Source organism: Bacillus sp. TL12 (assembly GCF_022625245.1).
Classification (GTDB): Bacteria; Bacillota; Bacilli; order Bacillales; family Bacillaceae_G; genus Bacillus_A.
Window position 1 is genome coordinate 1 of sequence record NZ_JAJJBY010000008.1, and the last position, 57,671, is coordinate 57,671.

Annotated in this window: 57 protein-coding genes and 3 pseudogenes (1 of these 60 running past the window's edge); 42 read left to right on the forward strand and 18 right to left on the reverse strand. The window is 35.3% G+C overall.

Features of this window, described 5'->3' with window-relative positions; genetic code table 11:
* Positions 1 to 295: 295 nt before the first annotated feature.
* On the reverse strand, positions 296 to 475 hold the full coding sequence (locus LOK41_RS09640; protein ID WP_174102648.1) for a small acid-soluble spore protein H: 180 nt from the start codon (positions 473 to 475) through the stop codon (positions 296 to 298).
* A 153-nt stretch (positions 476 to 628) separates the two neighbouring features.
* Between LOK41_RS09640 and LOK41_RS09645 the strand changes: the two genes are divergently transcribed.
* The 6 genes from LOK41_RS09645 to LOK41_RS09670 all read left to right on the forward strand — a co-directional run bounded on the left by LOK41_RS09645 (position 629) and on the right by LOK41_RS09670 (position 4,456).
* A complete protein-coding gene (locus LOK41_RS09645) occupies positions 629 to 964 on the forward strand; it encodes a YmaF family protein (protein WP_241816275.1) in 336 nt (111 codons plus the stop codon).
* Between the two features lie 169 nt (positions 965 to 1,133).
* Complete coding sequence (locus tag LOK41_RS09650) at positions 1,134 to 2,045, forward strand: DUF2935 domain-containing protein (RefSeq protein ID WP_241816276.1); 912 nt, start codon at positions 1,134 to 1,136, stop codon at positions 2,043 to 2,045.
* Positions 2,046 to 2,390: 345 nt separating this feature from the next.
* Positions 2,391 to 2,588, forward strand: coding sequence for a hypothetical protein (locus LOK41_RS09655; RefSeq protein ID WP_241816277.1), 198 nt, complete (start codon positions 2,391 to 2,393; stop codon positions 2,586 to 2,588).
* 203 nt (positions 2,589 to 2,791) lie between these two features.
* Entirely contained in the window at positions 2,792 to 3,103 is a 312-nt protein-coding gene (locus LOK41_RS09660; protein ID WP_017151382.1) for a PadR family transcriptional regulator, read from the forward strand.
* A gap of 4 nt (positions 3,104 to 3,107) precedes the next feature.
* The gene (locus LOK41_RS09665) at positions 3,108 to 3,650 is read left to right on the forward strand and encodes a DUF1700 domain-containing protein (RefSeq protein ID WP_241816278.1); all 543 of its coding nucleotides are present in this window, start codon (positions 3,108 to 3,110) and stop codon (positions 3,648 to 3,650) included.
* 5 nt (positions 3,651 to 3,655) lie between these two features.
* Positions 3,656 to 4,456 carry a DUF4097 family beta strand repeat-containing protein gene (locus LOK41_RS09670; protein WP_241816279.1) on the forward strand — a complete coding sequence of 267 codons (801 nt, stop codon included), beginning with the start codon at positions 3,656 to 3,658 and terminating at the stop codon, positions 4,454 to 4,456.
* 29 nt (positions 4,457 to 4,485) lie between these two features.
* Here the strand turns inward: LOK41_RS09670 and lexA are convergent, their stop codons facing one another.
* Complete coding sequence (gene lexA, locus LOK41_RS09675) at positions 4,486 to 5,106, reverse strand: transcriptional repressor LexA (protein ID WP_174102654.1); 621 nt, start codon at positions 5,104 to 5,106, stop codon at positions 4,486 to 4,488.
* Positions 5,107 to 5,248: 142 nt separating this feature from the next.
* On the opposite strand from lexA, the gene LOK41_RS09680 reads away from it, so the two are divergent.
* Positions 5,249 to 5,905 (forward strand): YneB family resolvase-like protein, encoded by a 657-nt coding sequence (locus LOK41_RS09680; RefSeq protein WP_241816280.1) that lies wholly within the window; start codon positions 5,249 to 5,251, stop codon positions 5,903 to 5,905.
* Between the two features lie 45 nt (positions 5,906 to 5,950).
* The gene (locus LOK41_RS09685) at positions 5,951 to 6,190 is read left to right on the forward strand and encodes a DUF896 domain-containing protein (RefSeq protein WP_241816281.1); all 240 of its coding nucleotides are present in this window, start codon (positions 5,951 to 5,953) and stop codon (positions 6,188 to 6,190) included.
* A 42-nt stretch (positions 6,191 to 6,232) separates the two neighbouring features.
* On the opposite strand, the gene LOK41_RS09690 is transcribed toward LOK41_RS09685, so the two are convergent.
* A complete protein-coding gene (locus LOK41_RS09690) occupies positions 6,233 to 7,816 on the reverse strand; it encodes a bifunctional metallophosphatase/5'-nucleotidase (protein ID WP_241816282.1) in 1,584 nt (527 codons plus the stop codon).
* 176 nt (positions 7,817 to 7,992) lie between these two features.
* On the opposite strand from LOK41_RS09690, the gene LOK41_RS09695 reads away from it, so the two are divergent.
* Positions 7,993 to 8,334: a hypothetical protein gene (locus LOK41_RS09695; protein WP_241816283.1), complete on the forward strand. Its 342-nt coding sequence runs from the start codon at positions 7,993 to 7,995 to the stop codon at positions 8,332 to 8,334.
* A 48-nt stretch (positions 8,335 to 8,382) separates the two neighbouring features.
* Here the strand turns inward: LOK41_RS09695 and LOK41_RS09700 are convergent, their stop codons facing one another.
* A complete protein-coding gene (locus LOK41_RS09700) occupies positions 8,383 to 8,697 on the reverse strand; it encodes a hypothetical protein (RefSeq protein WP_241816284.1) in 315 nt (104 codons plus the stop codon).
* 359 nt (positions 8,698 to 9,056) lie between these two features.
* Here LOK41_RS09700 and tkt point away from each other — a divergent pair, with 359 nt between their 5' ends.
* The 5 genes from tkt (at position 9,057) to LOK41_RS09725 (ending at position 15,594) form a co-directional block, all read left to right on the forward strand.
* Positions 9,057 to 11,057 carry a transketolase gene (tkt, locus tag LOK41_RS09705; protein ID WP_241816285.1) on the forward strand — a complete coding sequence of 667 codons (2,001 nt, stop codon included), beginning with the start codon at positions 9,057 to 9,059 and terminating at the stop codon, positions 11,055 to 11,057.
* 157 nt (positions 11,058 to 11,214) lie between these two features.
* Complete coding sequence (gene sirA, locus LOK41_RS09710) at positions 11,215 to 11,655, forward strand: sporulation inhibitor of replication protein SirA (protein WP_241816286.1); 441 nt, start codon at positions 11,215 to 11,217, stop codon at positions 11,653 to 11,655.
* Positions 11,656 to 11,733: 78 nt separating this feature from the next.
* Complete coding sequence (locus LOK41_RS09715) at positions 11,734 to 11,955, forward strand: YneF family protein (RefSeq protein ID WP_003199214.1); 222 nt, start codon at positions 11,734 to 11,736, stop codon at positions 11,953 to 11,955.
* A 124-nt stretch (positions 11,956 to 12,079) separates the two neighbouring features.
* Positions 12,080 to 13,831 carry an ABC transporter transmembrane domain-containing protein gene (locus tag LOK41_RS09720; protein WP_241816287.1) on the forward strand — a complete coding sequence of 584 codons (1,752 nt, stop codon included), beginning with the start codon at positions 12,080 to 12,082 and terminating at the stop codon, positions 13,829 to 13,831.
* Positions 13,831 to 15,594, forward strand: coding sequence for an ABC transporter ATP-binding protein (locus LOK41_RS09725; RefSeq protein WP_241816288.1), 1,764 nt, complete (start codon positions 13,831 to 13,833; stop codon positions 15,592 to 15,594). Before LOK41_RS09720 ends, LOK41_RS09725 begins: the two co-directional genes overlap by 1 nt.
* A gap of 35 nt (positions 15,595 to 15,629) precedes the next feature.
* On the opposite strand, the pseudogene LOK41_RS29275 reads toward LOK41_RS09725, so the two are convergent.
* Positions 15,630 to 15,746: pseudogene (locus tag LOK41_RS29275) on the reverse strand (YxiF family protein); the annotation flags it as partial.
* A 246-nt stretch (positions 15,747 to 15,992) separates the two neighbouring features.
* Here LOK41_RS29275 and LOK41_RS09730 point away from each other — a divergent pair.
* The 7 genes and pseudogenes from LOK41_RS09730 to LOK41_RS09760 all read left to right on the forward strand — a co-directional run bounded on the left by LOK41_RS09730 (position 15,993) and on the right by LOK41_RS09760 (position 23,803).
* The gene (locus LOK41_RS09730; protein WP_241816289.1) at positions 15,993 to 17,600 is read left to right on the forward strand and encodes a lipase family alpha/beta hydrolase; all 1,608 of its coding nucleotides are present in this window, start codon (positions 15,993 to 15,995) and stop codon (positions 17,598 to 17,600) included.
* A 771-nt stretch (positions 17,601 to 18,371) separates the two neighbouring features.
* The gene (locus LOK41_RS09735) at positions 18,372 to 19,415 is read left to right on the forward strand and encodes a nuclease-related domain-containing protein (RefSeq protein ID WP_241816290.1); all 1,044 of its coding nucleotides are present in this window, start codon (positions 18,372 to 18,374) and stop codon (positions 19,413 to 19,415) included.
* Positions 19,416 to 19,438: 23 nt separating this feature from the next.
* Positions 19,439 to 20,002 carry a hypothetical protein gene (locus tag LOK41_RS09740; RefSeq protein ID WP_241816291.1) on the forward strand — a complete coding sequence of 188 codons (564 nt, stop codon included), beginning with the start codon at positions 19,439 to 19,441 and terminating at the stop codon, positions 20,000 to 20,002.
* Positions 20,003 to 20,236: 234 nt separating this feature from the next.
* Positions 20,237 to 21,943: an S-layer homology domain-containing protein gene (locus LOK41_RS09745; protein WP_241816292.1), complete on the forward strand. Its 1,707-nt coding sequence runs from the start codon at positions 20,237 to 20,239 to the stop codon at positions 21,941 to 21,943.
* Between the two features lie 221 nt (positions 21,944 to 22,164).
* Complete coding sequence (locus tag LOK41_RS09750) at positions 22,165 to 22,311, forward strand: BC1881 family protein (protein ID WP_174102668.1); 147 nt, start codon at positions 22,165 to 22,167, stop codon at positions 22,309 to 22,311.
* A gap of 118 nt (positions 22,312 to 22,429) precedes the next feature.
* Positions 22,430 to 23,186: pseudogene (locus LOK41_RS09755) on the forward strand (sulfite exporter TauE/SafE family protein).
* 30 nt (positions 23,187 to 23,216) lie between these two features.
* Positions 23,217 to 23,803: pseudogene (locus LOK41_RS09760) on the forward strand (DUF2238 domain-containing protein).
* Positions 23,804 to 24,111: 308 nt separating this feature from the next.
* Here LOK41_RS09760 and LOK41_RS09765 read toward each other — a convergent pair.
* A complete protein-coding gene (locus LOK41_RS09765; RefSeq protein ID WP_017151403.1) occupies positions 24,112 to 24,312 on the reverse strand; it encodes a DUF3903 domain-containing protein in 201 nt (66 codons plus the stop codon).
* 142 nt (positions 24,313 to 24,454) lie between these two features.
* Between LOK41_RS09765 and LOK41_RS09770 the strand changes: the two genes are divergently transcribed.
* Complete coding sequence (locus LOK41_RS09770; protein WP_241816293.1) at positions 24,455 to 24,913, forward strand: NUDIX hydrolase; 459 nt, start codon at positions 24,455 to 24,457, stop codon at positions 24,911 to 24,913.
* Between the two features lie 85 nt (positions 24,914 to 24,998).
* Here LOK41_RS09770 and LOK41_RS09775 read toward each other — a convergent pair whose 3' ends face one another.
* Positions 24,999 to 26,423: an amino acid permease gene (locus LOK41_RS09775; protein ID WP_241816294.1), complete on the reverse strand. Its 1,425-nt coding sequence runs from the start codon at positions 26,421 to 26,423 to the stop codon at positions 24,999 to 25,001.
* A gap of 255 nt (positions 26,424 to 26,678) precedes the next feature.
* Between LOK41_RS09775 and LOK41_RS09780 the strand changes: the two genes are divergently transcribed.
* Together LOK41_RS09780 and LOK41_RS09785 are read left to right on the forward strand one after the other, a co-directional pair.
* Positions 26,679 to 27,425: an IclR family transcriptional regulator gene (locus LOK41_RS09780; protein ID WP_241816295.1), complete on the forward strand. Its 747-nt coding sequence runs from the start codon at positions 26,679 to 26,681 to the stop codon at positions 27,423 to 27,425.
* Between the two features lie 79 nt (positions 27,426 to 27,504).
* Positions 27,505 to 29,145 (forward strand): M20/M25/M40 family metallo-hydrolase, encoded by a 1,641-nt coding sequence (locus tag LOK41_RS09785; protein ID WP_241816296.1) that lies wholly within the window; start codon positions 27,505 to 27,507, stop codon positions 29,143 to 29,145.
* 305 nt (positions 29,146 to 29,450) lie between these two features.
* On the opposite strand, the gene LOK41_RS09790 is transcribed toward LOK41_RS09785, so the two are convergent.
* Together LOK41_RS09790 and LOK41_RS09795 are read right to left on the reverse strand one after the other, a co-directional pair.
* On the reverse strand, positions 29,451 to 30,128 hold the full coding sequence (locus LOK41_RS09790; RefSeq protein ID WP_241816297.1) for an LrgB family protein: 678 nt from the start codon (positions 30,126 to 30,128) through the stop codon (positions 29,451 to 29,453).
* Positions 30,125 to 30,490: a CidA/LrgA family holin-like protein gene (locus LOK41_RS09795; RefSeq protein WP_241816298.1), complete on the reverse strand. Its 366-nt coding sequence runs from the start codon at positions 30,488 to 30,490 to the stop codon at positions 30,125 to 30,127. Before LOK41_RS09795 ends, LOK41_RS09790 begins: the two co-directional genes overlap by 4 nt.
* 149 nt (positions 30,491 to 30,639) lie before the next feature.
* On the opposite strand from LOK41_RS09795, the gene alsR reads away from it, so the two are divergent.
* A complete protein-coding gene (gene alsR / locus LOK41_RS09800) occupies positions 30,640 to 31,542 on the forward strand; it encodes an acetoin biosynthesis transcriptional regulator AlsR (protein WP_241816299.1) in 903 nt (300 codons plus the stop codon).
* 21 nt (positions 31,543 to 31,563) lie between these two features.
* Here the strand turns inward: alsR and LOK41_RS09805 are convergent, their stop codons facing one another.
* Positions 31,564 to 32,175 (reverse strand): hypothetical protein, encoded by a 612-nt coding sequence (locus LOK41_RS09805; RefSeq protein ID WP_241816300.1) that lies wholly within the window; start codon positions 32,173 to 32,175, stop codon positions 31,564 to 31,566.
* Positions 32,176 to 32,371: 196 nt separating this feature from the next.
* Here LOK41_RS09805 and LOK41_RS09810 point away from each other — a divergent pair, with 196 nt between their 5' ends.
* The 3 genes from LOK41_RS09810 to LOK41_RS09820 all read left to right on the forward strand — a co-directional run bounded on the left by LOK41_RS09810 (position 32,372) and on the right by LOK41_RS09820 (position 34,888).
* Entirely contained in the window at positions 32,372 to 32,947 is a 576-nt protein-coding gene (locus LOK41_RS09810) for an ABC transporter permease (protein WP_241816301.1), read from the forward strand.
* Positions 32,948 to 33,039: 92 nt separating this feature from the next.
* Positions 33,040 to 33,951, forward strand: a complete 912-nt coding sequence (locus LOK41_RS09815; protein ID WP_241816302.1) for an ABC transporter ATP-binding protein — start codon at positions 33,040 to 33,042, stop codon at positions 33,949 to 33,951.
* Entirely contained in the window at positions 33,944 to 34,888 is a 945-nt protein-coding gene (locus tag LOK41_RS09820; protein WP_241816303.1) for an ABC transporter permease, read from the forward strand. The genes LOK41_RS09815 and LOK41_RS09820 overlap by 8 nt, the downstream gene beginning before the upstream one ends.
* A 48-nt stretch (positions 34,889 to 34,936) precedes the next feature.
* Here the strand turns inward: LOK41_RS09820 and LOK41_RS09825 are convergent, their stop codons facing one another.
* Both LOK41_RS09825 and LOK41_RS09830 read right to left on the reverse strand, forming a co-directional pair.
* Entirely contained in the window at positions 34,937 to 36,082 is a 1,146-nt protein-coding gene (locus LOK41_RS09825; RefSeq protein WP_241816304.1) for a M20 peptidase aminoacylase family protein, read from the reverse strand.
* Between the two features lie 144 nt (positions 36,083 to 36,226).
* Positions 36,227 to 37,135 (reverse strand): EamA family transporter, encoded by a 909-nt coding sequence (locus LOK41_RS09830; RefSeq protein WP_241816305.1) that lies wholly within the window; start codon positions 37,133 to 37,135, stop codon positions 36,227 to 36,229.
* A gap of 666 nt (positions 37,136 to 37,801) precedes the next feature.
* Here LOK41_RS09830 and LOK41_RS09835 point away from each other — a divergent pair.
* Together LOK41_RS09835 and LOK41_RS09840 are read left to right on the forward strand one after the other, a co-directional pair.
* Positions 37,802 to 38,509, forward strand: a complete 708-nt coding sequence (locus tag LOK41_RS09835) for a cytochrome c biogenesis CcdA family protein (RefSeq protein ID WP_241816306.1) — start codon at positions 37,802 to 37,804, stop codon at positions 38,507 to 38,509.
* 89 nt (positions 38,510 to 38,598) lie between these two features.
* A complete protein-coding gene (locus LOK41_RS09840) occupies positions 38,599 to 39,105 on the forward strand; it encodes a CcdC family protein (RefSeq protein WP_241816307.1) in 507 nt (168 codons plus the stop codon).
* A 26-nt stretch (positions 39,106 to 39,131) separates the two neighbouring features.
* On the opposite strand, the gene LOK41_RS09845 is transcribed toward LOK41_RS09840, so the two are convergent.
* The gene (locus tag LOK41_RS09845; RefSeq protein WP_241816308.1) at positions 39,132 to 39,563 is read right to left on the reverse strand and encodes a DUF2621 domain-containing protein; all 432 of its coding nucleotides are present in this window, start codon (positions 39,561 to 39,563) and stop codon (positions 39,132 to 39,134) included.
* 104 nt (positions 39,564 to 39,667) lie between these two features.
* On the reverse strand, positions 39,668 to 39,964 hold the full coding sequence (locus tag LOK41_RS09850; RefSeq protein WP_241816309.1) for a hypothetical protein: 297 nt from the start codon (positions 39,962 to 39,964) through the stop codon (positions 39,668 to 39,670).
* Positions 39,965 to 40,215: 251 nt separating this feature from the next.
* Between LOK41_RS09850 and LOK41_RS09855 the strand changes: the two genes are divergently transcribed.
* Complete coding sequence (locus LOK41_RS09855) at positions 40,216 to 40,824, forward strand: AAA family ATPase (protein ID WP_241816310.1); 609 nt, start codon at positions 40,216 to 40,218, stop codon at positions 40,822 to 40,824.
* 84 nt (positions 40,825 to 40,908) lie between these two features.
* Here the strand turns inward: LOK41_RS09855 and LOK41_RS09860 are convergent, their stop codons facing one another.
* Together LOK41_RS09860 and LOK41_RS09865 are read right to left on the reverse strand one after the other, a co-directional pair.
* Positions 40,909 to 41,469 carry a class I SAM-dependent methyltransferase gene (locus LOK41_RS09860; protein WP_241816311.1) on the reverse strand — a complete coding sequence of 187 codons (561 nt, stop codon included), beginning with the start codon at positions 41,467 to 41,469 and terminating at the stop codon, positions 40,909 to 40,911.
* A 119-nt stretch (positions 41,470 to 41,588) separates the two neighbouring features.
* On the reverse strand, positions 41,589 to 42,545 hold the full coding sequence (locus LOK41_RS09865; protein WP_241816312.1) for a class I SAM-dependent methyltransferase: 957 nt from the start codon (positions 42,543 to 42,545) through the stop codon (positions 41,589 to 41,591).
* Between the two features lie 197 nt (positions 42,546 to 42,742).
* On the opposite strand from LOK41_RS09865, the gene hutP reads away from it, so the two are divergent.
* The 8 genes from hutP (at position 42,743) to LOK41_RS09905 (ending at position 53,211) form a co-directional block, all read left to right on the forward strand.
* Positions 42,743 to 43,183 (forward strand): hut operon transcriptional regulator HutP, encoded by a 441-nt coding sequence (gene hutP / locus LOK41_RS09870; RefSeq protein WP_098338372.1) that lies wholly within the window; start codon positions 42,743 to 42,745, stop codon positions 43,181 to 43,183.
* A 103-nt stretch (positions 43,184 to 43,286) separates the two neighbouring features.
* The gene (gene hutH, locus LOK41_RS09875) at positions 43,287 to 44,804 is read left to right on the forward strand and encodes a histidine ammonia-lyase (protein ID WP_241816313.1); all 1,518 of its coding nucleotides are present in this window, start codon (positions 43,287 to 43,289) and stop codon (positions 44,802 to 44,804) included.
* Between the two features lie 23 nt (positions 44,805 to 44,827).
* On the forward strand, positions 44,828 to 46,486 hold the full coding sequence (hutU, locus tag LOK41_RS09880; protein ID WP_241816314.1) for a urocanate hydratase: 1,659 nt from the start codon (positions 44,828 to 44,830) through the stop codon (positions 46,484 to 46,486).
* A gap of 13 nt (positions 46,487 to 46,499) precedes the next feature.
* Positions 46,500 to 47,771 (forward strand): imidazolonepropionase, encoded by a 1,272-nt coding sequence (gene hutI / locus LOK41_RS09885; RefSeq protein ID WP_241816315.1) that lies wholly within the window; start codon positions 46,500 to 46,502, stop codon positions 47,769 to 47,771.
* Complete coding sequence (gene hutG, locus LOK41_RS09890) at positions 47,750 to 48,718, forward strand: formimidoylglutamase (protein WP_241816316.1); 969 nt, start codon at positions 47,750 to 47,752, stop codon at positions 48,716 to 48,718. The genes hutI and hutG overlap by 22 nt, the downstream gene beginning before the upstream one ends.
* A gap of 660 nt (positions 48,719 to 49,378) precedes the next feature.
* Positions 49,379 to 49,840 (forward strand): CarD family transcriptional regulator, encoded by a 462-nt coding sequence (locus LOK41_RS09895; protein WP_170957047.1) that lies wholly within the window; start codon positions 49,379 to 49,381, stop codon positions 49,838 to 49,840.
* Positions 49,841 to 50,520: 680 nt separating this feature from the next.
* On the forward strand, positions 50,521 to 51,549 hold the full coding sequence (locus LOK41_RS09900; protein ID WP_241816317.1) for an oxidoreductase: 1,029 nt from the start codon (positions 50,521 to 50,523) through the stop codon (positions 51,547 to 51,549).
* An 87-nt stretch (positions 51,550 to 51,636) separates the two neighbouring features.
* On the forward strand, positions 51,637 to 53,211 hold the full coding sequence (locus LOK41_RS09905) for a glutamate synthase-related protein (RefSeq protein ID WP_241816318.1): 1,575 nt from the start codon (positions 51,637 to 51,639) through the stop codon (positions 53,209 to 53,211).
* 70 nt (positions 53,212 to 53,281) lie between these two features.
* On the opposite strand, the gene LOK41_RS09910 is transcribed toward LOK41_RS09905, so the two are convergent.
* Positions 53,282 to 54,823: a BA3702 family sensor histidine kinase gene (locus LOK41_RS09910; protein ID WP_241816319.1), complete on the reverse strand. Its 1,542-nt coding sequence runs from the start codon at positions 54,821 to 54,823 to the stop codon at positions 53,282 to 53,284.
* Between the two features lie 276 nt (positions 54,824 to 55,099).
* Here LOK41_RS09910 and LOK41_RS09915 point away from each other — a divergent pair, with 276 nt between their 5' ends.
* Complete coding sequence (locus LOK41_RS09915; RefSeq protein ID WP_241816320.1) at positions 55,100 to 55,498, forward strand: VOC family protein; 399 nt, start codon at positions 55,100 to 55,102, stop codon at positions 55,496 to 55,498.
* Here the strand turns inward: LOK41_RS09915 and LOK41_RS09920 are convergent.
* Positions 55,495 to 56,304: a YitT family protein gene (locus tag LOK41_RS09920; protein WP_241816321.1), complete on the reverse strand. Its 810-nt coding sequence runs from the start codon at positions 56,302 to 56,304 to the stop codon at positions 55,495 to 55,497. The genes LOK41_RS09915 and LOK41_RS09920 overlap by 4 nt on opposite strands.
* 147 nt (positions 56,305 to 56,451) lie before the next feature.
* Between LOK41_RS09920 and LOK41_RS09925 the strand changes: the two genes are divergently transcribed.
* Together LOK41_RS09925 and LOK41_RS09930 are read left to right on the forward strand one after the other, a co-directional pair.
* Positions 56,452 to 57,255, forward strand: a complete 804-nt coding sequence (locus LOK41_RS09925) for a protein phosphatase 2C domain-containing protein (RefSeq protein WP_241816322.1) — start codon at positions 56,452 to 56,454, stop codon at positions 57,253 to 57,255.
* 14 nt (positions 57,256 to 57,269) lie between these two features.
* On the forward strand, positions 57,270 to 57,671 hold the 5' portion of the coding sequence (locus LOK41_RS09930) for a peptidoglycan recognition protein family protein (RefSeq protein ID WP_241816323.1). The gene runs 75 nt beyond the window's last position; only the first 402 of its 477 coding nucleotides appear in the window; it begins with the start codon at positions 57,270 to 57,272; its stop codon lies beyond the right edge, outside the window.

A 57,671-nucleotide genomic window follows, 5' to 3' on the forward strand; every position in this document is an offset into this window, starting at 1 on the left:
GAAATCCTACTCGACGTTTTTTTATATTTTGTTTTGGCTCTAGTCGTATGTGCATGAAATTTGTTTCCAGTGTGCAAATATTTTACTAGAAACATAGATTAATAATATTGTAGTGACTTTGGAATTTAACAACTAATTGATAAGTTTAATAAAATTACACTTATTCCAACGTATTATTCAGAAGTATTTTAGGTTTTGAGGTTGAATGTTTCATTTGTAAAATAGGGACAAGCAATTGTATAAGCTGTCCCTAACAAAAATCGTTGTGAGTAGTGTTTGTATTAGAATGTATTGTTTAATGTTCTATTAAATTGGATAAAGGAATTTCCTGCTCATTTTGCGGCTCGCTAAGGGGATAAATTCTAGCTGTTTCATTATTTTCATCCACATTTTGAATATAAATTGGAACTCCATTATAGGTTACATTAGCCATAATCGGTGAAGCTGCAATCTCTTGTGCCCGTTGTTTGTTCATTACGATGACCTCCTTTTGACTTATAGCAGTAATAATGTTTACTTTAAACTACTTAATTATTCTTAATACTCAATAGTAAGCAAATAGGTATTAATTTTGATTTCAAGCATATAAGTTTATAAATCCTATATTTATGGACAAGGAGTGAGTAGAATGAACAGGGTAGGGAAAGCTGATTTTGTTTCAGGGTTTGTACCTAATCATAATCATGGGTCAGTTGATTATACATCTGTCGATGCGGGCCATGTACATCAATGCTTAGATGTAACCTCTCCACCAATTCAAACGCAGGATGGGCATATACACTATACAGAAGGATATGTAGTATTTGAAGATGGACATACTCATTATTATAAGGCATACTCAGGGCCAGCTATTCCAGTTGGAGATGGAATGCATGTTCATTATTACGATTTTTATACAACAGAAGATAATGGACATAAGCATCGTATAAGAGGAGTAGATCAGCCTGCTCCAGGTAATAAATAGATAAAGGAAAGTTAACGTGTCAGCAGAATGTGAGCTTTTTCATTCTATATACTGTTTTTGAAAACAGTATATGTGGAATTTGAGTTGTTGTTTTTTGTTATAGTAAATATTACTAATTCATATACATAATATAGTATAAATGCTTTTAAGGGCATTAGGGGGGATTTTAATGACTAACGGGCAACAACAACCTATTCCTGGTCACTTTGTCATGGATACACAGCGGGCTATGTTGCTTCCGCCGGAATTGAAAGCTGCACCTTCTGAATCGTTAACAGAACAATTATTTATTGAAAGGTCCTTAACAGAAAATCGATTTTGGTTACGGATTATGAAGGAGCATGCGCTTTTTCTTGCTGACGGGTTTAATCGGAAAGATAAAAATCTAATTCAGCAAGCAGAACAGTTTTTTCAGCTTTTTGATCGACATTTACAAAAAGCATTCTCTATTCCTCAAACTGTTCAAGCAGTCAGGCAATTAAATGAAGAAAGTATTCAGCTCGTTTATGCGTTTCGAAATTATAAAAGAAACCTTTTAATTTTAATTATTAATTGTAAGGTAAGTGGTTTTAACTTTCCGTTATTAGTAGATCATATTGCACGAGAAGCGGAATATTTTATAAGAACACTTCAGAAATTTAATGAAGGAAAAATGGATCCAATTCAAGATGCGATAATTAGTGAAAATGTGTTTTGGCTCAGAATTATGATGGAGCACTCTCGTTTTATTGCCTCGTTGCTTGATCAATCAGAGCGGAATTTAGTTCATACTGCTTCAAAATTTGGTGATGATTTTGAAATTCTTCTTGGTCAAGCGAGGGATGTTGAATCTATGCTATATCAGAAACAACCAACGTATCCGATTATTGGAAAGATGAATAAAGATAGTGAAAATGCTACAGTTGAATTGAGGAATTTCAAAAAAGCTGGATTAGAGCTTATCCAAACATGTCAAATTAAAAGTGTAATTAATCCGTTATTAGCCGATCATGTTGTACGGGAAGCGGAGCATTTCTTATTTATGATTCATGTGTTGGAAGAAAGGTTGAAGCAAAAACAGGTGCAACAGTCGATGGGATAAGTGTTTTATTGCTATGAATAATATAGGGTGGAAAATGTATTGATCAGAGACTTCCTCTTAATAACATTAAATTTTTGTTATGAGAATACTAATATTTTAGCAAAAAAACGGTAAATCCCTAATGCGGGACGTATCGTTTTTTTGGTTGAATTTTTCTTTGTCTTGGTAGTCAAATTTCATCCATTTTAAATTATGAGAAACTATTATCTTTCTTTTCTATATGGGAATGATAGGATAAAAAGGATGGTGAAACATATGACAATTGATCGCATTTGTACGATTTGGACCAGCTAGTAACAATAAAGATGCTTTGACAGAATTAATAAACATAGGTTTATATTTGATGTGGAAATAAATTGTTATACGGACACTGTAGATCCTGATCGACAAATTATTCAATTTACAAGTGAAACATTAAAAAGTAATGTTTCAGAATCTGCATATCTGGGTGAAGAACGAGGAACATGCATGGCGATTATTCGAAAAGGTATGGATGGCAGTTATACATCTGCTGTTGTAGCGTTAGGGCATAATAATCCATAAAATAATTCATTTTACACGATTTTCCTTATGTAAAAATAAGAGGAGATCGTGTTTTTTATTATTAACGCAAATAATGATGGTGGTCATACAAGATTTCCATAAAATATCCAACAGTACCTTGCAATAAACAATAGTAAATGGTATATTATGGATAAGGTTAGTATCTTGCATTGAATAGTACTAATTGGAAAGGAGGATTATCTTTGAACGTCCAGTTTAAAAAAGGTGTGCTAGAACTATGTGTACTGGCACTTGTCAAACGAAAAGATTGCTACGGTTATGAGCTTGTTCAGCAAATCTCCAATAAATTTTTAATCTCAGAAGGGTCAGTATACCCGTTGTTACGTCGTTTAACAAAAGAGGGTTACTTTCAAACATATTTAAAAGAATCAACAGAAGGACCACCACGTAAATATTATCAATTAACAAATCAAGGAGAAGAGCAACTCCATTTACTTGTAACGGAGTGGCGTGATTTTGCTAAAGGAGTACAAGAAATTATTGAAGAGGTGTAATGAGATGAATAAAGAACAGTTTCTTCGAGAATTATCGGGACATCTTAGAAAGCTGCCAGAAGAAGAGAGAAAAGATATTTTATACGATTATGAAGAACATTTTCAGTTTGGATTAGAGGAAGGGAAGACAGAAGCAGAAATTATAAAAGGGCTTGGGTCACCAAAAGCTATCGCAAAGGAGATGTTGGCACTATATCGTTTTGATGAGATGAAAAAAGATCCGTCTGCTTCGAATATAACAAGAGCAGTGATGGCAGCGATTGGTCTTAGTTTATTAAACTTTATTATTGTGTTAGGTCCTCTAGTTGCAATCGTAAGTTTTATATTTTCCCTTTGGGTTGGAGGCGTGGTCTCAGTTGTGGCGCCGCTGCTAGTAGTGATTAAGATATTAACGGGTACATTCTTATGGCTTGATATATTTGTTTCTATTACATTTGTTGGAGTTGGACTATTGTTATGTATAGTTGCTTACTACTGTACAAAATGGTTTAAAAACTTTTGTGTAGGCTATGTCAATTGGAATCTCAAAATGATTAAAGGGGAATAGATGAGATGAAAAAGATATTGTTAGTAGCTGTCTCTTGTATCATCATTGGAGTTATTGGTATATCACAGACATATACAAAAGCAGTTGAGACGGCAGAACGTGGGGATAAAGAGAAGGTTATTAAAAATGAAGCAATCAAAAGTTTGGAAATTGATTTGGATGCTGGAGATGTTACGGTTCAAAAAGGAAATGATTCTTCTTTTTATATAAAACAATCAGGGAATATTGCAAAACAAAAAGTGAGTATTGATGAACAAGGGGATACGCTAAAGATTCAAGGTAAGGTAAAAAAAGGCCCTTCATTCGATTTTTCATTTTTATCTTTCGGGTTTAAAGCACCAGGGATAATAATCGTTGTTCCGGAACGTTCCTACCAAGATATAAAAGTAAGTTCTTCTGCGGGTGAGATAACAGTAAATGATATAAAAAGTGAACGTGTAGAAGCAACAACACTTGGTGGAGATGTAGAAATGGAGCGGGTGACAGCGAAGAAAGTAGAAGGGTCTTCAAAAGCAGGTGAAGTTAAAATGAAAAAAGTAAGTGGAAAAGTTGTAGCGAAAACAACAAGTGGAGATGTAGATATTGTAGATCATGATCCTAAATATGATTTAGAGGCAAGTTCAACTGCAGGAGAAGTTGATATTCGATTACTTCAGAAGCCTCAAGATGCGACTATAAGTGGGAAAACATTTGCAGGAGAAGTGGAGATTTTCAAAGAAGAAACGAAAAATGTAACATTAGGAAATGGTAGTGTAAAAATTAGCGGAAAAACATCTGCTGGAGACGTTACAATTGAATCGAATTAAAGAATAGACCAGTTTAACTGGTCTATTCTTTAATGTAAATCGCGGTATACACCGATTACTTTTCCGATAACAGAAACTTTATCTAAAAGGATCGGTTCTAAAGAAGAGTTTTCTGGTTGTAAGCGGAAATGATCTTTTTCTTTGTAAAAACGTTTTACAGTTGCTTCGTTATCTTCTGTTAAAGCAACGACGATTTCCCCATTGTATGCAGAATGTTGTTGACGAACAACAACTAAATCTCCATCCAGAATACCAGCTTCAATCATACTATCTCCAGAGATACGTAACATAAATACTTGATCTGCTCCAGCAACAACGCTTGCAGGAAGTGGAAAGTGTTCCTCGACACTTTCAACTGCTGTAATTGGTAAACCGGCTGTAACTTTTCCTACAATTGGGACTTGAACAACTGATTGTGTTTCTGTTTCGATTCTCACTTCTCCTAAAATTTCAATGGCTCTCGGTTTTGTTGGATCACGTCGAATATAACCTTTTTCTTCTAGACGTGATAAATGTCCGTGCACAGTAGAACTAGAAGCAAGGCCAACCGCTTGACCAATTTCACGTACGGAAGGTGGATAACCTTTTTCTTGTACTTTTAGTTTGATGAAGTCGAGAATGTCTTGCTGGCGTTTTGTTAACTTTTCCATGTTTTTTAACACCTCGTTTTCTTTCAATTTTCTTACTTATAAGTATAACATGCGAAAAAACATTCTACAAACATAAGTTCGAACAAAAAGACGATTTGTGATACACTAAAGGAAAAATCGAAATGAGAAAGAGGGTTTTAAAATGAATGCAATCATTTATGCCCGTGTAAGCACAACGAAAGAAGCGCAGGAAACATCATTATCACGCCAAAAAGATGAATTATTGCATTTAGCTGAGCGATATCAAATGAATGTTATAAAGGTGATTGAGGAGAAGGCAAGCGGTTATACGATTGAACGAGATGGTATATTAGAAGTGCTGGACATGATCCGAGATGAAGAAATTGATGTGCTTCTCATTCAAGATGAAACGCGGCTTGGAAGAGGGAATGCAAAGATTGCTTTAATGCACTGTTTACATAAAGAAGAGATCAAAGTGTATACACATACGCATAATGGGGAATTACAGCTTTCTGATTCGGATTCCATGGTTCTGGATATTATTGGTATAGTTGAAGAGTACCAGAGAAAGATTCATAATTTGAAGATAAAACGTGGAATGCAGAGAGCGGTAGAAAGAGGGTTTCGTCCAGAAAAAAACTTAAAAAACCGACATTTAAGTACAGGACGTGAAAAGAAAGAAGTGCCGATTGAAGAAATTGTACGTCTTCGTCGTAATGAATTAACATTTGAAGAAATTGCTGCAACGCTTCGTGGTTTTGGACACGATGTATCAAAAGCAACAGTACATCGCAGATACGTGGAATATACGAAGCAATTGCTTGATAAACAAGACTAACTATTGTATGATAATAATCAGTTTTAAGTAGAAAGGGGATTCGAGATGCTAAGTCACGAACTCATTGAACGCATTAATTTCTTAGCGAAAAAAGCAAAAGCTGAAGGATTAACTGAAGAAGAACAACGTGAGCGCCAATCGCTCCGTGAACAATATTTAAAAGGGTTTCGTCAAAATATGTTAAACGAATTAAAAGGCATTAAAGTCGTTAACGAAGAAGGTAAAGATGTTACACCGACGAAATTAAAAGCATTGAAAAAACAAGATAATACGAAGTTAAATTAAAAGATGGGCGTAGCCCATCTTTTTTGATTTTAATAGAATTGTTTATTTGATAACTTTCCAATTACGGTTGGTCGTCGCCTCAATTATTCCTCTTTCTAACATGTAATTCGCAATAAGTTCAGACATATCAATTGGTATATCTTTTATGATAGGCTTGTTTTGATACATAAAGTAATTCCCACCACCACTAGCGCGATAATTATTCATAACTACATCATATTCTTGATCTAGGTGAATGGGAGATCCGTTATATTGTAAGGAAACGACTCTTTCACCAACGGGTTTTGAAATGTTTAATATGTATGAAATTCCTTCCCACATATCGTAATTATAATGCTGTGGTTTTGGTGTAGTGTAAGCGGGATTTACAATAATATCTCCCTCGGTACTTAATGTGAAATATTCAGCAGATAGCTCAAGGGCTTCTTTTATATCTTTTCCTGTAATCCTTATGACCTTTAATGTATTTGGATAAATATAATTTGAAACAATATCTCTCATTGTAATATGTTTTGGAAAGCCAGAAGATTCATTATGAAATAGGCTTGTACAAGAGATATTGACTCCAGCTACTTCCATCTGCACTTTATTTATAAATTCGATAAAAGGATGGTCCTGTAAACGTGTTTGCATTGCATCATAAATCAACATATCTCCTATAATGGTACCGATAGGTTCGTCTAACCATTTTTGGGTTTGTTTTTCATAAGTAGATACGAGCGATAGGACTGTTCCATCTGCTGGGATGTCTTGGGCAGATAACAGTTCCGAATGGCAGTTCTTAATAATCCATCGATCTTTATTTTGTTGTAGTTTTACATGAACTTTCCCTAATGAATGACCGTTACATCCGGTTTGCAAAACTGTCACACCATTTACTTTTGTATTAGAAATATAGCGGTGTTGATGTCCAGTTAATAGGATATCGATTCCTTCTATTTCTTGACACATTACATATCCCTGATTTTCTCCTGTTAAAATTTCAGTCGGTTCTCCAGTTTGTAAGTCACGTTCAAAACCACCATGATATGCTACGATTAGTAAATGTGGTTGTTCCTGTTCACGAATGTAGGAAACCCATTTTTTTGTTGACTCTAGCGCATCTTCAAATAGTAAATCTTTAATATGGTGTGGCTGCTCCCAATTCGGGATGTAATGTGTTGTAGCTCCCAAGATAGCGATTTTTACATTAGGATGTATGTGTTTAATGATATAAGGTTTCCCAAAGTAAGGATCCTTTGTATGTTTATTTAAAATATTTGCGGATAGATAAGGCGTATTCGCATTTAATATAGCTTTGTTTAATACATCCATTCCATAGTCGAACTCGTGATTTCCGATAATGGCCGCATCATAACCAATGTAATTAGCGATAAGGGACATTGGGTTGTTTTTATGCTGCATATATTTAGCGTAGTAATACGTGAATGGAGTTCCTTGTATAAAATCGCCGTTATCGATCACAATTACATGTTCGTGCTGGTTACGCTCTTGTTTGATACGGGTTGCGAGTTTGGCTAATCCTATTTCTGCCGTTTCGTTATTTTGATAATGAATTGGATAAACCGTACCGTGTATATCGCTCGTTAGTAGAATGTTTATATTAACACTGTTGTTCTTATTCAATCTTATCAACCTTCTTTATTGTTAGCTTATGATAAATCATTACAAATAATCTAGATTTATTTTTGTTCATATTTATATGAGGGAAGTTTCAGGGAGGGCTAATACCCTATGAGGTGGTAGGGTGTTTCATTTTTATAAGAATTTGTTCTTATATAGTAATAAGAACTTGTTTTGTAGTGAACCCTCCAAAAATATATGAACCAGACCCTGAAATTATTAAAACGTACACAAATATAGATGAAATAAATAATTGGGTTACTATTCCAAAAGAAACGAAAGAAATTACGATATATGTAAAAGCGAGACATACAGAAACTGTGCTATTTTGGCTTGTTCCAACTGGGACAGGTGCATGGAAAGAAAGACAATTAATTGGATATGATATTGATGGAAGTGATGGATGGTCTGTGAAATGGAATGTAAGTCAGCAAATGTTACATCATCATATAAGCGTACAAGCTCTTGGGGTTACATCAATAAGCAGTGATTCAATTAATGTTTATACAGAATATAAATGAAGGATACCTTTTGCATTTTAGAATTTAATTTTTTATCGAGCGTAGTGCTCAGATATAAAAATGTTGATTTTTTCTAAATAAAGCTGGAATAAAAGAAATAGCAGTTGCTATAAATAAAGAAATAATAGCGATAAGAAACAAGAGAATTGCAATGAGACTATATAAATAGCCTAATCCTTCACTTGTTATCATTATACCTCGATCAAAATATAGTATGCTGAACGTGCCAATGGAGAGAATAAGCATGACAACACCTGGGATGTATTTATAAGGTGACTTTAATTTTACTGAAAGGTAAATAGAACTAATTGTAATAAGGGAAAAAACAATTAAAAAGGTGTAGGAAGCTACTTGTTCACTCATCATTTCTCCTCCCGCAGTTTTTATTTGATATATACGATGAAAATCAATATATATTCATTTCTATTATATATGTTGTGAATAAATGGTAAATAGAGGAGTGGTATGGAGGGGCAGAATATTTGCTAAAGATTCTTATGAGCTGCGTATGGAAATACAGATAATTCCCTTTATTATCAATAAATGAACAATAAAAAAGTATAGCAGATTGAAACCCTATACATTGTGAAATTTAGTATGTTTTTTGAACAAATTCGAAAAAACATCAACATATTTGTCGATACATGTTGTATAATCTTGCGTGGGAAGATATCATATAAATGTGTAAAACGTTTACTAATATAAGCGAAGGGAAGAATAGCATGTCACATTCAATCGAACAACTTTCTATCAACACGATTCGCACATTATCCATCGATGCGATTGAAAAAGCAAACTCTGGTCACCCAGGAATGCCAATGGGTGCAGCACCAATGGCTTATACATTATGGACGCAATTTATGAAACACAATCCAAATAACCCAACGTGGTTTAACCGCGATCGTTTCGTACTATCTGCAGGTCATGGTTCAATGTTATTATATAGCCTACTTCATCTGTCTGGTTACGACGTAACAATGGATGATTTAAAGAATTTCCGTCAATGGGGAAGCAAAACTCCAGGACATCCTGAGTATGGTCATACAGCAGGCGTAGACGCAACAACTGGCCCACTTGGACAAGGTATTTCGACAGCGGTTGGTATGGCGATGGCTGAGAGACATTTAGCGGCGAAATATAATCGCGATGCATACAACGTAGTTGATCATTATACATACGCAGTTTGCGGTGATGGCGATTTAATGGAAGGCGTTTCTGCTGAAGCATCTTCATTAGCTGCTCACTTAGGATTAGGTCGACTTGTTGTATTATACGATTCTAATGATATTTCATTAGATGGTGATTTAAATCGTTCATTCTCTGAAAGTGTAGAAGATCGTTATAAAGCATACGGTTGGCAAGTAATCCGTGTTGAGGATGGAAACGATGTTGAAACAATTGCTAAAGCGATTGAGGAAGCGAAAGCTGACGAAAAACGCCCAACGCTAATTGAAGTAAGAACAACAATTGGTTTCGGTTCTCCAAACAAATCAGGAAAATCTGCTTCACATGGTTCGCCGCTTGGTGTTGATGAAACGAAATTAACAAAAGAAGCATATGCTTGGTCAGCTGAGCAAGACTTCCATGTACCAGAAGAAGTATATGATAACTTCCGTAAAACAGTACAAGATGCTGGTGAAACAGCACAAGCTGAATGGAATACAATGCTTGGCGAATATGCACAAGCATACCCAGAATTAGCAAATGAATTACAAGCAGCAATGAAAGGTCTTCTTCCAGAAGGTTGGGATAAAAACTTACCAACTTATGAATTAGGATCAAAAGCAGCAACACGTAATTCTTCAGGTGCTGTAATTAACGCGATTGCTGAAGCTGTACCATCATTCTTTGGTGGATCTGCAGACCTTGCTGGTTCTAACAAAACATACATGAATAACGAAAAAGACTTCACAAGAGCTGACTACAGCGGTAAAAATATTTGGTACGGTGTACGTGAGTTCGCAATGGGTGCAGCAATGAACGGTATCGCACTTCATGGCGGTTTAAAAACTTACGGTGGTACGTTCTTCGTATTCTCTGATTACTTACGCCCAGCAATCCGCTTAGCGGCGTTAATGCAATTGCCTGTAACATATGTGTTTACACATGACAGCATCGCTGTTGGTGAAGATGGCCCAACACATGAACCAGTTGAGCAGTTAGCGGCGCTTCGTGCAATGCCAAACGTATCGGTTATTCGTCCTGCTGATGGTAACGAGTCTGTTGCAGCTTGGAAATTAGCTTTAGAATCTACAAGTACTCCAACTGCATTAATCTTAACTCGTCAAGATCTTCCAACATTAGAAGGCGCGAAAGACGATACGTATGAAAAAGTTGCAAAAGGTGCGTATGTAATTTCTGCAAGCAAAAAAGAAACTGCTGATGTAATCTTACTTGCAACTGGTTCTGAAGTAAGCTTAGCAATTGAAGCGCAAACAGCATTAGCAGCAGATGGAGTTGACGCGGCTGTTGTCAGCATGCCATCTATGGATCGCTTTGAAGCACAATCCGCTGAATATAAAGAATCTGTATTACCAAAAGCAGTAACGAAACGTTTCGCAATTGAAATGGGTGCTACTTTCGGATGGCACCGTTACGTTGGTCTTGAGGGTGATGTACTAGGGATCGATACATTCGGTGCTTCTGCTCCTGGTGAAAAGATCATGGAAGAGTATGGATTCACTGTAGAAAATGTTGTTCGTAAAGTAAAAGAAATGCTTTAATGATTTGTGAAAAATCTCTCCGGCATGGAGAGATTTTTCTATGTAAATGAGTTTATTCGACAGAAAAAGTTTTTTCTTTCTCCGCAGTCAGACAATCATTGCATGTTTTCTTTTATATAATGTAGAGAAAAAGGTTGTCCAGAGCGGGAGGGAAAGCATGAAAACGTATGAATTGTATTTAATTCAAGAAGATATTGCGAAGGCGTACTTTGGTCGGGAGTATTTGTTTTTCGATTTATTTGCTCGATTTTCAGAATCTGGTTCCCTTTCGGAAAAGAAAGTGTTATATAAGCAGATGATGTATATTACGATGCCATTACAAGTAATGAAAATTCACCATAAATTAGAACAAGTTCTACGCAGTTTTGGAAAGTATAATCGAACACATCGTACACATATGCTTTATACTGGGGCAGAATATGGCGAAATAACGGTGAAATCACAATATATTCAAATGAGTACATCTGGAAATGTTTCGATGGAAACGACTTTCTTTGAAGTGCTTAGGAAATGCGAATTAACATTTTTAGCGATGGATTATGAAAATAAAAAGTATGGTTGGCTCAATCCTCTGAAACAAGCACGGACATATGTGTAAAAAATGTCGAATACAATCTTGTCTTATTGAAAAGGTTTTAGTACACTGTAAGGTAGACAACATGAAGGAGGAAAATATATGTCAATTTGGGTAGTTGTTCTAGTGGGCGTATTAGCACTAGTAGCAGGCGTGGCGTTAGGATTTTTCATCGCCCGCAAATATATGATGAATTATTTACAAAAAAATCCACCAATCAATGAGCAAATGTTAAAAATGATGATGATGCAAATGGGACAGAAACCTTCCCAAAAGAAAATCAATCAAATGATGAGCGCAATGAACAAACAACAAATGAAATAAGCGCTAAAGGGGCACTCGATCAGAGTGTCCTTTCCTTTTGGAAAACTTTAGTGTTTAAAACTTTTAAAAATTCTGCATTTTTGATAAACTGAAAACATCGCTCATTTCAAGGGAGGGGGATATAATGAAAGTATTTTTTAATTTAGCATGGTTTTTTAAACAAGAAAAACGGGCGTACATAACGGGGATTATTTTGTTGTTTGGTGTAGCACTTCTTGAACTGGTGGCACCAAAAGTAATTGGAATTGTTGTAGACGAAATTAACAACCAAACGTTAACATCTGAAAAGCTGTTACAGTGGGTTGTTCTTTTAGTGGTTGTCGGGATTACAATGTATATACTACGTTACATATGGCGTATTATGATTTTTGGATCTTCTTTAAAGCTCGCGCGTCAATTACGAAAGAAATTATATGAGCATTTTACAAATATGAGTCCATCTTTTTATCAATCACATCGTACAGGGGACTTAATGGCACATGCAACGAATGATATTCAAGCAATTCAACAAACAGCTGGAGCGGGCGTTTTGACACTTGTGGATTCGTTAGCTGTAGGTGGATGTGTACTCTTGGCTATGGGGTTTACAATTAGTTGGAAATTAACGTTAATAAGTTTAATTCCAATGCCAATTGTAGCAATTTCTACTAATTATTATGGTACTTTACTGCACAAACGTTTTCATAAAGCACAGCAAGCGTTTTCTGAAATCAACGATAAAGTACAAGAAAGTATGAGCGGGATGAAAGTGATTCGTTCACTCGGTCAAGAAAAAGAAGATTTACAAGCATTTCGAAAGAAATCAGAGGATGTTGTACATAAAAATATGTTAGTTGCGCGCATTGATTCATTATTTGATCCAACAATTTCTCTTATTGTTGGTTTTTCATTCCTAATCGCTGTGTGTTATGGCTCGCTATTAGTTGTTCGTGGAGAGCTGACAGTTGGTGAGTTAATTACATTTACAACATATTTAGGGACGCTCGTTTGGCCGATGCTTGCATTTGGTTGGCTGTTTAATATTATGGAACGCGGCCGTGCTTCATACGACCGTGTGGAAAAAATATTGTCTCAAACTTCAGATGTTGTGAATAGAGAGGGAGCGGTAAATAAAGAGGCAAGTGGTGATATAACATTTGCGATTGATGCATTTTCTTATAAGAAAGATGAAACCCTCAATTTAGAAGATATTCATTTCACTTTGAAAAAAGGTGAAACATTGGGTATTGTTGGCCGCACAGGTGCAGGGAAAACGACGTTATTAAAATGTTTAATCAGAGAATATGATCATTTTAATGGCTCGCTGCTAGTTGGAGGAAAAGATATTCGTGATATGACGCTTCATGGTATTCGCTCTGCTATTTCGTATGTTCCTCAAGACCATTTTCTTTTTTCAGCAAGTATAGGTGAAAATATTGCATTTGGAAAGGCAGATGCTACATATAAAGAAATTGCATGTGCTGCTGATATAGCTTGCATTCATGATGATATTGTTCAATTTCCAGAAGGGTATGATACAGTAGTAGGCGAACGAGGGGTATCATTATCAGGTGGACAAAAACAAAGGATCTCTATCGCGCGTGCATTACTAACGAATGCTGAAATTTTAATTTTAGACGATTGTTTATCTGCAGTGGATGCAAAGACAGAGGAAACCATTTTAACAGCGTTGAAACGAGAAAGAGAGCAGAAAACAACGATTATTACAGCACACAGATTAAGTGCGATTCAACACACAAATCTTATTCTTGTTGTTGATGAAGGGAAAATTGTAGAGCGTGGAACACATGAACAGCTAATGGGGCAAGAAGGTTGGTATAAAGAGATGTATGAAAGCCAGCAGTTAGAAGCGTTAGTTGAGAAGGGAGGCATATAATGGCTGAGAAAAAAAGAAGCGATTTATGGCGATTACTTTCTTATATGAAACCATATAAAGGCTTATTGTCATTGGCATTTCTATTTCTAGTTGGTGCAACTGTTACAGAAATGATGGGTCCGTTTTTAATTAAGCAGTTTTTGGATGAACATTTAGTTCCGCATAACTTTGAACAATCAGCACTTGTAACCCTATTTGTTGTATATATAGTTGCTCATTTATTAAAGGTTTTATTTACGTATTTAAATTTATTATATTTCCAAAATATTGCGTTCAAAATTGTGCAAGACATGCGGGTTGAAGTGTATGAACATGTACAAAGGTTGTCACTAAGCTTTTTTGATCGCACGCCAATTGGTACTCTCGTATCTCGCATTACTAATGATACGGAAGCAATTAAAGATTTCTATGTGAGTGTGTTATCAACATTTGTAAAAAATGTGGTGTTCCTAATCGGGATTTTGGTGGCAATGTTTTTACTTGATGTGAAGCTTGCTTTATGTTCTCTTATATTAATCCCAATTATGTTTACAATTATGGCGATGTATCGCCGGAAAAGTTCCGTTTTTTATTTAGAGCTTCGGAATCAATTAAGTATTTTGAATGCGAAGCTCAATGAATCGATTCAAGGAATGAATATTGTGCAAGTATTTCGCCAAGAAAAACGGATGCGAAAAGAATTTGAAGAAGTGAATGATAAGCATTACGGTGCTGGACGCCGTACATTAAAATTAGATGCGTTATTTTTACGTCCAGCAACAGACCTTGTTCATATTATGGCTATCGCTTTAGTGCTTGCATTATTTGGTATTAACGCCTTGAATAGTCCGGTTGAAGTCGGTGTATTATATGCTTTTGTTAACTATATTCATCGCTTTTTCCAACCTGTAAATGAAATGATGATGAAACTTTCCTTTTTCCAGCAAGCGCTGGTTTCTTCGTCTCGTGTCTTTCATTTGATGGATGAAAAAGATTTAGCGCCTGTTCAACAAGGGAATGGAGAACCAAAAGTAGATGAAGGAGAAATTGAATTTAAAGATGTTACATTTTCTTACGATGGAAAGCGTGATGTTTTAAAAAATGTATCTTTCCATGTGAAACCTGGGCAAACAGTAGCTTTTGTTGGGCATACTGGAAGCGGGAAAAGTACAATTATGAACTTATTGATGCGTTTTTATGATATTAAGTCGGGTAATATTTTAATAGATGGTGCAAACTTAGAAAAATTTGAAGAGCAGGAAATTCGAAAGAGAATTGGACTTGTACTTCAAGATGCATTCTTGTTTGCTGGAAATGTAAAACAAAACATTCGTATGTATAATGAAAGTATTACTGATGAAGAAGTAGAGGAAGCAGCACGGTTTGTGCAAGCGAATACGTTTATTGAAAAGCTACCAGAGAAGTATGATACAGAAGTAGTAGAACGTGGAGCTGCATTCTCAAGTGGACAAAGGCAGCTGATTGCTTTTGCGAGAACAATTGCGACAAATCCGAAAGTGTTAGTATTAGATGAAGCAACAGCAAATATTGATACAGAAACGGAAGAAGCAATTCAAACAGCACTGCAGCGCATGAGAAAAGGGAGAACAACAATTTCGATTGCGCACCGCTTATCTACTATTCAAGATTCTGATCAAATCTTTGTTATGCATGATGGAGAAATTGTAGAGAGAGGAACACATCAAGAGTTACTGAGTAAGCAAGGATTGTATTACAATATGTATTTACTTCAGAATAAAGGAAGCCTTCAGAAAGCCTTGTAGTATTGAGGTTTTGAAGGCCTCTTTTTTTATTTTTTTTAAAATACCTCTATCTCTGTAATTTCTGTTACACCCCACATACTGAATTCGTAGTGATACTCTGTTCGTTCAATACATACACCAAATTCTAAATTATCGCCAACTAATATAAAATCTGTGAGTTTTTGTTGAGAAACATTTGTACTATGGATGAATGAAAGGAATTAAGGCACATAGGAAGAATATCGTTTATAAAGAATAAGGCGATGCGGTCAAACTATCCTACTCATTAATTGAATAAATATGACCTTTAGAAATTTTAGAAGAATATGAGACTTGGAAATTATAGCAGTTATTGTATTGCAATAGTATAGCAACCTATAAACTCTACGTCATCTTTTAAAAAAAGGAGGGTATTTATTATGCAAGCGTTGTTTAAAAGATGTATGGTATTGATTGCTTCCTTCATTTTACTATTTACTTCTTTTAGTGGAATTGCAACTGCTGAGACAAATATTACGCCAATTTATAGTGGAATGCTTCCACCGAAAGAAGCATTTAATCCAGGAGATTGGTTTTTAGGTGAGAAGCCTTTAAATTATGATGAAAATAGGCCGCCGCTTGTTTTTGTACAAGGAAGAAATGGAAGTGCAGATAGTTGGTATGGAAAAACAGTTTATCACGATGTAAACGACATGTATGATTATGCTTATCGTGCGGGATATCAAACTGTGTTTGTTCAACTATACGATGCAGCTGGAAAGGGGTCTGCTAGTCAGTGGGACAATGGTAAATTGTTGGCTGCAAAGTTAGAAGAGATTTATAATCATTTTGGTAAAAAAGTGAATATTGTGGCTCACAGTAAAGGTGGAATTGATACCCAAGCAGCTCTCATTCAATACGGTGCGAATCGTTTTGTAGGAAAAGTTATTACACTAGCTTCGCCGCATTATGGGTCAAATTTAGCAGACTTATCCTATAGTTGGTGGGCGGGATGGCTGGCTTCATTACTCGGACAAAGAGACGATGGCACGTATTCTTTACAAACAGGTGAAATGGCACAATTTCGTTCTGTAATAGATAACAATCCGAACGCTAAATTAAATCGTTACTATACAGTTGCAGGTACAAGTTGGGGACCGATTTTCTCAGCTTTATCTTTAGGTGGGTTATATCTTTCCGCGTATGGATCTAATGATGGTTTAGTAAATGAATGGAGTACAAAATTACCGTATGGAACACATTTGTTTACTGATTCTAGATTTGATCATGATGATATAAGAAAAGGTTCAGCTGTCTTTTCTCGAATTGAATCGTATTTACGTACGTCGACTGCTACATCCGTTCCTTCTTATACTTTAAATCATAATAGGGAATTTGTTGATAATTTAAATACTACATCTAATCAAACCATTTTAGGTGGAGAACTGGAGCCGAATAAATGGATTGATCAAACAATTGCGATAGATGCAAAAACTGAAGGCGTTATCTCTGTGTTAACAGCATCTTCAGAAGTGAAAATACAACTTATTTCTCCGTCGGGCAAAGTATATACGAATGAAGATAGTAAGTCTACGGTAGGAGATGAAACTTCCTATTTTAAGGGTGCGTCCATTCGAACATTTAAAATTAATCAAATGGAAATCGGGGAATGGCATGTTAAAATAATGACATCGCATGAAAAAGATGCTTATATGGTTGTTAGTGAGTACCAACAAGAAGCACCGTTTACTTTGAAAATGCCAGGGAAAATTAAAACTAATAAGGCTGAATTTCAATTGAAATCATCTACTAAAGAATCCATAAAACAAGAGAATCTTTCTCTCAATGTACGAGTTGTTGATCGAGAAGGGAACTTAGTATCTCAATCGAATCAGCTGCAAAAGTTTGATGAAAATACGTTCACAGGCTCTTTGCATCATATTAAAAAATCAGGCGTATATAATGTGACGATTGATATTAAAGGTATTAACCCAGGAGGGAAAGCTTACACTCGTACGATTGTGCGTTCTGTGTACATTGAAAAATAAACTGTATTTGCAAAAACAGTATATTTTAAGACCCGCTATATGCTGCTATTCTTTTTAAAAAGATGTGGAGATAATGGTAAGAAGACTGTAAATGCTTTGGTCTAAGTACAGCGTAATAAAGGTTTATGAAAAATCTCCTATAGGATGGTATGTTTTTACTTTACAATAGAGGAAGCTTTCGGAAAATCTTGTAATGTTGAGGTTTCGAGGGCTTCTTTTTTATGATTGATTCTCTTTAAGTTATTGACTCCTTCTTTTCTTTCATTTATTACAATGTCATTAAGTAGTGTAATCCCTAGAATAATTGGATAACATTTTCCTTATTCAAATTTATATAGATAAATGGTGGGAAAGTCTGTGAATTATTACACCATTAATGTTTAATGTGATTTCTTCTTCAATTAGTTCGTCAATTCTTTCTACACAGGCTAAATATTTTATCCCGCATTAACGGACAGTAACACTCCCACCTCAAAATTCAGCGAAAGCAAAGAAGTTAGGTGGGAGTGTTACTGTCCGTAAAAGCTCGATTGGTGAGGGCTAATAATCAGTGGGGGATGAGGAAAATCCCCCACTGATTAAAGTTTCACTTTATATACTTTCCTTTTGTCGTGAATAATCTGGAGGATAACTTGTTCATTTTTTATTGTAAATAAAGTATGCAAAATGTATCCAAATTTACAGAGCGTTATTATAATACGTAGTATAATAGATTAAAAATGATAGTAAAAGTTTAGATAATATTTGATTAAGCTATAAAGGAGAAAAAAGATGGAATACATACTTATATGTGTCATTTTAGCATTATTAGCTGGAGTGTTTGTATTGTTTTATAAGAACAAACAACTACAATCAGAGAACCAACAAGTAGAATTTGAAAAGGCAAAGTCAATAGAAAACTATCAAACTGAGATAGCTGCAACTGTAGCAGATTATGAAGAAAAGCAGGAGACATTAAAAAACGTAGAACGTAAAAAGTATAATAATTTAAAAGAGAGTGCAGCTAGAGAAGTAGAAAACATGAGAGTGATGAAGAATCAATTAGCGATGCAGCATAGTAAAGAGCGTAGTGAAATGCAACAGAAATATAACAACGAGATACATGTGCTGCAAAATCTAATTACAGAGTTAAGAACGTATTCTAAAAATGGTGAAGAAATGAATACACATGAAATATTACATTATATGAAAAGAGGATTTGTTCAGCAAGGAATCATAAATGAAGATGAATTATATATTATCCCAAATGCATTTCTTCCCAAGGTACATAGTAGAAATGGGAATAAAATGGAGTATGCTCGAGTTGATCATATAGTGCTATCGACAACAGGAATATATGTAATTGAGACTGCCGAGTGGCAAGGAAGAATGATACACGGATTGACGAAAGAAAATGCAGGGGTATATTCATTTATAATTGATGAGATTGGTAAATATCAAAATGAATATGAGAAGGAAGAAACATTTGTTTTTATGAAAAAGGGAGATTCAATGACTCTAATGATAGAAAACTTAGGGAATCCTGTCTATAAAGCAAAACATCTTGCAACAATCTTATATGATTATTTGAAAGAGATTAATCCGCAAGCTCTAAAAGAGGAAGTTAAGCCAATTGTATATTTCGGAAATGAGACAAATGGAAGTGGCAATGAAATGATCGATCTTTCCAATGAAGTACTGCCGAGGTTGAATGATAGAGAACAACTCGTTACGTATTTTAGAAATGAAAGATTGGAAGGAAAAGTACTATATACAGTGCAAGAATTACGAGAAATAAAAGAAATGTTCAAGCGTATGGAGGATGTGCAAGTGTAAAAGAATATGGTAAGGTGGTTTTTATGGGGAAATATAGAGATTTTTTATTGTGGGCAACATTGTATGTGTATGTTTTTTTATATTTGTTTATATATATCGCTTTCATATTCATCATTGGCATGGCGCATTCGTCTTACACGATTGTGAGTGTTTTAGCAGTATTAGTTCCGTTTATTTTTTTATTAGTTCTTCAGCGAATTGTTTTACATTTTTCTAGTAGTAATAATAAGAGGAAATGCAAGGATATTATAATTGTGGGAACAGTATTCTTTAGTATTTGTATCGTACAATTAGGGGTAAATGAGTATAATTCGAAGTTTCATGCAGATAGATGGTTGAAAAATGAACAGAAACGAGTATATATGGTAGATGATCTTCTAGGTAAACATAAACTAATGGGAAAAACTAAGAAAGAGATTATACAATTGTTAGGAAAACCAACTGAAACAAAACGTTTTGAGGAAATGAATCAAATAGTTTATTACCTTGGAGATGAAAGAGGATTTATTCCGATAGATAGTGAATGGCTTATTCTTCAATTTGATGGTGATGATAAGGTGGTAGAGTATAAGGTATATAAAGATTGAAATAAAAAGCAGAAGACCATTATGAGCTAGGGTCTTCTGTTTTTTTGTTAATTAGTGTAAAAATAAGTAAAATAATAGAAGTTCCTGTCTGTACGAATTGGGGGAATTTCGTTATACTTTAAACTAGTTTAGTAATCTAGAAGTTTATTAGCTTACTAAATAACTTTTATTATGTTAGAAAAGGAGGTCAGTTAACACGAAATGATTCAATACATAACGTGTTAAACAATTATCATGAAAAAAGGAATTTATAATGTTTTAGCAATGTCAATTGCACTTCAAGTTGTAATGGTGCCAGCTTCTTCATTTGCAGCTCCAGTAGAAAAAACGGTAGGAGTAGCCACTCATGACCAAGCTTTGAAAAGTATTGAGGAACATATGAAAGAACATATGGATCAAGACATCGAAAGTGAAGTGCAAGGAGAATTTCTTGTACACATTATAAAATCGACTCCTTTATACGATTCTGTTGATTTACAGCATGCAACAGGTGCAGAGCTTTCTGAACAAGTAATTAAAGCTTCGAAACGAAAAGGAAATGCATACTATGTACAAACTTCATCTGGAGCAGGATGGATACATAATAGTGATAATAATGTAGAAATTCGGGACGTTTATGCGCTATCTAATAGGAATCTAGTCATCAATGAAGAAACCTTTATATACTCTTCGCCATTTGATGCGTTTAAAGAAGAAACTGTATTGCAGCCTCAAACAATTGTAGCAATTTCACAAGCAGGAGATTGGTTCCAAGTTCAAACAGCCGAAGGAATAAAATGGATTCATTCACCATCTGCAAAATTTGAAGGTACGAAAGCATCTATCCTTTCAAATGAGGCGCCTGTTCGTAAAAAGAGAGAGGCTATCATGTATGCAGAGCCAGGAACATTAAATACAGGGAATATATATGGTGTAACATTTAAAGAATGGATCATTCCAACAGGGAATGAGAATATTCGTCCTGGTTATGCGATGGTCCCGAAATATATTACAATTCATGAGACGGCTAATCCAGATGTGGGTGCAAATGCTCAGAAGCATGGACAATATTTATATAATCAAGCAACATCAAATGTTGAATCCGGAACATCATGGCATTTCACCGTAGATGATAAAGAAATTTATCAGCATCTCCCAGTAAATGAAGTAGGATGGCATGCAGGCACTAAGCAAGGAAATCAGGAATCTATCGGAATTGAAATCGCAGTAAATGAAGATGGGAACTATGATAAAGCGGTTGAAAATGCTCGTAAATTAGCTGCATACTTAATGGGTGAATTAAATATTACTTTAGAAAATGTGAAAAAACATCAATATTGGTGGGGGAAAAACTGTCCGGCCATTATGATTCAGCGCGGGGATTGGGACGCTTTCTTAAAAGGAACGAAAGCGTATTATGATGCGAATCATAAAGATGATATTACAGGTGGATGGTATGAGAAGGATATTCGTGAATTAGCTGCAAAAGGAATCATGCAAGGAGATGGAAAAGGTTCGTATTGGCCTAACCGTGTTGTAACACGTGGAGAATTTGCGACTCTAATTTCTAGATCACTACAATTACCAAAGGGTAAGTCGACATTTACAGACTTAGGTACAACACATTCATCATTAGTAGATGGTATTAATAGCGCAGCTAGTGCTGGAATCATTAATGGACGTGGGAATAATATTTTTGCCCCAAATGATACGATTACGCGTGATGAAGCAGTTATTATGATTGATCGTGCATTAAAATATAAAGGAATTACTGGACCATTAGTATCATTACCATTTACTGATCAAGACTTGGCATATGATAAACAAGCTGTGCAGCGTGTTTATGGATTAGGGATTGTAAAAGGAAATGAAAAGAATGAGTTCTTACCAAAAGGTACAGCAACTCGTGCAGAGTCGGCAGCGTTTTTAAATAGAATGCTACATGTGATAGAGGGAAAATAGTAGGAAATAAAAAAGCACTTGCGAGTGCTTTTTTATTTTTTTCAATATGCTACAAAAAGGAATCGTATATTCTTTATGGAATAAGGAATGAAAATGGCAGGTGAAGTGTATATATAGATGCATTGGAACAATTTCATAATTTTATATCCCAGTTCCATGACGAAATATTACTGATAAAAGGTAGGAGTATTAAGTAATAAGAATGAAAAGGAGGTAAAACGGTGAAGGAAATACCGACTGAGGTCCTGAGTAAGGAATTGATGGAAAGAGAAGGGGTTATATCTATTACAGTTAAAGAATTTGAGAAAATTGAAGTAGCTGGAGTAGTGGTATCGGGACCAGCTGTGATTTTAATTAATCAAGATTAACTGAGTATAGTACATATGATGAATATAGAAAAATAGTAAAAGCATCCTGTGTGGATGCTTTTTTATTTGCTTAAAAAAAGAAATATATTGGATAATAGAGCTATTGGAGGGAAAGAAAATGGCTATTATTATTACAATGTTTCTAATGGGGGTTTTATTAGGTTTTGTGGGAGCAGGTGGAGCAGGCTTTATTATTGCAGTGCTCACACTCGTATTTCATGTGCCGATTCATACAGCGGTTGCAACATCATTAACAGCAATGGCATTTACAACACTTTCTGGAGTTATAAGTCATTACCGAGAAAGAAATGTTGTCGTGAGAATTGGCTGTGTTGTAGGGGGATGTGGTGCAATTGGGTCATTATATTGGATCTAAACTTGGTGCTGTGATTCCTGCGCATCTTCTTCATTGGTTTACAGCTGGAATGCTATTTTTATCAGCAATATTCATGTTAATTCGTTTGTTTTTTGTGCAAAATCATAGGGAGTTGTCTGCTAGTTTGTCGGATCAGTTAACGCCATCTGTACTAGGGAAAGGAGCTCTGTTAGGAGTTGTAACTGGGATGTTAGCAGGAGCATTTGGAATTGGTTCAGCACCTTTTATTCAGATAGGGTTAATGGTATTACTTGGTTTATCAATTCGTCAATCTGTAGGGACTACAATGTTTGTTATTTTACCAATTGCAATTGGTGGAGGAATTGGATATACTTCGGCAGGATATTTAGATTATATGTTATTAATGCAAGTATTAGCTGGAACAATGCTCGGAGCATATATAGGAGCAAAGTTTACAAATTACGCACCTCGTATGATTTTGAAATTTTCGATGATTATGACCCCTATTTTGGCTGGATGTATGTTATTAATAGAATAGAAGACGAACTGCTGAGGGGGAGGGAGAGGTGTGTCTGTTCATTTTCATAAACTGTTATGTGTAAGTTTTTGGATTGCATTACTTATATCTGGAATATATCCAAAAGATCCCTTTACATGGTTTTTAGAGGTCACGCCTGCAGTTATTTTAGTACTCGTTTTAATGATTACATATCGAAGTTTTCGATTTACAACGTTCACATATGTATGGGTTTTTATTCATATGTTAATATTGCTCATTGGGGGACATTATACATACGCAGAAGTACCACTATTCAATTATTTTCGTGATACTTTTGATTTAGAAAGAAATTACTATGATCGTGTTGGGCATTTTATGCAAGGATTTGTTCCGGCATTATTAACAAAGGAAGTACTTATAAAGGTAGTTGGAATTCAAAAAAAGGATGGTTAGAACTACTTGTAATATCAGTTTGTTTAGCATTTAGCGCGTTATATGAGTTGCTAGAGTTTACAGTTGCAAAACTAACGGAGAAAGGAGCAGAAGCATTTCTTGGAACGCAAGGAGATGTTTGGGATACACAGTGGGATATGACACTTGCGTTAATTGGAGCAATATTAGCAATAGTAGTTTTCCGTGATAAGAAAACTATATAGTAATTTATTAATATGTTTTACGTATGAATTATGTAAGTAATTCATATTTCCCACATAAAAGGATTTGCTATAATATAATGAGTGTAACGTTCGAGTATTCGACGTATTACTAGTATTATATCCCTATCCCTTTTCTAAAAATGCGAACAAGTTTTGCCCTATTCTATTCAAGTTTAATTGTATAGAAATATATTGTTCGATGCCCATTATGGAACGTACATAATGGGAAATCCCGATCCTTAAAGAGGATGCCCCTAATCTTCATGTGAAAATATGATCGGATAGAGAAAGCTGACCAATGTATATGGTCAGCTTTCTTTTTTGTGTAAAAATAATTCTTCGGTAATTTCCGTTTGTAATAGCAGTGTTTTTCCAAAGCGACGTTTGCATTCATCTCTTACTTTTTGAATGGCAAGTGCATGAGAAGTGGCAGACACGGTGACAGTTGCTTGCCGAGATTTTCGATTTTCTTCACAAAAGACACACTCTACAACATATTTAGAGATCATACTCTCATCCTTCCGCTTGAATTTCTAGGAATGAGTTGTCTTTGAAGTTGATATAATCTTTCGTTACAAATTTAGCATTTTCCTCTATTTTCAAGGAGAAGAATAGGGGAAGAAAGAATATTAGCTATGGGAGGAGAGACACATGAAAAGATGGATTGGAGCGGCAGCAATATGTATGAATGAAAAAAATGAAATTTTGATGGTATTACAAGGAAAGAAAGATGAACCGAAAAGTTGGTCAGTACCAAGTGGTGGACAAGAAAAAGGAGAAACCCTAGAAGAGTGTTGTATCCGAGAAGTGTGGGAGGAAACTGGGTATGAGGTAGAAATTATAAATAAAATATATGAAAAAAAGGGCGTAACATATGGTATACCCGTTTATGTACATTATTATCTTGTACAACAAGTAGGAGGTTCTATGAATATTCAAGATCCAGATGGATTAATTTATGAAATAGATTGGAAGGATGTTCATGAATTAAGAGAAATCTCTTTAGCCTTTCCAGAGGATTATGAGTTGTTATTAAGGTATGTAAATGGTATGGACAAAAATAGGGGAACTGTATCTGGGAAAATGAATGAAGGAATGATAAAAAGGTAATAGAACAAGTGTCAATGATAAAAGACCGCACATTAATTAAGAGTAAAGTGTGGTCTTTTATGTGTAGGGATTATTATTAATAGTATTACAAAGTTTTGCTAATTTTAGTTTCTGTATGAGTGTTATTAGTAGCTTTTTTCTTTATCTTGATGTAATAGTAGGCATAACAAAAGATGATAAATGGTACAGTGCAATAGATTCCTAGTCTTTGCTCTGGGATAAAGATAAGACTTATTAATATAATGCCATACAATCCAAAACCAAGAATTGGTACAAGAGGATAAAGTGGAGTTCTGAATTTTAAGTCTTCTAATTTTCCACCGTCGGCTAAATAATGTTTGCGAAAAAAGAATTGAGAAACACAAATTGACATCCAAACAATGATTGTAATGACTCCGGAAATTGAAATGAGCCATAAGTAAACAGTTTCAGCAGCAACAACACTTGTCAAAAGCGAAAAAGCAGAAATAGATATCGTCATGATTAAAGCGTATAGGGGTATCCCGCGTGATGATAATTTCTTTAAAAAGGCTGGAGCCATATCATTTTTTGATAAGGACCAAAGCATTCGAGTTGCGGCGTATAGCCCTGAATTTGCGACAGAAAGAACAGCAGTAAGAATGACAAAGTTCATAATATCAGCTGCATATGGAATACATATGTTATCAAAAACAGCAACAAATGGGCTCTTTGTTAATCCCGCTTCTTCCCAAGGAATCAAAGCCACGAGGACAAAGATTGCTAAGACGAAGAAAAACATCGTGCGCCATATAATATTTCTAATAGAACGCGGTAAAGTTTTTTCAGGATTTTCACTTTCACCTGCAGCGATTCCGACAAGTTCTGTACCTTGAAAGGAATAATTAACTGTAACCATTGTTAGTAAGATAGCCGCAATTCCATTTGGGAATAAACCACCGTGATTTACGAAATTTGAAAAAAGCGGGGCTGGTTCGTCGCCTTTTAAATCAATTAAACCGAACATAGCGGCGCCGCCAAGAATAATAAAAGCGATTATGGCAGATACTTTAATACTTGAAAACCAAAATTCTGTTTCGGCATAACTACGAGCGGATAATGCATTAATAGTAAATATTGTAACCCCAAAGATTAAACACCAAACCCATACGGGAATATCAGGAAACCAACGTTGCATTGTAATACCGGCAGTTGTAAATTCAAGGCCAGTAGTATTCGCCCAGCTTAGCCAATACAACCATCCAATGGTAAATCCAGTTGCGGGATTTATGAACTTGGTGGCATATTCTTGGAAGGAACCTGAAACTGGCATCGCTACAGCAAGCTCACCAAGGCATAGCATAACGAAATACATTAATAATCCACCAGCAATAAAGGCAAGTACGGACCCACCTGGTCCGGCTTGGCTTATAATAAAGCCAGATCCGTTAAATAGCCCCGTTCCAATTACACCACCAAGTGCAATCATGAATAAATGTCTACTTTTCATCGTGCGTTTTAATTCATTATTTGTATTGCTTAATTGCGTCATTGTTTTCCTCACTTTCATAATTTGTAGGATGAAGATTGATGTTTTTTTCGTATTGTGGAATGTATTCCGTGATGTAGAATTATGTTCTAATTTTCAGATAATTAAAAAGAAAAGTCAATATTTTTTTGTTTGCGTTTTCAAACTATTATTTTTGTTTTTATTTTTAGAAAATTTAATTGATTTCAGTTTGAATTTTTGCTAAATTGATAGTTAATTAAGGTTACTAACATATTACAAGTAAAGTTGAGGCGAGTTATGGTACAGTCCATTGATCGAGCGCTAAGTATTATTAAGTTATTGAATTCTACAAATGAAAAAGAGTATTGGGCTATTTCTGATATAGCTGATAAAACACATCTCCCGGTTAGTACGGTACATAGGTTACTTAACTCTCTAATGGAGCATGGATTAGTTACGCAAATTTCAGAAACAAAACAGTACACAACTGGACCGATGTGGATGGAAATAGGATTACGTCAATTAGAGAAGGTAGACTACAGATCTGTTGCAAGAGAAGTGATGAAGCGTTTGGCCTCTGAAGTTGAAGAAAGTGTTTACTTGAACATTCCAAATGGAACACATTCTATCATTATTGAAAGAATTGATAGCCCTTTAAAAATTCGAGTTATCGATAACTTAGGGGAACAGATGCCTCTTTCGATTGGCGCCGCAAATAAAACGATGCTTGCCAATATGAAAACGGATGAAATGGAACGTATTGCAGAACATTTACTTTCTTCTTTACCAGAACAAAAGCAAGTTCTTTTTGATCAAATCGAACAGGTAAGAAATGAAGGATATGCTGTAAGTTATGGTGAAAAAACAGAAGGAACAGCTTCAGTAGCTGCACCTATTATAGGATTTAATCATAAAGTAGTAGGAGCATTAAGTATTGGGTTAATTAGTCATCGTATTAATGATGATCGACTATCTTTTCTTATTAGTAAGGTAAAACAAGCAGCTAGTGAAATATCAATAAAAATCGGCAGAATATCAGAATAATAATTTTGATAGCCTGTCGTCATTTTTTATTCGTATAACGGAAATGAATTTCATAATGTGGAAAAATAGGGGGATTTATATGTCAAAATGGCAATCAAAAGAACAATTGGTTCAATTATTAAGCAATCTTGTTGAAATTCCTAGTATTACTGGCTCGGACGCTGAAGTTATATTGCCAGACTTTGTTGTGGAACAATTATCTGACTTACACTATTTCAAACAAAATCCGCATCATTTGCAAAAAAATCCGACAGGGGATGGGAGATATTTTGTTACGGCCCTAGTAAAGAAAAATAATAGTACAAGAAATACAGTAATTCTTGTTAGTCACTTCGATGTTGTAGATGTACAAGATTATGGTGTGTGGAAAGCAGATGCATTTGACGCTAAAAAATTAACATCTATGTTTTATTCTCATAAAGATGAACTACCAAATCATGTGCGTGAAGATATAGAACAAGGGGATTGGCTATTTGGTAGAGGAACAATGGATATGAAATGTGGTCTAGCTTTGCAAATGGCGATGATTGAGCAAGCTTGTGAAGGAAGATTTGATGGGAATGTTCTTTTATTGGCTGTTCCAGATGAAGAAGTAAACTCTGTAGGGATGAGGGCTGCTGTTCCAAAATTGTTAGATTTAGCAAAAGAACATGATTTAGAATATAAAACGGTCCTAAATTCAGAGCCTATGTTTACACAATATCCAGGTGATCAAAATAAGTATATTTATACTGGTTCCATTGGTAAGGTGTTACCTGGTTTTCTTTGTTATGGAAAAGAAACACATGTAGGCGAACCTTTTGCAGGGTTAAATGCGAGTTATATGGCTTCATTATTGACAGCTGAATTAGAATTAAATACGGAACTTTGTGATATTGTAGAAGGTGAGGCGAGTCCTCCACCAACTAACTTGTTACAAAGGGACTTAAAGGAGGATTATTCTGTACAAATTCCTCATCGTGCAGTCACATTATTTAATTTGTTTTTACTAGAAAAAACGATGACGGATGTAATGGCGTTGTTACATCAAAAAGTAACAAAAGTAGCAGAGAAAATCGAAGAGTCGTATGAGAATCGAGCATATCAGTTTTCGAAGTATAATCCATTCATACCGCCTAATCTTAAAGTGAATGTATTAACGTATGAAGAGCTTATCGCTTATGCAATTGAACAACATGGGCAAGAAAAAATAGATAGTATTCAATATGCTATTATAAAAAATAGAGGAAATAAAGACGATCGTGCAGTAACAATTGATTTGGTTGATAAATTAGCTATTTTATGCAAAGAAAAGGCACCAATGATTATCCTTTTCTTTGCTCCACCGTACTACCCAGCTGTGAGCTCACGCCACAATCCTTTGATTAAAGAAGTGGTTGGGGAGATGGAAAGATACGCTCACTACAATCATGGAATGACATTTAAAAATCAAAATTATTTTGGGGGAATTTCAGATTTGAGTTATGTGGGCTTACAGTACCCAGCAGATTCGATGAATTCACTGGTAGACAATATGCCATTATGGAATAAAGGTTATTCGATTCCACTCCAGGAATTAGAAGAGTTTGATGTTCCAGTATTAAATATGGGACCGGTAGGAAAAGATGCACATCAATGGACGGAGCGACTGGACATAAATTACGCATTTGAAACACTATTAGATATGTTACCTATATGTATTGGGAAATTACTTGTTCCTAATAAAATTACGCAGTCATAGTTAAGTCTGTATAAGAGAGAAAGAAATTTCAATTGAAATTAAGAAAAGGGTAGAAAAAGTAGCGTTATACTACAGTTTCTATCCTTTTTCTTGTAATGATTTATTTTTATCCCGCACTAACGGGCAGTAATACTCCCACCTCAACATTCGGCGGGAGCAAAGAAGTTAGGTGGGAGATAAACTGCCCGTAAAGGCCCGATTGGTTCAACTAATAATCAGTGGGGGATGAGGAAAACCCCCACTGATTAAAGTTTCACTTTATTCGAAGCCCCATTGATCGCGATAAAATAAGAGTATAGTGCTATTTAGTGTAACCAAGATAAGAAAAGTGGAACAATGACTAAACTTGCGCCATCTGTTAGAAGCATAGATAAACTTGCGATTGTACCTTCAACTGGTCCGATTTCAAATGCTTTTGAAGTGCCAGTTCCATTTGCGCTAGTACCTAGCATAATCCCTTTCGCGATGGCTGTTTTAATACGGCATATGCGAATGAGAGAAGGACCTAAGAGTGCTCCTGTTAATGCTGTTAGTACAACAAATACAGCTGTTAATTGAGACATACCACCAATCATTTCTGATATTGCCATCGCAATTGGTATTGTTACGATGTGTGGTGCCAAGCTATGTTCCAGCGATGAATCAATTTGAAAGGCATTTGCTAGTAAAGCTGAGGTAATAACGGATAAAAAAGAGCCAACAATAACATTAATTAGAATGGCACTTGCATGTTTTTTTAACAGATCAAAGTATTTATAAATTGGCCATGCAAAAGCAACTGTTGCTGGCTTTAACAACTCAGTTAGCCAGTGACCACCAGAATCGTATGTTTCATAAGATGTGTCTAATCCGAGTAATAATGCAATTAAAACAATTGGACAAACGAGAAGAGGAGAAAGTATACTCCAGTTCCAGCGCTGATATAGTTTTTTAGATATCCAATATGTGAATAGTGTTAATGATAAACATAAAAGGGCAATCATTGTGTTGATCCTTTCCGCTTTAATAGCAATTCTGTTAAAAGACCAGTTACAAGTGTTACGCAAAGAGTACTAATCATGATAATTAAAATGAGATCGATACCATATTGTGATAGCGTATCTTTGTAGCGTATAACAGCGATAGCAGAAGGAATAAAAAATAAAATAAGTTCTTTTAATAAAAAGTCTGATCCGTCTTGAATCCATTCTTTTTTCACCAGGTTAAATTTTAATGAAATTAATAATAAGAAAATACCAATAATACTTCCTGGAATAGGGAGGTGTGCCTGTTTTGCAATCCATTCACCTGTCCAAGCAAAACAAAATAATAGTAAAATTTGTCCGCTTAATTTCCACCATTTCATACAGTAACACCTCTTTCGTTTCGTTTTTTACATAAAAATTGTAAAAAGAATTAACAATTTCCACTATACGTTCTTTCGAAATATTTGTCTAATATATAAATTATATGTTATTGATTTATTATACATATTAATGGAAAAGGGTGTCCAAAATGGAATTACGGCATTTGCAATATTTTGTTGTGGTGGCAGAAGAGCTACACTTTGGGCGAGCAGCTGCTCGTTTACAAATGACACAGCCACCACTTAGTCAACAAATTCAGCAATTAGAAAAAGAAATGGGAGTTACGTTATTTTCAAGAACGAAGCGGAAAGTTGAGCTGACAGAAGCTGGAGAAATGTTTTTAAAAGAAGTAAAAAAGGCATTTGATCAGATTGATAAAGCAGTTGAGGTGGCACAAAGTGCGCAAAGGGGAGAAGTTGGTTCGCTTTCAATTGGATTCGTAGGGGCTGCTATATACGATATTTTACCGTCTATTGTTAGAGAGTATCGAGAGAAGTTCCCAAGAGTATCTGTTGCACTGCATGAATTATCAACACCAGATCAAGTTCATGCGCTTCATGATAATCGAATTGATGTTGGGTTTTTACGTCCGCCGATTAATACGCAATTGCTAGAATTAGAACCAATTCAAAAGCTTTCGTGTACACTATGTTTACCAAAAGCGCATCCACTAGCAGAGAAAGAAGAAATTCATATTGAAGATTTGCAAGATGAACCATTTGTATTCATAACTAGACCGGTTTGGCCTGCGCTATATGATACAATTTTATCATTATGTAGGAACGCTGGATTCAGTCCACATATTGTACAGGAGGCAACAGAGTACCAAACTGTTATGGGGCTTGTAGCAGCGGGGATTGGAATAACAGTGATTCCAGTTTCTGCTAATAAGTTGTATAAAACAGAAGTTGTATATAAAGCTATATATGATTCTAATTTTGTAGCAGAGATGTCAGTTGCATACCGGAAAACAAATAGTAACCCTGAGCTGTTAGAGTTTTTAAAAATTGCTAGGGAAAAGAAACGAATAGAAGTGGAAAACGATAAGTAAAATGACAAAAAAGAGGAGATGCTATTCTGATGCATCTCCTCTTTTTATTTCAATACTGACTAAGTAGACATGTTCATTTTCTTGGAGCAATCGTTGGCGTGACTCTTCATCTTCTATAGAGAGTGCGGATATATGGTTTTTATTTGTTTTTATCCAAGCAGCAAGGACTGTTCTTTTGTTATATTCTATGTTTTGAGGATTGTTAATTTCTTCAAATGCAGATCCATTAATATTAGGTAAGCCGTCTTCAGAAGCAGTCATGGAACTACCATCAATACCTATGAACCATTGCCAAGTTTCATTATTCGTATGTTGAAATATTTGCTGACCAACGGCTAATTTTGTTTTTTTATCTATAAAGTCGGAAGAAGAAAGCCTAACTATATCTTTTATTTTTTCTCCATTTTGGTAATATTCAATAGTTGTAAATATTTCAGCTTGTTTATGAGGAATGGTAACTTCATAAAAAGAAACATGTTCTTGTTGTAAGGGTAATAATTGTAAAAGAGCAGTTTCCTTTTCTGATAATTTATATGGTTTTACAATTGTGTATGAGTCTGTATTTAGTTGGACAATACAACTACTAAGAAAAGCAATCAATAAAATGATGCTGAGAAGAAGCAGTTTTCTCATTTAATCCCTCCATACTAATATATTTACCTTTATAGGTTTTTTTCTGTTTCAGTATAACCGTAGACATACAGTCATTTTTCTCCGACTTAAGACCTAGTAAAGATTCCGGTTGTAGTTCGATGTTAAAAAAGTAATATTTTTATACACTGGTAGTATAGAAGATTGGACGTTATAAAGTAAGGTAGGGGAATCAATTATGTCTTTATTTCGGTTAGCAAGGAAAAATATACAGAACTATGCTGCCCGAAGATTAAAGCAATTTATATGGATTGCAACGAGTACAACAGTTTGTTTTTTTATTGTATCTATTCAATCAAACGAAATGATAGTAGAAAAGCTGCAACATATTCCGTTATTTGTGGCGCTTTTTTATTATGTGTCTATTTTTTTGTTGTTTGTATGTAGCTTTATTACATACAAAATGATAAATAGTTTTTTTAAGACAAGAAAACGAGAATTTCAATTGTATAAAGGCAGTGATATGAAAAAAAGAACAATGGTGTGTTTATTGTGGCAGGAACAGTTATTGATTTTTGGTGGGGCTGGTTTTTTTGGATTGATTCATGGGATGCTATTTTTAAAGTTATGTACAATTATTTTCATGAAAATAGCGAGGATTTATGGAGGATGTAGTGCGCCAATTACGATTTCCGCACTATTAGTAACGACATTATTTATTATTATTTTAATTGTATTATCGATGTGGCAATGTTATCAATATATACAAGGTTTAAAAAAGAAAAGTTCACATAAAACAGAGAAAAAGGCATGAAACATCATGTCTTTTTCTTTGTTTTACATGAGAAAATAATCGTGATACAGTGAAAAGAACTTAATAAGTGTGAAAAAGAAAGGTTGTATGGAATGACAAATGAGCAGTCTATAGTAAAAGTTGATCGATTAACAAAGCGAATCGGTTCAAAGACATTAGTAGAAAATATAAGCTTTGAAGTGAAAAAAGGCGAAGTGGTTGGTTTGTTAGGACCAAACGGTGCTGGGAAAACAACATTAATGAGAATGATGGTCGGTATGATTCGCATGACTGAAGGGGAAGTATGGATAGATGGTCAATCTGTAAAACGGGAGTTTGAAAGTACAGCAGCAAAAATTGGTGCTGTAATTGAAAATCCAGAATTCTATCCTTTTTTAAGTGGTTATGAAAACTTAACATACTTTGGACGTATGAATGGTAATGTTACAGAAGAGCGCATTAATGAAGTCGTTCAACTATTGGGTATGGGACAAGTTATTAATCGTAAAGTAAAAGCATATTCGCTTGGTATGAGACAACGATTAGGAATTGCGCAAGCACTCGTACATAATCCAGATGTACTCATTTTAGATGAACCGACAAATGGATTAGATCCAAATGGTATTCATGAAATGCGAATGTATATAAAGAAAATTGCGCATGAGCAAGGAAAAGCTGTGCTTGTTTCGAGTCATTTATTATCTGAAGTTGAATTGATGTGTGACCGGGTTATTATTATTCAGCACGGAGAATATGTAGCAACACAAAATATTCAGCGAGATGATAGCTTAGAGATGGAGACGATACGTATACGTGTGGATGATGTGAAACAAGCAGCTGAACTTTTAGAATGCGATGTTACGATTCAAGATAATGAATTGGTTATGACTGTGGAAAATGAAGAAATTCCAAATGTGATTCGTACATTAACAGAACAAGGGATTCGTATTTATCGTGTGTATGAAGAAAGAAAAACGTTAGAAGAGAAGTTTTTAGAATTAACAGGGGGCAAGGATATTGTTTAATTTAATTTATAATGAATTATATAAAATCTTTAAGCGAAAGCGAACGATTATGCCGTTTGCCGTCATTGCGATTTTAGTTATTGGTTTAGGATGGGTATCGGTCAAATATTTACCAGCCACATCAGGCGATTGGAAAGTAGAATATACAGAGAGAACAGCGGAAATTGAAAAAAAACTTGGTATGACAAAACAGGATATTTTAACGCAAAGATCAGGAGACGAACTTGTAAAAGAGTATCAACTGAAAATGAAGCATTTAGATACAAATACTCCACCAGCAGCTGATTCGCCTCTTTCATTCATGAGAGGTACTGGTTTTATCGTCTTTCCAATTTTGTTGCCATTTATTCTTGTATATGCAAGTACTATTTTTTCAAACGAATATAATTGGGGTACATATAAGTTTTTAATGATACGTCCAGCAAACAGATTTAAAATTTTAACAGCGAAGTATATAGCAATTGTTATTTTTTCGGCACTTTTATTTATATTTAATATGATATTTTCAATTTTCTGTGGACTTATTATTTATAAATTTCAACAACCAGCCTGGACAGAATTTGTCATGCAAAGCGGGAAAATCATTGAACAAAATATATTTGTAGAAGCAAGCAAATATTATCTTTTAGAATGGATACCAACTCTTGTGTATGCAGCATTTGCCTTTATGATTTCAGTTTTAACGAGATCGAGTGGGGGAGCAATTGGGATTTCTTTATTCGTTGCATCGTCTGGTAATTTAGTGTTGTTACCGGCAGCAAGATATGAATGGGCAAAATATTTATTGCCAGCGAATACGAACTTATATGGAGCTTTAACAAGTGGAAGCTTTATTCAAGGCGTAACATTTCCATTTGCTTCTTGTATGCTTTTGATCTATTTACTCGTGTTTTTAGGGATTTCCTATACTGTATTTTTAAAGCGCGACTTAACATAATAACAGATGAAAAAGCCGTTAAGAAAGAATGATCTTAACGGCTTTTATTTATCGTAATTTGTTAATAGCTTCTTGAGCTAATAAAGCAAAGTATTGTGCGCTAATAGGTAATGCTTCTTCATCTAATGTAAAGGCAGGATGATGCCATTCATGTGTACCAGCTGTTCCCATAAAGACGAATGAACCAGGGATTTCTTGCTGATAAAAGGAAAAATCTTCTCCAGCCATCGATGGCTTTGGAGAGATAATATGCAAGTTCATTTGCTCGGCGATGCGAGTTGACAATGCAGTAAGGTCTGTATCGTTATAAACAGAAGGAGGCCCTGGATACCAGTGAAGTTTTGCCTCAACACCAAGAGCTTCAGCGACGCCTTTAATAACACGTTTCATCAATTCGGGGATTTTTGTACGTGTTTCTGCCTGAAATGTACGGACAGTTCCTTCTAAAGTTGCTTTTTCAGGAATAACGTTCCATGTATTTCCTGAATGGATATTTGTTACGCTTATGACGGCGTTATGAAAAGAACTAATATTTCGACTTACAATTGTTTGCAGTGCCATAACAATTTGGGATGAAGCTACAATCGGGTCAACACCAGCATCAGGTACAGCTGCATGTGTTCCGATCCCTTTAATTTCGATTTCAAAACGGTCGACTCCAGCCATTAATGGACCATCTTTAATACCGATTGTTCCAACTGGTAAATCCGGTTTATTGTGCATACCAAAGATTGCTTGAACATCTTGTAAATGGCCTGCTTCTATTACTTTACGTGCTCCATCCCCGCTTTCTTCAGCAGCTTGGAATATGAACCTAACAGTACCGTTAAGTGAAGATTCATTTGCCTTTAATAAGTAGGCTGCACCTAGAATGGAAGCGGTGTGAAAATCATGTCCACATGCATGCATTTTTCCAGAGTTTTTAGAAGCGTAAGATAAATTCGTTTCTTCGTGTATAGGAAGAGCGTCAATATCGGCACGGAGCGCAACGATTGGACCATTTTTATTACCAGAAACCTCAGCAATTACTCCAGTTTTTAGATCAGAATTAATAATTGTGATGTTAGCATCGTTTAACCAGTTACGTATCGCTTTTGTTGTTTCGAATTCTTCGTAAGATAGTTCTGGATACTGATGTAAATGACGGCGGATAGATATTATTTTTTCTGTTAATTGATTTGTGATAGGTTTCATTATATTATGTGCCTTCTTTCTCAAGGTAAATTTCAATTGGTGGTTTTAGTAAAATATATTTATTAGCAATTATATAGGAGTTTAGTGCTTTTGAAAGAACCTATAAGAAAAAAGAGGTTTCTCAAATGAGAAGCCTCTTTTTTCTTATGCAGCAACTTTCTTATGTGTATGATGTTTTCGATAACGCCCGCGCATCGTATACGCAATTTGCGGAATTGCAATTCCAACTAAAATAAGCGCCACACCAAGCCATTGAGAAGAAAGTACTGCTTCTTTTAATACAAATACAGACATAATTGTTGTAACAGGTAGTTCAGCTGCACCAAGAATAGTTGCTAAGCCAGAACCGATTTTTGGGATTCCGATTGTGAAGGCGATGGATGGAATAACAATACTAAACGTTCCGAGTCCTAAACCATACTTCCAAAGTCCTTGTGAAATCGCCCCATTAAAAATAAATGTTGGTGGAAATACAATCATTACTAAAGTTAAAGCACCGGTCATTAAAAGAACGCCTCGTGGTAAGGATGGTACTTCAACAGCAACTTTACCACTGACAAAAATGTAGGTTGCAAAGGTAACAGCAGATAGTAAACCTAATATGATTCCAGTTGTATCGAAATCACCTGCTGATTTTTCTAATAATCCGCTCGATAAGAATGTACCAGCAAGTAAAAAGACAACAGAAATAACTTTTTCTCTTGATGGTAATGTTTTTGTCGCAACAGCTTCAATGATAATTCCTACCCAAACGAATTGGAATAAAAGGATAATAGCAATTGATGCCGGTACAGTTTTCAGTGAAGCATAATAAAAAATTCCTGTGAAACTTGCAGATGTTCCAGCGACAAATAAAATAAGCATTTGTTTAAGTGGAACGCGGTGTCTAGAAAATAGGAGTGTAATTCCAAGCAAAATAAACCAACCGAACAAATATTGACTACCAATTACTTCTCCAAGTGAAAATCCTTCTGCGTATGCAAGTTTAACAAAGATAGCTAAAATTCCATAGCTACATGCTCCCAATAAAACTAAAAGAGAATAACGAAGCATGAAAATTCCTCCCATCCTATATATTTAGTTGTTCCAAAACGGACATATATAACTAGATGGAAGTATACAAAATTAAAAATGAAGGGTCAAATGAAAGAAAAGTGTGACATTTTATAGGGTAATAATAAAAATATGATATTTATGCATAATATTGAAATTTATAATTATAGAAGCATTGTAAGATATGGAATGAGTTGTATAAAGTTATCATTTGAAAAAAATATTTTTTTACAGGAAATGTCTCGTATACAGGAAAATTGTATACAAATAATTTGTTGTTTGGAAAAAGCTTTGATATGTTAATGAATAACAGAATATATTTATAATAGAAGAAAAATGAAAACGTTTTAGAAAAAATATAAATCCATTTTGATTTTTCGACGTATAAGCCATGGCTATGGATAACAAAGTGTGACTGCTACTTATTTTCTCTTTTTGGTTTTACTTGGCATGGAGCAGGAAAGGGGGATCTGACCGCTTCTATGCATGGCGGGATGCTCTCTCTCGCCTAAAAAGATGGGTTTTCTTTCGGTTTTTTAATTTGTATTTATATAGCGGTGCATAGCTATTTTTCTTATTAAAATGTTGTAAATAGTGAATTCATGAATTGTTCATAGTATTTTCTGTTGTTTTTGCTACAATATTGAAGAGGAGAGGAGTGAAAGGATGCAAGACATTAATATTTTTTTAGCATTTGGGGCTGGTTTGTTATCATTTATTTCCCCTTGTTGTTTACCGCTTTATCCAGCATTTTTATCGTACATAACGGGAATGTCGATTTCTGAATTAAAAGAAGAAAATGCAATGCTTCGCAAAAGAAGTATGATACATACAGCGTTTTTCTTATTTGGATTTTCTATCGTATTTATTGCGATTGGATTTGGTACAAGTTTTATTGGATCATTCTTCCAAGATTACAAAGACTTAATTAGGCAGTTAGGAGCAATATTTATCATTGTATTCGGACTTGTAATTGTGGGAGTATTTAAGCCGAAGTTTTTAATGCAAGATCGTAAGTTTACATTTAAAAACCGTCCAAGTGGTTATATAGGATCTACTTTAATTGGTTTAGCATTTGCGGCTGGTTGGACGCCTTGTACAGGACCAATTTTAGTAGCTGTAATTGGATTGGCTACCACGAATCCAGAGTCTGCAATGTTATATATGATTGCTTATATACTTGGATTTGCAATACCGTTTTTTATACTTTCATTTTTTATTACGAAAATGTCTTGGATTAAAAGGCATAGTGGGACGTTTGTGAAAGTAGGGGGATATATCATGATTGTTATGGGTATTTTCTTATACTTTAATTGGATGACAAAAATTATTGCATATTTCTCAAGCCTATTTGGTGGTTTCACCGGTTTTTAGTATTATTCTGTGAAAATGTTGGAAATACTAACAGAAAAGCATATAATGAAACTATATTTTCATATTGCCACAAAAAAGGATGAGAAAGTATGAACTTAGTTCTTTTATCAAGTATTATTGCTGTTTGTATGGCTGTAGGCGCGATGTTTATTCGTTTAAAAGCGGCAAAGAAACCAGCAACATTGAAGAAAATTATTCTCCCACCATTCTTTATGAGTACAGGGGCACTGATGTACATTTTTCCAGAATTTCGCCTAACACCAGCAGAAATGTTAGAAGCCATTGGTGTAGGTTTGTTTTTCTCAATTTTTCTGATTAAAACATCTAAATTTGAAGTGCGTGGACAAGATATTTATTTAAAGCGTTCAAAAGCTTTCGTATTTATCTTAATCGGCTTGCTTGTGGTACGTATTGTCTTTAAAACATATTTAAGTCAATCGCTTGATTTAGGGCAGCTAAGTGGTATGTTCTTCTTACTTGCTTTTGCAATGATTGTCTCCTGGAGAATTGCGATGTACCGTTCCTTTACGAAATTACAAAAAGAAATGGAAAAAGAAGATGGGTTTTATAATGAGAAAGATATGAAGTTAACGTAAAAAACCTCAAGGCTCCTTGAGGTTTTTTATTTTGCTAAAAGTGATTGATAACGGGAATAATCAATTTGCTTTTCTTGTAATTTTTTAATTAAAAAATTATGATCTCGTTTTGGAGTTGCTACAATATATCCTTTAATAATTAAATCTTCAGTTATTTTCGAGGCTTTTTCTTTTAACGCTAGCTCTCCAATTTTACCAGCAATTTTCGATCTTGCGACATCACGGAAAAGTTCAGGGACTGGACTTACAAGTTCTTCTAACAATTGTTTTTGCTCATCATCCCATAAATGCCGCGTTTGATCAATATAGTGTTGTTCCCAATCTAAAATAGACATGCCGTCTTCTTTTGGTAGACGTTTCAAGAATTTTCGGAACATAAAGTATCCACCGATAGACATAAGGCCTAGTAAAATAACCGTCCAAGTAACAATAAACCAACTAAACCATCCTTCGAGCAAGTGTATACCTCCTTTGCGGTAGCAGTTTTCCTTTTACTAGTATTATAAGCAGTGAGATTGATAGAAAGCAAGAACGCTTGGCCATTTTGACCAAGCGTTATGAATTAAACGAAGTATAGTTGTTCGACACGTAATATATCATTATCATCTTCTAAATATTCAATGATAAGTGTACCCACTTTACGGTCTTTATCTTCAGTTGTGAAAATAGAGTAAGAAGTAAAACGTTTTGTTGATAGGCCGCTAATATGTGTAGGAAGAGAAATGTAGTCGTTATTGCGGAAGAACTCCATAAGTTCAACATCTTCAAATTGTTTTCGATCCACTGGTTGATTTGTATAGCGACGTTGTAGTTGTTTTAAAGATTCATTCCAAGAATTTACTTTTGTATCGTATACCATTTGTTCTATCTCCTTACTATATGTAATTATTAAGAACATATGTTCTAGTCTAGTGTACCTTGTTTTTAATGAAAGGGAAAGCAAAAAATAATGTAAGCTTGGCTTTCCAAGCTTACATAAAAGGCGTCCATAATCGTCTCTATTTTTTATTATAAGCTAGATGGAAATAGGAAACAAGGTAGGAAGTATTTTGTTGATAGTTTGTAAAATTCCGTTTATTGTAAAAAAGAGGTTGATTTTAGTGAAAAAGGATGGGGAAAATGACGTATATCATTTCACTTCAAGGACCAATGGCAAGCGGGAAAACAACGTTAGCAAGGAGATTAGAGCAAAGAGGTTTTCAGATTATATATGAAAATTCTTATGAAATTGTAGAGAAGAGAAAAAAATTAAACTTGGATATTTACACAAAAGAGGGATTTATTACAAATCAAAAAATGTTTATGGAAGCAAAAATAAAACAATTTCAGAATGCACGAGGGGGAATTGTAATATTTGATCGTGGCCCAGAAGATATTGAATTTTATACGTTACATTTTCCAAAATTGATAGGGGTGGATTGGGATATGGAACACGAACTAAAAGAAGAATTGTATCAATTAAGAAAATGTCGTTCGAATGCAATTTTGTATTTAGGTGTTTCTAAAAAGAAATTGCAGGAGAGAAAGGAGAATGATACGTCGAGAAGGCGCAGTACATTTGGAGAGCAGTTAAATTTGGTAGAAACTGAAAGAGAATGGTATAAACAATTTCCAGTTACATATGTGAATACTGATGGAGCGACAGTAGGGGGAACAGAGGAGTATTTTATAAAATGGATTAATGTAAAGATGGGAACTGAAAATTCATATAAAAGCTAGCATTTTGCTAGCTTTTATATGTGAAAAGAATAGGTTTGCTTCATTACTCTGATTAAGATTTTTTAAGGGAAGCATCTATTTAACTTAAGGTTTTATCGCATCTACAATTAATGATGGAAAAAGGAGTTGATCCCCTTGATTTCGTGGATCATATTTTTTTGAACGAAAAATAACTCCATCGGCTCCATCCCATTTACTGGAGTGAAAATTCCCCTCTTCATCACAATATTCAAGTAACTTCACTTCGAATCCAACAATTTCAAACATTTCCCTTAAAGTTTCATAATTATGAACGATTTTATGACTAGCTGCAGGATGGTCTTTAGGTCCAGGCCCCCCAACTTGTACACCCTCTTGGTATTCTTTATCTGGGAAAAATCCATCAGGAACCGCACATCGAATATAACCACCATGCTTTAAAAATTCATAACATACTTTCGCCGCTTCTATACCTTCTTCATATGATAAATGTTCCCATACATGCTCCGCTAAAATTACTGCTAAAGAATTAGTTTGAAACCTTTTTATCCAGTCTTTCCGTTTTAATAAATTCAATTCTTCTTCATTCGTATGTAACCAGCCAGGATTATTATTATATTGCCCGGCACCAATTACCAGCTTAATTTCTTCTTGTTTGATAGCCAATAGTTTCACCTCTTATATTTTTTATCGTTATATTATGTTTATTATATGAAAATTCCTTCATAGGGTATCACAATATCATCAACCTAAAAGAAATTTAAGGACTTTGTTCTAAAGTAGATTCAAGCTTGTTTTGTACATCGATAAATAGCAAGTGTTTTTGGATCGCGCCATACTCCGCCATGAAGAGATAATTCATTTTCTATTTCAATGGTCAGCCATTCTTTTAGTTCTGAATGAAGATGAATGTCATCAGGTATGTTTAAAGATGGAAACATGCTAGAGATATAGTTAACGATAGGTGTAGCGTGATGAAATAAAAGTGCATTATGGATAACCGTTTCCTCCACAGTTTCAAAAACAGATTGCAGTAATTGTTTTCCATTTTCTAAACAAAATGGAGAAGCTGATGGTGATTTTTCGGGTAAATCGAATGCGACTAACATTTTGTTACACATCTCATCCATACGGGATAACGAGATTTTGGAATTTGTTGTAGCTAGGAACCTGCCTCCAGGAAAAATCACTTTATGGAATCCTTGAATTGTTTTTTCAACATCCGTCATGTGATACAGCATATGTCTTGCGACGATCCAATCATAAGAATCAGCTGAGAAAGGTAGTTTGGTAGCGTCTCCGAGTTTCCATTCAATATTTACATGTTGCTGCGCTCCATTCAAAGCAGCTTCACGTAGCATAGCTGTAGATTGATCTAGACCAGTGAGATGTCCCTTATGACCGTCTTTTTGTAGCAGTGAGAGGAATTTTCCATTAGCGCATCCAACTTCTAATATTTTTTCTGTTCCTTGTAATTGTAGATGGCTTATTACAATTTCATCTAAATTTACTCGTTGTTCCTCATATTTTTTATGAGTATCGATCCGTGTTTGTAGATGGATACTAGCGGCATATTGCCTTTTTACATCATTCATCTTTTCTGATTCCACCTTTACACAAAATTGCTGAATAGCATGTGTTAACACATCTGTTTTATTTAGACCTTCATAATGAAGTGCTGCTTCAAATCTTCCTAGTAATCTTTCGGCAATTCGAAAGTGAATATCTTTTCTCTTAACCAATTTTGGGTCCTCCTTACAGCTGTTAGTGAGACTATAGCATGTTTAAAAATTTTCTGTAAATAGATTGTGTACACAACAGTGACAGATTATTAAAAAATTCATTCAAATAATCATTTAAACTATTGACGATTTAACCGTTTTCATATATTCTTAAATTAAGTAATATTCAAATAATTCACAAGAAATGAGAGAGTCACATGCTTCTTCAAGGAACACATCGAATTGGTCGTATGGCCATGTTGTTGGCGCTTGCGGATGAGAATGAAAGCCCTGTATTATCCATTCCAAAAGGTTGGAAATGTTGTACAGGGAAAGTGGGTTCGATGAATTCGCAAAAGGTTGTCGCAGCAATGGAAACAGCGGCTAAAAGCAACCAAGTTATTGAAACAGACGTTTACAGAGAAACGCATGCACTTTATCATGCAATTATGGAAGCGTTGTACGGAGTAACGAGAGGTCAAATTCAGTTAGCAGACGTTCTTCGTACAGTAGGTCTTCGGTTTGCAATTGTGCGCGGCACACCATACGACGGAAAGAAAGAAGGCGAATGGGTTGCTGTTGCTCTTTATGGAACGATAGGTGCGCCTGTAAAAGGGTCTGAGCATGAGGCGATTGGTTTAGGAATTAATCACATATGATTTGCCCATAGTCTATTAGTTAGAAGGGGGCCTTGCTTTTTGGGACAGAAGTCTGTCTTAAAAAGGTAAGGTCCCCTTTTGCTCTTTTTAAGGAGGAAACAGGATGATTACGTTAACAGGACATTCATTAACAGTAGAAGAAATGAAACGATTGTTGTTTGAAGGAGAAGGTGTAACAGCTTGTCCAAGCAGCATGCAAAAAGTAGCGGAGTGCCGTGAAGCTGTTGAAAAAATTGTAGAAGATGGAAAGGTTGTTTACGGTATTACAACTGGGTTTGGAAAGTTTAGTGATGTATTTATTCAAAAGGATGATGTGAAGAAACTTCAACATAATTTAATTCAATCACATGCATGTGGAATTGGCGATCCATTCCCTGAAGAAGTGTCACGTGGAATGCTAATTTTACGCGCTAATACGATGTTAAAAGGAATATCCGGTGTTCGCCCACTTGTTGTGAATATGTTATTAGAGTTTGTAAATCGTAAAATTCACCCAGTTATCCCGCAACAAGGCTCATTAGGCGCGAGTGGTGATTTAGCTCCATTATCCCATCTTGCTCTTGTTTTATTGGGGGAAGGGGAAGTGTTTTATAAAGGGAAACGCGTCCATGCGATGGTAGCTCTTACGGAAGAAGGTTTACAGCCAATTGAATTAGAAGCGAAAGAAGGGCTTGCATTAATCAATGGTACGCAAGCGATGACAGCGCAAGGAATTCTCTCTTATATAGAAGCTGAGGCAATTGCTTATCAATCAGAATTAATTGCTTCCATGACAATCGAAGGGTTACGCGGCATTATTGATGCATTTGATGAAAATGTTCATAAAGCTCGTGGATATAAAGAGCAAGTGGAAGTTGCAAAACGTATTCGTGATGTGCTTCAAGATAGCAAGCTTGTAACAAAGCAAGGGGAACTGCGTGTACAAGATGCATATTCACTTCGCTGTATTCCGCAGGTTCATGGTGCTTCTTGGCAAGTTTTAAATTACGTAAAAGAAAAATTAGAAATTGAAATGAACGCAGCAACAGATAACCCACTGATTTTTGATGGTGGAGAAAAAGTAATTTCTGGTGGGAACTTCCACGGTCAACCAATTGCATTTGCAATGGACTTCTTGAAGGTTGGAATGGCGGAACTTGCAAATATCTCTGAACGTCGTATCGAGCGTCTTGTAAACCCGCAGTTAAATGATTTACCACCATTTTTAAGTCCAGAGCCAGGATTACAGTCTGGTGCAATGATTATGCAGTACGCAGCAGCTTCACTTGTTTCAGAAAATAAAACGTTAGCGCATCCAGCAAGTGTTGACTCAATCCCATCATCAGCTAACCAAGAGGATCATGTAAGTATGGGAACAATCGCTTCACGTCATGCACATCAAATTATTCAAAACGTAAGACGTGTCCTTGCAATTGAAATGATTTGCGCAATGCAAGCTGCTGAATACCGTGGTACCCAAGAGATGAGTACAGTAACGAAAGCGTTTTATCACCAAGGACGTCAGCAAGTGCCTTCCATTACAAATGATCGTATTTTCTCAACAGATATTGAAAATATTGCACATTGGTTAAAAACAAGTCGCTTTACATTAGAACGATTGGATGCAAATGCAACACTATAAAAAGGAAAAAGGGAGAGATTAAAATGGAAAACGTAAAACAAACAATTCGCGCGCCAAGAGGAACAGAATTACAAACTAAGGGCTGGATTCAAGAAGCGGCACTTCGTATGTTAATGAATAACTTAGATCCGGAAGTAGCAGAAAAACCAGAAGAGTTAGTTGTTTACGGCGGTATTGGCCGTGCAGCTCGTAACTGGGATAGCTATCATGCAATTGTTGATTCGTTAAAAACGTTAGAGAGTGATGAAACATTACTTGTTCAATCTGGGAAACCAGTTGCTATTTTTAAATCACATGAAGATGCACCGCGCGTTCTTTTAGCAAATTCAAACTTAGTACCGAAGTGGGCGAACTGGGATCACTTCCGCGAGCTTGAGAAAAAGGGTCTTATGATGTATGGGCAAATGACAGCTGGTAGCTGGATTTATATTGGCACACAAGGGATTTTACAAGGAACATATGAAACATTTGGAGAAGCAGCACGCCAACACTTTGATGGTTCATTAAAAGGGACATTAACACTTACTGCTGGTTTAGGCGGTATGGGTGGTGCGCAACCTCTTGCTGTTACGATGAACGGCGGGGTAGTCATTGCAATTGATGTAGATAAGCGTAGCATCGATCGCCGTATTGAAAAAAGGTATTGTGATATGTACACAGAATCTCTAGAAGAGGCGCTAGCTGTTGCGAAAGAATATAAAGAAAAGAAAGAGCCGATTTCAATTGGACTATTGGGAAATGCTGCAGAAATTTTACCAGAGCTTGTAAAACGTGATATTACACCAGACTTAGTGACAGATCAAACGTCTGCACATGATCCATTAAACGGTTATGTTCCAGTAGGTTATTCATTAGAAGAAGCGGCAAAACTTCGTGAAGAAGATCCAGAACGCTACGTTCAATTATCAAAAGAAAGTATGAAAAAACATGTAGAAGCAATGCTTGCGATGCAGGCAAAAGGTGCAATTACATTTGATTATGGTAATAATATTCGCCAAGTTGCTTTCGATGAAGGATTACAAAATGCATTTGATTTCCCAGGATTCGTTCCAGCGTTTATTCGTCCATTATTCTGCGAAGGAAAAGGACCATTCCGCTGGGTAGCACTTTCTGGTGACCCAGAAGATATTTATAAAACGGACGAAGTAATTTTACGTGAGTTTGCGGATAACGAGCATTTATGTAATTGGATTCGTATGGCACGTCAGCAAGTTGAGTTCCAAGGGCTTCCATCACGTATTTGTTGGCTTGGTTATGGTGAACGTGCAAAATTTGGTCGTATCATCAATGAAATGGTTGCAAGTGGTGAATTATCAGCACCAATCGTGATCGGTCGTGACCATCTAGATTGTGGATCTGTAGCTTCACCAAACCGTGAAACAGAAGCGATGAAAGATGGTAGTGATGCAGTTGCAGATTGGCCAATTTTAAATGCATTAATTAACAGTGTAAACGGTGCAAGCTGGGTATCTGTTCACCACGGCGGCGGAGTTGGTATGGGATATTCACTTCACGCTGGAATGGTTATTGTGGCAGACGGAACAGAAGCAGCAGGAAAACGTATTGAACGCGTATTGACTTCTGATCCTGGTATGGGAGTTGTTCGTCACGTTGACGCAGGATATGACTTAGCTGTTGAAACGGCAAAAGAAAAAGGCGTTAACATTCCAATGATGAAATAAGGAGGAAGAAAACATGCTGGACATTTTACTAACGAATATCGGTCAATTGCTAACAATGGATCAAGAAGATGGCTTGTTAAGACAGGAAGCGATGAACACGCTTCCTGTTATCGAAAATGGTGCAGTCGGTATTGAAGATGGCGTGATTACTTTCGTTGGAACAGCGGAAGAAGCAAAAGGTTTACAAGCAAAAGAAGTTATCGATTGCGAAGGAAAGATGGTTTCTCCGGGTCTTGTTGACCCGCATACACACCTTGTATTTGGTGGATCTCGTGAGAATGAAATTGCTCTTAAGTTACAGGGAGTACCGTATTTAGAGATTTTAGAGCAAGGTGGCGGCATTCTTTCAACTGTAAACGCAACGAAGAAAGCATCGAAAGAAGAGCTTGTGCAGAAGGCGAAGTTTCATTTGGATCGTATGCTGTCGTTCGGAGTTACAACAGTGGAAGCGAAAAGTGGCTACGGATTAGATGATGAAACAGAGTGGAAGCAATTAGAAGTGACAGCCCAGCTTCAAAAAGAGCATGCAATTGATTTAGTTTCAACATTTTTAGGAGCACATGCTGTTCCGAAAGAATACAAAGGAAAATCAAAAGAATTTTTACAATGGATGCTAGATTTATTACCAGAGATGAAAGAAAAACAATTAGCGGAGTTCGTTGATATCTTCTGTGAAACAGGGGTATTCTCTGTAGAAGAATCGAAAGAGTTTTTATTAAAGGCAAAAGAACTTGGATTTGATGTGAAAATTCATGCAGATGAAATTGACCCACTTGGTGGTGCGGAAGCAGCGGCAGAAATTGGTGCAGCATCAGCCGATCATTTAGTTGGAGCATCAGATAAAGGAATTGAAATGCTTGCAAACTCAAATACAGTTGCTACGCTACTTCCAGGAACAACTTTCTATTTAAATAAAGAAAGTTTTGCACGTGGGCGCAAAATGATTGACGAAGGTGTAGCAGTTGCTTTAGCGACTGATTTTAACCCAGGTAGCTGTCCAACTGAAAACATCCAGCTGATTATGAGTATTGCAATGTTGAAATTGAAAATGACACCAGAAGAAGTTTGGAACGCTGTAACAGTTAACTCAGCGTACGCAATTAACCGTGGTGATGTTGCTGGGAAAATTCGCGTCGGACGTAAGGCGGACTTAGTTTTATGGGATGCATATAATTATGCGTATGTACCGTATCATTACGGTGTGAGTCATGTAAATACAGTATGGAAGAATGGTAATCTTGCATATACAAGAGGTGACAAAGCGTGGAGCAAGGCCACTATTTAAAGAAAAATGCAAAGTTTATAGATCGCGAAGTAACGAAATGGAGCGATATGATTAAAGTTTGGGATGGGGAAGAAATCTTTGGATCGGCTTTAATTGGTGCACCGCTCTCTAAACCTTCTATTAGTCATTCAGGTGCATGTTTTGCACCGAAAACCATTCGTGCAATGCTAGATGCATATAGCACATATGCGATTACAGAAGAGCATGATATGAAAGAAAGCGTCCTGTATGATTGCGGTGATATTACGATGCATGTAACAGACATAAAAGAAAGTCATGCTCGCATCGCCAAGACAATTGGTCATTTGACGAAAGTAAACTCGCAAATGGTACCGATTGTTCTTGGAGGAGATCATTCTATTAGCTTTCCTAGTATAAGTGGGTTCGCAAGTAGTAAAGGGAAAGTCGGCATTATTCAATTTGATGCACATCATGATTTACGTAATTTAGAAGATGGGGGACCATCGAATGGAACGCCATTTCGTAGTTTAATAGAAAATGATGTCATTACAGGGAAGCAACTTGTTCAAATTGGTATTCGCAATTTCTCAAATGCTCGTACGTACCATGAATATGCAAAAGAGCACGGTGTGACGGTGTATACAATGAAGCATGTACGAGAGAGATCAATTAAGGATATTATTACAGAAAGTATCGAGATTTTACGTAGACAAGGCGTTACAGTTATTTATGTTTCTGTCGATATGGATGTATTAGATCAAGCGTTTGCACCAGGGTGTCCAGCCATTGGACCAGGTGGTATGGATAGTACGACGTTACTTGATGCGATTACTGCGCTTGGTCAAGAACCGCTTGTCCAAGGTATGGATATTGTAGAAATCGATCCAACGCTCGATTTTCGTGATATGACGAGTCGTGTGGCTGCTCAGGTGATTATGAGCTTTCTGTTAGCGAGGGAAACGATTAGTAAGCAGGTTAGCATATAGGAAAAAAAGTCTTTCCTAGTCTGTAATATTAAAGATAAGTGATAGCATATGAAGGTTTTTAAAGCTAATATTTTATCTGTCCTGTTGCACATTATATTAAAATGGTACATCACTCTTATATGTAGTGGTGTACTTTTTGTTTTATAAGATTTCTAAATGACCTCATTTCCTACATTAGTAACACAAACTAGTTAAGTATTTATAAGAGCTCTTGCAAGGATGGGAATAAAAGCATGTCAAAAAATAGGAGTACCACACAAGAAAAGATACAAGAGTAAACTGGTTTTGTATAAGGAAAAACGAATCTACGTTTTAACCGAGATTTCAGAATACAAGTAGACAAAGAACAATAATCACCATATACATCCTTTAATTAATATAATGCATTATTTAGGTGGTGAATTAGAGTTTTGAACCCGAAATGTATAGAGGTTTCTGATGAAGGAATTGTAGAATAAAAAGGATAGTGTTTTTCGCAAATTAAACTTTGTTTTGCTAGTAATGGGAAGTTGTTTTTATTGAATTATCATTATTTCTCAATCTTATTTTTCAAGAGGAAATAAGTTGATGCGAAAAAAAATTTGTGATATTATAAAAATTTTGCTAAAAAATAAATGTATGTTAAGCTTGAGAAGGTTACCATATATGGAGGTGGATTATTTGTTTCAAATTGGCGATAACATTGTTTATCCAATGCAAGGAGCAGGTATAATTAAAGCCATAGAAGAAAAGGAAATCTCAGGAGAAAAACAACAGTATTATGTCATAAAAATGTCGGCCAGTAATATGGAAGTAATGATTCCTACGGGGAAAATATTGAGTTCAAATATACGACCAGTTACGGATATAACGGCATTAACACACATCATAGATATTTTTCAGCATGGAGAATCAGATAGATTACTTACGTGGAAACAAAGGTATAAAGTGAACACAGATAAAATAAAAACGGGTAAAATACAAGAAGGTGCTGAAGTTGTACGGGATTTAATGCGTATGCAGAAAGAAAAAGCACTTAATGCAAGCGAAAAGAAAATGTTAGATAACGCACATGAATTTTTGATTAGTGAACTGGGATTGATTAAAGGTATCACAGAAAATCAAATGAAAAGCTTTTGTTAAGGTTCATTATAGATAATGTATTACATCCCAAAAAAGATTTTGAATTTTTTGGTAATATAATTATAAAGAATCAATCATTTCAAAGACATTCAACTCTTTCAAACCACTTTTAGAGCATTAACCTCTTTTGTTATTTCTACAATCTAATCCATTTTTATTTTTTAATTTCTTTTACGAATGTTCGAAATTTTATTAAATAACTCGATAAAATAGTTACTTGATTTTTGTAATCCTGATTCACACTGGCACGGACAAGGAGCCGTAAGGATGAAAGAGAGGTAGGGCTTTCATTGTTTTAGGTATATATAAGTTATTATTTCTAGAAGAATAATTAATCAATCTCACTTCTATCGTTAAGAATTTTTTACATCTGAGGAGATAGTAATTATTTATCTTCTTTGCGCAAAAAAGATAAATAAATTGCTAGCATCATATGGTCAACTATAAAAAGGGTTTCCTAATTAGGAAACCCTTTTTAATTTTATCTACATAACAATAATCAATTGAGAAGTAAAAAAGGAGTACAGCTATGGAGAAATGGGTATTATCGATGTTTAATATACGGATATTTACAATAAAGGCGTGTAAATTGACGTTGTTATATAGGAGAAATTATGATGCATGTATAGTTAATTTTTTAATGATTTATTGAAATAATATTGAATTAAGGGGGAAACAGGATGGCAAGTTCAAATAGTAAAGCAGCGAGTATTTATGAAGGTACGAATATAAACAATTGGGGATCATTTCAAAATGTGGAAGAAACAAAGTTATTTGATCCGATTCAAATTGGCACTTGGTCTCTTCGTAATCGCGTGGGACTTATTATTACAGAAGGGATTGTCATTAGTCCGAGAGCGAAGGGGCATCCAGGTGTTCCAGGTCTTTATACAAGGGAACAAATTGAGTCTTGGAAGCCAGTAACAGAGGCGGTACATAATGAAGGTGGAACCATTATTGCGCAAATATGGCATGTAGGGCGTATGAGTCATCATGAACTAACGGGTGGATTCTCACCACAAGCACCTTCAGCTATAGCAGCACAAGGAAATGTCCCTCGTTATCGGAAGCCTTTTGATACACCAGAAGCAATGACGATAGAAGAAATTCAAGAAACGGTCGAACAGTATGCGCAAGCTGCTAGGAATGCGATAGAAGCAGGCTTCGATGGGGTAGAAATTCATGGGGCACATGGGTATTTAATTGATCAATTTACTTATGAATTTGCGAATCATCGCAAGGATCAATATGGCGGAGATTTAAAACAAAGGTTAACGTTTATGAAAGAAGTATTACAAGCTGTTATAAGTGCGATTGGTGCAGATAAAACGCTTATTCGTTTTTCGGCATTTAAAGGTGATAACCCTAGCTATATGTGGGAAGATCCTGAAGCGGCAATTCAAACTTTCGTAGAGATGTTCCATGAAGTAGGACTAACGATGATCCACCCTTCAACAATGAATTATACGCAAGTTATAGCTGACAGGAAAAACTTGCATCAGTTAGTTCGTAAATATTGGAATGGCATAATTGTAGGAGTGGGGAATTTAAATCCAAAAGAGGCAGAAGAAGCACTACAAGAAGGAGCAATTGATGTAGTAGCATTTGGTAGACCATTGATTGCTAATCCGGATTTTGTGCATCGTGTTAAGCTTGGGGAAAGTTTAGAGGAATACGATGCAAAGCAGCATCTTGCTACATTAGTATGAATAATAATAAAAGAAGAACACATAAGGTGTTCTTCTTTTATTGTGTAAGAAAAAATATTAGAAAATGGTCTGATAGGAGGAGCGAAAGTGAATGAAACGCTACTCGTTATGATTAGTATATTACTATTGTTATTAATATTTTTTATCGCCTTTTTTATGGTTACATTTTTTATAAAGAAACGAACTCATCACTCTATCTTAAAACTTCATCCCTACTTAGGGAGGATGCGGTTTTTACTGGAAAAGATAGGACCTGAATTTCGGCAGTATTGGTTTGATAATGATACAGATGGAAAACCTTTTTCACGTTATGATTTTCAAAGTGTAATGTTTTTAGCAAAATATCGATCTGAAGTTCTTGGTTTTGGTTCAAAGCGGGATTTTGAGGCATCTGGATATTATATTGCAAACACTTTATTCCCAATTCTTACAGAAGAACTCAATGTGGACCTCTCCGAAGAGCGGGCTGCAAAAAAATATGTAATTCATAAAGAAGGTTTGTTTTCTAGAAAAGAAAAATTAACTTCAGATGCAACAAATCTTTGGCTATATGAGGAAGATGATGTAATTGTAGTTGGAGAGAATCGTAAATATCCATGGAAAGTATATGGAATGTTTGGAGCGTCTGCCACTTCTTATGGTGCAATAGGTGAAAATTATATTTTATCCACAGGATATGGTTCGAAAATGGCAGGGGGTTCATGGATTAATACAGGTGAGGGTGGTGTAATTCCAGAGCATATACAAACAGGTGCAAATATTATTGCTCAAATCGGTCCGGGTTTATTTGGATATCGTGATGAAGAGGGTAATTTTTCAATGGATGAGTTCGTAGTTAAAGCTAAAGAACCGAATATTAAAGCATTCGAGCTGAAATTAGGGCAAGGGGCGAAAATATGCGGTGGTCATCTAGAAGGGAAAAAAGTGAATCAGAAAATAGCTGCTGTTCGAAAAGTAAAAGAGGGAGAAACGATTAACTCCCCAAATCGTTTTGCTTTTTTACATCATACCAAAGATGCCCTATGGTTTATTCGTGATTTGCAAGAAAAAGGTGGTAAACCGGTTGGAATGAAACTAGTCATTGGACAACAAAAGCCACTAGAAGAATTAATGCAAACGATGAAAGAACTGAATATTTACCCGGACTTTATTACAATTGATGGTTCAGAAGGTGGTTCTGGTGCCACTTACAAATCGATGGCAGACAGTATGGGAATGCCCCTTATACCGGCGTTAATTACATTTGTTGACACAGCTTGTCGCTTTGGAATCCGAGATAAATTAAGGGTTTTTGCGTCAGGAAAGCTAGTAACGCCTGATAAAGTAGCTATAGCTTTAGCGATTGGCGCCGATGCAGTTAACTCTGCGCGTGGATTTATGATGGCAAGTGGCTGTATCATGGCACTTCAATGTAATTCAGGACAATGTCCTTCAGGTGTTGCAACGACGAACCCTCGCTACCAAAAAGCATTAGATCCAGATGAAAAACAGTGGCGGGTGATGAACTATATTATTAGCATGAGGTATAGTGTATTTGCTTTATCAGCGGCAGCAGGAGTGAAAAGTCCACGTCATTTAACAAGGGATCATATTGTATTTAAAGATGAAACGGGTAGTGTGATTCCGTTGTCGAAATTATTTCCGGTAGTAGGTGAAAAGTGAGAGAAATAACGAGAAACATTCCTAGCACTTAGTGTTGGGGAGGTGCAAAAAAGAGTAAATGGTTTTGCATTTACTCTTTTTCTCTGTCGTTATTACGCTGAGGTGGGGAAACAGGTAAGTAAATATCTACAGTTGTTCCCTTATTTAATTTACTTGAAATTTGTAGCTTACCGTGATGTTCTTGGATAATTTTATAGCACATCATCAAGCCTAGTCCAGTTCCTTTTTCTTTTAAACTATAAAAAGGTTCTCCTAAACGAGAAATACGATCTTCGGGAATGCCACAGCCCTCATCTATAATACGTATTAAAATACAATCATTTTTCGGCTGCTTTATTTGAATGAAAATGTTCCCTCCACAGGGCATGGCTTCTATTGCATTTTTTAAAATGTTAATGAAGACTTGTTTTAATTGATTTCCATCGCATTGAATTTCGGGCATAACAGAAGAATGGTCCATGATAATATGTACACTATGCATAATTGCTGTAGGTAGAATGAAGGTCACAACTTCTTCAATTAATTTTTTGATTTGACAAGAATGGATAGATAAAACTTGTGGTTTAGACATTGCCATAAATTGGCTTGTGATTGATTCCATTTGTGAAATTTCACTTAACATCACATCTATATACCATTTGTTTTGTTCATTAATCTCAGGCTTTAATAATGTTAAGAATCCTTTTAACGCTGTTAATGGATTTCTTATTTCATGAGCGATTCCTGCTGTTAATTGTCCAACCACCGCTAATTTTTCAGATTTTCGTAGTAATTTTTCGGTTTTCTTTAGTTCAGTAACATCCCTACCCATAACAATGAGCCCTTTTCGTGAACCATCAGGATGAAAGAGTGGAACTTTTGAAAGATCTAAGATCATATTGGATGTACCCTTATGAATGATAAATTCTTCACCATGAATAATTTGTTTTTTTTGCCATGTAAGTTCATCAATTTCTTCGCAATGTAAAAACGCTTCACGATATGCCTCATTATATTGAATAAGTTCACTATCTTTTTTTCCGTGATACGGAACATCATGGAAATCAAAGCAAGAAAGAGCGTAATCATTTGCTTCTAGCCAGCGCCCTTCATGATCTTTAAAAATGACAAAGGCAGGCATTGAGTCCATTAATGTACGCAGTCGTTTTTCGCTTTCTTTTAACATTTTTTCGATTCTTTCAGATTTTTCCAGCGGCTTCATAATTGCATATACACCTGAAAGTTGATTTTGAATAAAAATAGGGACTAATTTTGTAACTACATCTATTTGATATGCCTCTTTATGCAAAATAGAAAGTATGTATTCTTCTTGATTATCAGCTGTAGTATTTTTTATTTGTTGTAGTACTTGATCAAAAATATGTGCTTCTAAAATAGAAGTAATTGTTTTTCCTACTAATTCCTCTGAAGTATATCCCAATATTTTTTCTGCAGAGGGATTAATGTGTAATATGATTCCTTGTAAGTTCAATGAAATAATGCTATCAGGATTATGTTCGAAAAGGGATGCATACATTTCTGTTAAAGAATAATTTTGTGTATGATTTCGTAAACGACGAGGTATGACCAAGTGACGATTTTTTTGAATAGATGAGAACTTTTTACGACTCATAATTTTTCCTCCGTGCAACTAGCATCTAAAACCGGTTCATTAATCTATTATAAATATAATATATGAAAAATGTTATATATTTCTATAAAAAACAAAATTACAGAATAGAATATGTTTTCATTCTTTTTGATAAACTTTCATTAAAACACCTTCTTCATTATAAAACAAACTTATGTATATGGCTGTTAAGTAAATCTTATAGAGTTTTATAAAACTTATATAAGTTATTTTTTTAGCTATATACAATAAAATAAAAATATAAAGGGGGAGGGGCATATGATAAATTATATTCAAGGGATTGATCATGTACAAGTAGCAGCACCTGCAGGGTGTGAAGAAGAGGCGAGAGCTTTTTATGGACATATAATAGGTTTAGAAGAAATTCCAAAACCTGAAGAATTAAGAAAACGTGGCGGTTGTTGGTTTCGTTGTGGAAATCAAGAAATTCATATAGGGGTAGAAGCAACTTTTTCTCCGGCTAAAAAAGCGCATCCAGCTTTTTATGTTCACAGAATTGATGAATTTAAGAAAAACTTAATCGAGCAAGGGATTCAAGTCATAGATGATCATGCTCGTCCAGATGTAATTAGATTTTATGTTTTTGATCCGTTTGGGAATCGACTAGAATTTATGAGAATAAATAAAAAACTAGGTGGAGTTCCACCTAGTTTTTAACCTTTTCTAAACAATCCTAATACTTCAACAGTCTCTGTAATATTAACAAATGCTTGTGGGTCAATTTCAGAAATAGCTAGTTTCATACCAGCAAGCTCTTCTCGTGAAACAACAGTCATAAGCACACGTTTTTTTTCATTTGAGTATGCACCTTCGCCATCAAGAAGTGTAATTCCACGTACAACTGTTGAAAGAAGTTTCTTTTTCATTTCTTCAGCTTGATTTGTTACAATCATAAGTGTAACTTTACGATGTTTCGTATGAACAACATCGATTACTTTACCTGTTACATAGATTGAAAGTAAGCTCGTTAATGCTACATCCCAGTTAAAGAAAAATCCAGCAATGACAACAACGACTGTATTTAAAATAATGAGGAAACCACCAAGTTTAATATCTCTTTTGCGAGATAATAGCATACCGATAATATCAAATCCGCCCGTAGAACCATGACAATTAAAGACAAGACCAATTCCTGCTCCTGCAATTACGCCTCCAAATACAGAAGAAAGAAGCGGATCTTTTGCGACGATTTGTACTGGAATCCAGTATAATGCTGCAGATAATACGATAACAGATACAACTGTATTAAAAATTACTTTTTTTCCAAGACCTATGTATCCTAAAATAAGAATAGGTAAGTTTAATGCAAAGTTAATAATTCCTGTGTTTACAGGGGTTACAATTCCTAAGATAATAGCAATTCCGCCAATTCCACTACTTAAAATCTTGTGGGGGATAAGGAAAAGATTAAAGGCAACTGCAATAATGATAGAACCAATAATAACTCCAAGAAATCTGACCATCTTTTTCCCGTCCTTCACTAAAAAATCATATTATTTCAAGATTATATATGAAATTGAAAGTTTTAGGGGAAAACAGTTTATTTCGGAAAATTAGACTAATTTAAAAAATCAAATTACTTTTGAACTTTATTAAAGAGGTGTGAAGATATGAAATTTAAAACGTATCAACAGAAAAGTCCTTTGAAACAGGAGTGCGAGGATGCCTTTTTTTGTAACGAAGATGTGATGGTATATGGTGTGTGCGATGGTGCAACACCACTTATACCATTTCAAGATGAGAAAGAACATAATGGAGCATATCTTGCATCTAATTTATTTGCAAGTCATTTTACATCGCTAAAAGAAGTAACAAGTTTACAAGAGGTAATTAAAAACGCAAATGAAGCATTACAAGAAAAAATGATAGATTATAAGATTGATACGACAAAGAAAGATCATTTATGGTGTACTTGTATTGCTGTAGTTCATATCAATGATAGAATCATTCAATATGCGCAGCTTGGTGACTGTATGATTGTTGCTGTATTTCATGATGGAACGATGAAGGTACTAACAAAGGATACGGTAAAAGGGATTAGCGCGCGAGCGAAAAGAAAACGTGAAGAAGATAGAAAAAAAGGACTTCCTGTACCGGAAGAACATCTATTTAATGATATTAGGAAGCAATTAAAATATAATCGTTATCTTGCTAATATGCCAAATGGGTATTCAGTAGCAAATGGGATGCCAGAAGCAATCACTTGGATTCAACAAGGAGAATTACCACTTGCTGAAGTGAAAGGAATATTTATTTGTTCGGATGGATTATTTCACCCAGATTGGTCACTTGAGCAAACCGTGCAATATGTAAGAGGGCATAGTATAGAGGAATATGTTTCTATAATAGAAGAATTAGAAGGACAAAAGCGAATTCACCCAGATGATAAAACGATAATTATGATTGAGTTGTAAAAGGAGGATTCGGAATGGAAATGAAACAAGCAAAGCTGAAATTTCAAGATGAATTGCAGCCACTGCAAAACGTAACAAAACTTATTATTCATCACACAGCTGAAGATGGATGGGATGTGTATAAAACACATGAATTCCATCAAAAGGTAAGAGGTTGGAGCGGCATTGGATATAATTATTTTATTGAAGAAGATGGAACTGTATTTGCAGGTAGGGGATTACATGTTGGAGCCCATGCAAAGGGATATAATACTGAAACGATAGGGATTTGCATGGCAGGTAATTTTGATAAATACGATCCAGCAATAGCGCAAATAGAGGCTTTACATTTGCTATGTAAGAACTTTATGAAGCAGTTTTCTATATGTGAAGAACATATACTGGGTCATCGTGAATTAGAAGGTGTCACAAAAACT

What these genes read in the sequence shown, in the direction of transcription:
- LOK41_RS09640 (WP_174102648.1), bottom strand. Translation starts at nt 475, where the DNA reads ATGAACAAACAACGGGCACAAGAGATTGCAGCTTCACCGATTATGGCT.
- LOK41_RS09645 (WP_241816275.1), top strand. Translation starts at nt 629, where the DNA reads ATGAACAGGGTAGGGAAAGCTGATTTTGTTTCAGGGTTTGTACCTAAT.
- LOK41_RS09650 (WP_241816276.1), top strand. Translation starts at nt 1,134, where the DNA reads ATGACTAACGGGCAACAACAACCTATTCCTGGTCACTTTGTCATGGAT.
- LOK41_RS09665 (WP_241816278.1), top strand. Translation starts at nt 3,108, where the DNA reads ATGAATAAAGAACAGTTTCTTCGAGAATTATCGGGACATCTTAGAAAG.
- LOK41_RS09670 (WP_241816279.1), top strand. Translation starts at nt 3,656, where the DNA reads ATGAAAAAGATATTGTTAGTAGCTGTCTCTTGTATCATCATTGGAGTT.
- lexA (WP_174102654.1), bottom strand. Translation starts at nt 5,106, where the DNA reads ATGGAAAAGTTAACAAAACGCCAGCAAGACATTCTCGACTTCATCAAA.
- LOK41_RS09680 (WP_241816280.1), top strand. Translation starts at nt 5,249, where the DNA reads ATGAATGCAATCATTTATGCCCGTGTAAGCACAACGAAAGAAGCGCAG.
- LOK41_RS09685 (WP_241816281.1), top strand. Translation starts at nt 5,951, where the DNA reads ATGCTAAGTCACGAACTCATTGAACGCATTAATTTCTTAGCGAAAAAA.
- LOK41_RS09700 (WP_241816284.1), bottom strand. Translation starts at nt 8,697, where the DNA reads ATGAGTGAACAAGTAGCTTCCTACACCTTTTTAATTGTTTTTTCCCTT.
- tkt (WP_241816285.1), top strand. Translation starts at nt 9,057, where the DNA reads ATGTCACATTCAATCGAACAACTTTCTATCAACACGATTCGCACATTA.
- sirA (WP_241816286.1), top strand. Translation starts at nt 11,215, where the DNA reads ATGAAAACGTATGAATTGTATTTAATTCAAGAAGATATTGCGAAGGCG.
- LOK41_RS09715 (WP_003199214.1), top strand. Translation starts at nt 11,734, where the DNA reads ATGTCAATTTGGGTAGTTGTTCTAGTGGGCGTATTAGCACTAGTAGCA.
- LOK41_RS09720 (WP_241816287.1), top strand. Translation starts at nt 12,080, where the DNA reads ATGAAAGTATTTTTTAATTTAGCATGGTTTTTTAAACAAGAAAAACGG.
- LOK41_RS09725 (WP_241816288.1), top strand. Translation starts at nt 13,831, where the DNA reads ATGGCTGAGAAAAAAAGAAGCGATTTATGGCGATTACTTTCTTATATG.
- LOK41_RS09730 (WP_241816289.1), top strand. Translation starts at nt 15,993, where the DNA reads ATGCAAGCGTTGTTTAAAAGATGTATGGTATTGATTGCTTCCTTCATT.
- LOK41_RS09735 (WP_241816290.1), top strand. Translation starts at nt 18,372, where the DNA reads ATGGAATACATACTTATATGTGTCATTTTAGCATTATTAGCTGGAGTG.
- LOK41_RS09740 (WP_241816291.1), top strand. Translation starts at nt 19,439, where the DNA reads ATGGGGAAATATAGAGATTTTTTATTGTGGGCAACATTGTATGTGTAT.
- LOK41_RS09745 (WP_241816292.1), top strand. Translation starts at nt 20,237, where the DNA reads ATGAAAAAAGGAATTTATAATGTTTTAGCAATGTCAATTGCACTTCAA.
- LOK41_RS09765 (WP_017151403.1), bottom strand. Translation starts at nt 24,312, where the DNA reads ATGATCTCTAAATATGTTGTAGAGTGTGTCTTTTGTGAAGAAAATCGA.
- LOK41_RS09770 (WP_241816293.1), top strand. Translation starts at nt 24,455, where the DNA reads ATGAAAAGATGGATTGGAGCGGCAGCAATATGTATGAATGAAAAAAAT.
- LOK41_RS09775 (WP_241816294.1), bottom strand. Translation starts at nt 26,423, where the DNA reads ATGACGCAATTAAGCAATACAAATAATGAATTAAAACGCACGATGAAA.
- LOK41_RS09780 (WP_241816295.1), top strand. Translation starts at nt 26,679, where the DNA reads ATGGTACAGTCCATTGATCGAGCGCTAAGTATTATTAAGTTATTGAAT.
- LOK41_RS09785 (WP_241816296.1), top strand. Translation starts at nt 27,505, where the DNA reads ATGTCAAAATGGCAATCAAAAGAACAATTGGTTCAATTATTAAGCAAT.
- LOK41_RS09790 (WP_241816297.1), bottom strand. Translation starts at nt 30,128, where the DNA reads ATGATTGCCCTTTTATGTTTATCATTAACACTATTCACATATTGGATA.
- LOK41_RS09795 (WP_241816298.1), bottom strand. Translation starts at nt 30,490, where the DNA reads ATGAAATGGTGGAAATTAAGCGGACAAATTTTACTATTATTTTGTTTT.
- alsR (WP_241816299.1), top strand. Translation starts at nt 30,640, where the DNA reads ATGGAATTACGGCATTTGCAATATTTTGTTGTGGTGGCAGAAGAGCTA.
- LOK41_RS09805 (WP_241816300.1), bottom strand. Translation starts at nt 32,175, where the DNA reads ATGAGAAAACTGCTTCTTCTCAGCATCATTTTATTGATTGCTTTTCTT.
- LOK41_RS09810 (WP_241816301.1), top strand. Translation starts at nt 32,372, where the DNA reads ATGTCTTTATTTCGGTTAGCAAGGAAAAATATACAGAACTATGCTGCC.
- LOK41_RS09815 (WP_241816302.1), top strand. Translation starts at nt 33,040, where the DNA reads ATGACAAATGAGCAGTCTATAGTAAAAGTTGATCGATTAACAAAGCGA.
- LOK41_RS09825 (WP_241816304.1), bottom strand. Translation starts at nt 36,082, where the DNA reads ATGAAACCTATCACAAATCAATTAACAGAAAAAATAATATCTATCCGC.
- LOK41_RS09830 (WP_241816305.1), bottom strand. Translation starts at nt 37,135, where the DNA reads ATGCTTCGTTATTCTCTTTTAGTTTTATTGGGAGCATGTAGCTATGGA.
- LOK41_RS09835 (WP_241816306.1), top strand. Translation starts at nt 37,802, where the DNA reads ATGCAAGACATTAATATTTTTTTAGCATTTGGGGCTGGTTTGTTATCA.
- LOK41_RS09840 (WP_241816307.1), top strand. Translation starts at nt 38,599, where the DNA reads ATGAACTTAGTTCTTTTATCAAGTATTATTGCTGTTTGTATGGCTGTA.
- LOK41_RS09850 (WP_241816309.1), bottom strand. Translation starts at nt 39,964, where the DNA reads ATGGTATACGATACAAAAGTAAATTCTTGGAATGAATCTTTAAAACAA.
- LOK41_RS09855 (WP_241816310.1), top strand. Translation starts at nt 40,216, where the DNA reads ATGGGGAAAATGACGTATATCATTTCACTTCAAGGACCAATGGCAAGC.
- hutP (WP_098338372.1), top strand. Translation starts at nt 42,743, where the DNA reads ATGCTTCTTCAAGGAACACATCGAATTGGTCGTATGGCCATGTTGTTG.
- hutH (WP_241816313.1), top strand. Translation starts at nt 43,287, where the DNA reads ATGATTACGTTAACAGGACATTCATTAACAGTAGAAGAAATGAAACGA.
- hutU (WP_241816314.1), top strand. Translation starts at nt 44,828, where the DNA reads ATGGAAAACGTAAAACAAACAATTCGCGCGCCAAGAGGAACAGAATTA.
- hutI (WP_241816315.1), top strand. Translation starts at nt 46,500, where the DNA reads ATGCTGGACATTTTACTAACGAATATCGGTCAATTGCTAACAATGGAT.
- LOK41_RS09900 (WP_241816317.1), top strand. Translation starts at nt 50,521, where the DNA reads ATGGCAAGTTCAAATAGTAAAGCAGCGAGTATTTATGAAGGTACGAAT.
- LOK41_RS09910 (WP_241816319.1), bottom strand. Translation starts at nt 54,823, where the DNA reads ATGAGTCGTAAAAAGTTCTCATCTATTCAAAAAAATCGTCACTTGGTC.
- LOK41_RS09915 (WP_241816320.1), top strand. Translation starts at nt 55,100, where the DNA reads ATGATAAATTATATTCAAGGGATTGATCATGTACAAGTAGCAGCACCT.
- LOK41_RS09920 (WP_241816321.1), bottom strand. Translation starts at nt 56,304, where the DNA reads ATGGTCAGATTTCTTGGAGTTATTATTGGTTCTATCATTATTGCAGTT.
- LOK41_RS09925 (WP_241816322.1), top strand. Translation starts at nt 56,452, where the DNA reads ATGAAATTTAAAACGTATCAACAGAAAAGTCCTTTGAAACAGGAGTGC.